This window comes from Pseudoclavibacter sp. RFBA6 (assembly GCF_002931575.1).
Taxonomy (GTDB): domain Bacteria; phylum Actinomycetota; class Actinomycetes; order Actinomycetales; family Microbacteriaceae; genus Pseudoclavibacter; species Pseudoclavibacter terrae.
This window is the reverse complement of record NZ_PSUA01000012.1, coordinates 684316-735225: the sequence shown is the minus strand read 5'-3', so window position 1 is coordinate 735225 and position 50910 is coordinate 684316. Positions and strand designations below refer to the sequence as shown.

Below are 50910 nucleotides of genomic sequence, written 5' to 3'. Positions count from 1 at the left end.
GGCTAGGGGCGGGGCAGTGCGAGGGCCCCGGAGGAAGGGGCCACCGCGTCCCAGGCGACGGTGACCTCACCGAGCCGCCAGCGCTTGGAGGAGTCGACGAGCGGCCAGCCGGACGCGCGCATCCGCTCGCACACGGCGAGGAAGCGCTGCCTGGCGCCGAACGTCTGCCGCGGGGCCTCGCGCTGCCAGGCGTCGTCGAGCGACCGCAGGTAGTCGTGCACCCCTTCGCCGGGCACGTTGCGGTGGATGAGGGCCTTCGGCAGGCGCTCGGCGACGACCAGCGGCGATTCGAGGCTCGCCGTGTGCAGCGAGACCGTGAACGTGCGGGGTGCGCCGGCGTCGATGCCCACCCAGGACGACACGCGCCCGACCTCGTTGCACGTTCCCTCGACCAGCAGTCCGCCCGGCGCGAGTCGCGCGGTCATGCGTGACCAGGCATCGGCGACCTCCGCCTCGTCGTACTGACGCAGCACGTTCATGGCGCGGATCACGGCGGGCGCCTCCGACTTCGGCGTCGGAACCTCGAACCCGCCGACCGCGAACGAGACCCGGCCTGCCAGCTCCGGCCGCTCGGCGAGCTGCTGTCTGGCGAGCGCCACGCGCCCCGGGTCGATCTCGAGTCCGTGCACGCGGACCTGCGGGACAGCACGCCCGAGGCGCTCGGCCAGCTCGAACGCCGTCGCTCCGCTCGCCCCGTAGCCGAGGTCGACGACCAGCGGGCGCTCGGCGGACGAGAGGGCCGGATGCTGCGCGATCCAGCGGTCGACGCGACGCAGACGGTTCGTCCCCGTCGTCCCGCGCGTGAGTCGACCCAATGGCATGCGACAAGACTATTGAGCCACCGAGACTATTTCCGCGCGCGACGACCCCGCGTCGCACACGGGCCAGCCCCACTCGGTACGCTTGGACGCATGACTGAAGCGCTGACCCTCATCCTGGTCCGTCACGGACAGAGCGAGTGGAACGAGAAGAACCTCTTTACCGGCTGGGTGGACGTTGAGCTCACCGAACAGGGCCGGGAGGAGGGGGCCCGCGCGGGCCGCCTCATCCGCGAGTCCGGCCTCAAGCCGAACGTGCACTACACGTCGCTGCTCACACGCGCCATCGACACCGCGAACCTCGCGCTCAAGGAAGCTGGCCGCGGCTGGATCGACGTCAAGCGCACCTGGCGCCTCAACGAGCGCCACTACGGCGACCTGCAGGGCAAGGACAAGGCCCAGGTCCGCGACCAGTACGGCGAAGAGCAGTTCATGGAGTGGCGTCGCTCGTACGACACCCCGCCGCCCGCCCTCGACGACAGCAGCGAGTTCTCGCAGGCCCACGACGAACGCTACGCAGACCTCGGTGACGAGCTGCCACGCACCGAGTGCCTCAAGGACGTCCTCGTGCGGTTCCTGCCCTACTGGGAAGAGGAAGTCCTGCCGACGCTCGTCCAGCGCGGCACGGTTATGGTCGCCGCGCACGGCAACAGCCTCCGCGCGCTGGTGAAGCACCTCGAGGGCATCAGCGACGACGACATCGCCGCCGTCAACATCCCGACCGGCATGCCCCTCGTGTACCGCTTCGACCCCGAGACGCACGAGGTGCTCGGCAAGGGCGAGTACCTCGACCCGGAGGCAGCAGCAGCGGGAGCCGCCGCAGTCGCCTCGCAGGGCAAGTAGCGCGCCGAGCGAACCCCAGGCCCGCGCCGGGCCGCACGAACGAGGAGCTCCCCGTCAGCGGACGGGGAGCTCCTCGTTCGCGATCACCGGTGACGAGAACGACCGTCAGTCGTGGTCGTGATCATGGTCATGCTCGTGTTCATCTTCCAGGAGCATCCCGACCGAGGTCGCGCAGGCATCGCCCTTCCACGCCTCGATGCCCTCGCGAACGGCGAAGGCGGCGATGACGAGCCCGGCCACCGCGTCGGCCCACGCCAAGCCGAAGAGCGAGTTCAGGACGAGGCCGAGAAGGACGGCGGCGGACAGGTAGGTGCAGATGAGGGTCTGCTTGGAGTCCGCCACGGCCGTCGCCGAGCCCAGCTCCTGCCCGGTGCGCCGCTCGATGAGCGACAGGACCGGCATCAGGATGACGCTCACGGCTGCGAGCACGATGCCGACGGTGCTGTGCTCGACCTCGGAGCCCGAGGTGAGCGCGAGCACCGAACTGATCGTGACGTAGGCGGCGAGCGCGAAGAAGGCGATCGCGATGACGCGCAGCGTGGGCTTCTCCCAGCGCTCCGGATCCTCTCGCGTGAACTGCCAGGCGACTGCGGCGGCCGAGAGCACCTCGATGATCGAGTCGAGGCCGAACCCGATGAGGGCCGCCGAGGATGACGCTGCGCCCGCACTCAGCGCGACGGCCGCCTCGATCACGTTGTAGGCGATCGTGAAGGCCACGACCATGCGGATGCGCCGGTGCAGCAGCGCGCGGCGCGCCTTCCCGTCGGCGCTCGCGGCACCGACGCCGCCAGGACTGGTGTCTGCCGCGGCCTTCGCCGTCGGGTCGAATCGCGCGGTCACGAGCCGGGCTCGCAGCAGCCTGGCACGGGGCAGGACGTGTCCTGGCACGGGGCGGCCTCGTCGACGGCGAGGACGACGCCGACGAGCGTCGTGAGCGACTGGGTCAGGTGCGGGTCGGCGATCTCGTACCGCGTCTGCCTTCCCTCCGGCGTCCCGACGACGATGCCGCAGTCCCGGAGGCAGGTCAGGTGGTTCGACACGTTCTGTCGGGTCAGTCCCAGGTCTGAGGCGAGGCGCGCCGGGTAGTCCGGGCCGTCCAGCAGGCGCATGAGGATGCGTGACCGCGAGGGATCGGCCATGGCGCGCCCGAGGCGGTTCATGACCTCGAGGCGTGAGGTGGTCGCGGTTGTCATGCCCCCATTAATACAGCGCGGACTGTATTAAGCAACCCGCGGGCGTCGACCTGCGACTGGGGAGAGACGACGGCACCCCTGCTCGCTGTCATTCCGGGAGGAACGGCGGCAGGGGTGTCGTCGATGCTGTGGTGCTCTCCGGCTAGGCGCCCGGGGTGACCGGGGCGACGGGCGTGGACGGCTCCTTCTCCTGCATCCACTCGCCGCTCGTCAGGTACTGCACCTTCTGCGCGATCGAGACCGCGTGGTCGGCGAAGCGCTCGAAGTACCGGCTCGCGAGCGTGGCGTCGACGACCTCGACGCTCTGCGCCTGGATGTCGTCGGACAGGAGCGCGTCGAACGTGCTGCGGTGCAGGTCGTCGATCTGCGTGTCGCTCGCCTTGATCTCGTCGGCGATGCGGTTCGTCTCCTCGTCGTTGCCTGCGTCGAGCAGAGCCACGAGCTGACGCGCAACCGCGACGTCGAGTCGGCTCATCTCAGCGAACACCGGACGGAGCGTGTTCGGGCCGACGCCGCCCGGGAAGCGGTAGCGGGCGAGCGCCGCGATGTGGGCCGCGAGGTCGCCCATGCGCTCGAGCGACGAGCTGATGCGCAGCGCGCTCACGACGAGTCGGAGGTCGCGTGCCACGGGCGACTGGCGGGCGATGATCTCGATGGTGTGCTCATCGAGGGCGATCGCGAGCTCGTCGATGCGGGCATCGTCGGAGATGACCTGCTCGGCGAGGGCCACGTCAGACGTGGTGAACGCGACGGCGGCGCGCTGCATGGCGGACTCGACGTGGCGGGCGATCTCCACGAGGCCGTTGCTGACCTCAGCGAGTTCCTGCTGGAAAACTTCGCGCATGTTTATCCTCTGTTTCGTGGCAACGAGCGATGTGCCGCTGCCCGTAGTTCTGGGAAGACCGGTCGTCCGGTGCCTTGGGAGTGACGCTGCCTTCGCGGGCGAGTCTACGGAGCCAAGGTAACGGACTCGTGTACGACGGGTGACGCATCCGCTGGCCCATATGCTGGGCACATGGACTCGTCCGTCGCAGTGGTCCTTGCGATCGTACTCGGCTTCCTCTTGGGTGCAGGTTTCGTCTGGCTGCTCCACGTCGCCTCAGTACGGCAGGCAAAGGCGCGAGCTGCATTCTCACCCCGCCTCCCAGAGGGCATCGAGCATCTGCTCGGCGCCCTCGACTCGATCGTGATCGTCACGGACCCTTCGAGGAACGTCTACCAGTCGTCCCCGGGAGCCACCTCGAAGGGCCTCGTCCGACCGGGTGGGCGCCTCGACGAGCGCGTCGGTGCCGTCGTCGACGAGGCCAGAAGGCAGGGCGAGGCCGTCACCCGTGACCTGGAGATCGCGCGTGGCCCGTTCGGCCGCTCCGAGATCCACGTCCGCGTGCGAGCCGCGCCCCTCTCCACCAGGTTCTTCCTGGTGCTCGCCGAGGACCGGACCGAGGCGCTGCGCGTCGAGAGCGTGCGGCGGGACTTCGTCGCCAACGTCAGCCACGAGCTCAAGACGCCGATCGGGGCGGTCACGCTGCTCGCCGAGGCGATCGCGGAGTCCGCGGGCGACGAAGAGCAGGTCAAGTACTTCACTGGGCGCCTCAGCAAGGAGAGCCTGCGCCTCGCATCCATCACCAACGAGCTCATCGAGCTGTCGAGGCTGCAGTCGAGCGACTCCCTCGCGCATCCGGAGCTGATCTCCATCCACGAGATCCTCTCGCTCGCCGTGGACCAGTCACGCGTGCCAGCCGACGTCGCCGGCGTCGAGATCGTGCTCGGCGACGACGTGGATGCGTTCGTGTACGGCGAGCGGACCCACCTGCTCATGTGCTTCACGAACCTCGTCTCCAACGCCGTCCAGTACTCCTCGACGAACTCGCGCATCGGCATCGGCACACGGCTCGTCGACGACACGGTCGAGGTCGCGATCTCCGACCAGGGCATCGGCATCGCCCCGGAGGACCAGGGGCGGATCTTCGAGCGGTTCTTCCGCGTCGATCAGGCGCGCTCCCGACGGACCGGCGGGACCGGCCTCGGGCTCAGCATCGTTCGACACGTCGCAGAGAACCACGGTGGAGACGTTCGAGTCTGGTCGCAGCTCGGCAAGGGATCGACCTTCACCGTGCGTCTGCCCTCCGCGGACTCCGTCGTCGAGGAGATCGACCTGCAGCGGTTCACCGAGCGGCGCTCCGCCTGAGCAGATCCAGGTGATCGCGCGCACCGTGCGGTCCGTGACGCGCCGGTCCGCGCGCACGTCACTCAATGTTCACGAAAGATATGCACAATGACCACCGTGACCCGCATCCTCCTCGTCGAAGACGAATCAGCACTGCATGAGCCGCTCTCCTTCCTCCTCGGGCGGGAGGGGTACGACGTCGCCGTCGCCGAGACCGGCCTTGACGCCCTCGATCTGTTCGACCGCGACGGCGCCGACCTGGTGCTCCTCGACCTCATGCTCCCCGGCGTTCCAGGCACCGAGGTGTGCAAGCAGATCCGCCTCACGTCGAAGGTGCCGATCATCATGCTCACGGCGAAGGACAGCGAGGTCGACATCGTCGTGGGGCTCGAGCTCGGCGCCGACGACTACGTCACGAAGCCGTACTCGACGCGGGAGCTGCTGGCGCGTGTGCGTGCCGTGCTCCGACGCAACGAGCAGGAGGAGGAGGGCGAGGACGACAGCATCATCGAGGTCGGCGAGGTGCGCATGGACCTCGACCGTCACACGCTCGAGGTCTCGGGCAAGGTGACGCCGATGCCGCTCAAGGAGTACGAGCTCCTCGAGTACCTCATGCGCAACTCGGGACGCGTGCTCACCCGCGGGCAGCTCATCGACCGCGTCTGGGGCCCCGACTACTACGGCGACACGAAGACGCTCGACGTGCACATCAAGCGCATCCGCAGCCGCATCGAGGAGAAGCCGTCGACGCCGGTCAGGCTCGTCACCGTTCGAGGTCTCGGCTACCGCTACGAGGGCTGAACCGGCCCCAGGCCTCGCGCCGGGCGAACGCGAGAAGGGCGCATCCGGATGGATGCGCCCTTCTCGGCGGTGTGCGGGTTGCCGCTAGGCCGTGCCGCCCTCTTCCGGCTCCTCGGTCGGGGCCGGAGTGGGGGCGATGCTGGGCGGCGCGGCCGGCGGCTCGGTCTGGGCCGGGCCGGGCACGAGCGTCGAGTACTCCGGCAGCGTGCCGTCGAGCACGGGAACGTTCACGGCCTGCACCGACTGCTCGCCGTCGAGTGTCGCGGTGAACGTCACCTCGTGGGTCGAGCCCGGGATGAAGTCCATGCCCTCGAGGAGCACGCTGGCGCCCTCGCCGAAGCCGACCTGGGTCACGCCTGCCGCGGCGTCGACGGGAACGGTCACGACGACGTCCTGCTCGACGCCGTTGATGAGTCCCGTGTAGGTGATGTCGAGCGAACCAGCGCTGCCCGTGTGGTTGACGACCGCGAAGACGAGGTTGGCGCGGTCGGTCACGTCGGTGCCCGTCAGCGTGTCGGTGATGAGGATCGCGTTGCGAACCTCGAGCTCGCCCACGTTGGCGTTCGTGCCGTCACTCGCCGAGTACTGGGTCGTCGTGCGCTGGGGGGAGATGTAGTTGCAGCCGGCAAGCCCAACCGCGACTACGGCGGCAAGGGTGACGGACGCGACGGCGCGGATCTTCACGTCTGGAGCCTCCAGGTTCGGACCGTGCGGCTGTCGCCACACGAATTCACAGGATGCAGGAAGCCTATCTGATCTGGGTGCGGCTCCCGGACGACGCGGCGGCGGACTCTACCACTTCCACCCTCGGATGGGCCCTTTTGACATGGTACTCTTAGGTGCCGAAAGGGGCTTGTATTTATGCAGTTTGAGGTCGGGGAGACAGTCGTCTATCCCCATCACGGCGCGGCCACCATCTCAGAGGTGAAGATCCGAGTCATCAAGGGTGAAGAGAAGACGTTCCTCAAGTTGAACGTTGCACAGGGAGACCTCGTCATCGAGGTCCCTGCTGACAACGTCGACCTGGTCGGAGTGCGCGATGTCATCGGACAGGACGGTCTCGACCGTGTGTTCGAGGTTCTGCGAGCCCCCATCACCGAGGAACCGACGAACTGGTCCCGCAGGTACAAGTCGAACCTTGAGAAGCTCGCCTCCGGCGACGTCATCAAGGTCTCCGAGGTCGTCCGCGACCTCTGGCGGCGCGACCAGGATCGGGGTCTCTCCGCTGGAGAGAAGCGGATGCTCGCGAAGGCCAGGCAGATCCTCGTCTCGGAGCTCGCACTCGCGGAGAAGACCGACGAGGAGAAAGCCGGAGACGTGCTCGACAAGGTCCTCGCGTCCTAGTCGAGTGACACCGGCGGTCTCCCTCGGGACTGCCGTTCGGCACACGCCACACGCTTCATCGTCGGGGCCGCAGGGACGTTCACTCGTCCGTGCGGCCCCGACGCGTATGCTGGTGCAGTGAATCAGCGCATCTACGACACGCAGACGCAAGCACTCGGCGACTTCGCGCCGCTCGTGCCAGGCGAGGTCTCGCTGTACGTCTGCGGGCCGACGGTGCAGTCCGCGCCGCACGCCGGCCACCTGCGTTCCGCGCTGGTCTACGACCAGTTCCGCTCGTGGTTCGAGGCGACCGGGCTGCGCGTGACGCTGGTTCGCAATGTCACTGACATCGACGACAAGACGCTCGCTGGCGCGACGCCGGACGAGCCGTGGTGGGCCCTCGCGTACCGGGTCGAACGCGAGTTCAACGCCGCGTACTCCGCACTCGGCATCCGCCCGCCCACGTACGAGCCCCGCGCGACGGGGTCTATCCCGGAGATGCAGGAGCTGATCTCGCTGCTCATCGAGCGCGGCCACGCGTATGCGGCGGTCGACGAGAGCGGCGACGTGTGGTTCGACACGGGAAGCTGGCCCAGCTATGGCGAGCTCACCCATCAGCGTCCCGAGGACATGGCGGAGGGGGAGGCCCCGAGCCGAGGAAAGCGGAGCGCCGCCGATTTCGCCCTCTGGAAGGGGCAGAAGCCGGGCGAGCCGGACTCGGCTGCCTGGTCTTCGCCGTGGGGTTCGGGGCGACCGGGCTGGCACATCGAATGCTCGGCCATGTCGACGAAGTATCTCGGTCCGACGTTCGACATCCACGGCGGTGGGCGAGACCTCCGATTCCCTCACCACGAGAACGAGCTGGCGCAGTCCCGCGCAGCGGGCCTCGAGTTCGCTCGCACGTGGGTGCACAACGGGCTCGTGTCGGTTGCCGGGCAGAAGATGTCGAAGTCGATCGGCAACACCGTCTCGGCCGTCGACCTCCTGACCGCCGCGCGTCCGATCGTCGTTCGCTACTTCCTGGGTTCCGCCCACTACCGCTCGACCATCGAGATCGGTGAGAACTCGCTCGACGAGGCGGCCGCCTCCTTCTCGCGCATCGAGGCGTTCCTCGAGCGTGCCGAGCGGGCAGAGCTGCTCGCATCCGTCGTCGAGGAAGCGCCGCCCGGCCTCGCCAACCTGCCCGAGGCGTTCATCGCGGCGATGAACGACGACTTCGCGGTCCCTCAGGCGATCGCCGCGCTGCACGAGGCCATCACCGCCGGCAACCAGGCGTTCGACACCGGTGCCTCCGACGCGGCGGCGCGCGCCGCCCGCGAGGTCACCGCGATGCTCGACATCCTCGGCATCAACCCACGCGCTGAGCAGTGGAGCGGGGGAGCGGATGCGACGGGCGAGACAGCCCTCACCGCCCTCGTCGATGCGCTGCTCACCGAGCGCACACAGGCCCGCGGTGCGAAGGACTTCGCCCGCGCAGATCAGATTCGAGACACGCTGGCAGCAGCCGGCGTGCAGATTGAAGACTCGCCGAACGGCAGCTTCTGGACGTTGGAGAAGGCATGAGCACGAACTCGCGAGGAAATCGCAGCAAGAAGGGCCCCACCAAGGGCACCGGTGGCAACGGCCGCAAGTCCCTCGAAGGTCGGGGCAACACGCCTCGTGCCGAGGACCGCTCCTGGCACGTCGCCGGCAAGCGCAAGGCGGCGAAGGAGCGCCTCGAGGCTGCTCGTGGCGGGTCCAAGCCGCGTCCCGCGCAGCGTGAGGGCGGGGCACCGCGTCGCGCCCGCACCGATGACAGCACGGAACTCGTCACCGGCCGCAACTCGGTCGTCGAGGCACTCCGCGCCGGCATCCCGGCGACGACGCTCTACGTCGCCGCCCGCGGTGAGATGGACGAGCGCGTCAAGGAGATCTTCAAGATCGCGACCGAGCGCAAGATCCCGATCCTCGAGGTCATGCGTCCCGAGCTCGATCGCATGGCTGGACGCGACGCGGTGCACCAGGGCGTCATCATCAAGGTGCCGGCGTACACGTACGCGGACCCCATGGAGGAGCTCGACCGCGCCATCCAGCGCCGTCGCAACCCGCTCTTCGTCGCGCTCGACGGCATCACCGACCCCCGCAACCTCGGCGCGATCGTGCGTTCCGTGGCAGCGTTCGGCGGCGACGGCATCATCGTGCCGCAGCGCCGCTCGGTGGGCATGACCGCCTCGGCGTGGAAGACCTCCGCGGGTGCCGCTTCACGTCTCCCCGTCTCCATGGCCTCGAACCTGACGGCCACCATCAAGGCTTACAAGAAGGCCGGTGTGTTCGTCATCGGCCTCGACGGCGACGGCGACGTGTCGCTGCCCTCGCTGGAGCTCGCGACCTCACCGCTGCTCGTCGTCGTGGGCAGCGAGGGCAAGGGCCTCTCGCGCCTCGTCACCGAGCACTGCGACGCGATCGTCTCGATCCCGATCGACGGGGCCACCGAGTCGCTCAACGCCGGAATCGCCACGAGCATCACGATGTACGAGGTCGCGAAGCTGCGCGCGGCGAAGCGCGCTGCCAAGTAGCCGAGGCGTTCGACGCTGAAGGGCCTCACCCCTGCGGGTGAGGCCCTTCGTCACGCGAGCACAGTCGGAGACCGCGGGTCCGCGTCAGCGGCACCAGGACGTCAGGAAGCCGGTGAGCCGACGCAGCTCCGCGCCGCTCGCGATGTCGATGACGGTTGTCGTCGACTGCTTCATGCCAGGGAGCACGGCGTAGCCGTCCGGCCCCTGCGCACCGAGCCCCGTCTCGACGGCGAGGTACTGGCCGTTGGGGGAGACGCAGATGTCGCGCAGCCATTCGCCGCTCTCGCCCGGATCGAACAGCGTCCGCTGCCCAGCGGCGTCGGCGAGCTCCACCGTGACGTCGGCGAGCCCGGCAGCCGCATCCGCAACCGCCGAGATCTGCGTCCCGTCTTGACTGAGCACGCTCGTCTGCGTGAGGTACTGCGTCTCGCTGAGCGAGATCGGAGCAGGGGTCAGCGCCTCGGCGGTGCCCGAGCTGAGGTCGAACAGCGTGTAGCCGCCGACACCGGACGTGACTGCCGTTGCCGTGCCGGGCACGAAGCCGTGGAAATGCTGCGCCTGGCCGATCGGCTCGGCGGGAGTACCCGCCAGGACGTTGACCAGGTACAGCTGCTCGTCGAGGGTCTGCGCGATGAGAGCCCCGGTCCGAGGGGCGAACGCCCACGCGGAGACCATGAGCGGGGCCCCGTCTGGGCCCGCGACCTGCTTCGGCCTGAACGAGGTGTCGCTCGTGTCGAAGACGAACAGCGACCGAACCAGTTCCGTCTGCCCGTCGGCGTGCATCCCGTCGATCACGAACCCGATGAGCCCACTCTCCGCATCCGCGGCGAGACTCGAGAAGCTGCCCGTCGCATCCACGTTGAGGGGCACGGCCGGCCCGGGCTCGGCGCGGGGCGCGACGCCAACCGTCCCGAGGCCCGCGGTGTCCTGCTCGATGACGGCGACGAACGCGTCGGTCAGTGCGTATTCCTGGATGCGGGGCGCGGTGAAGAGGATGCGCGGCTCGCCGCCGCCGGAGACGTTCGTCTCCACGACGCGGTCCTCGAGGCTCCCGCCGGTTGAGATGGCGCCGCGCACGAGCGTCGACACCTCCAGCTGCGGGGTCGCGAACTGCGTCTCGAGCGTCGATGCGACCCCCGTCGAGGAGCTGACCGCATCCTGGACCGTCAGCGTGTAGTTCGTGTCGTAGGCGAGCAGCTGCTCGAAGGTGAGCGTGATGGTGCCGTCGTCCTGCGAGAGGCTGTAGTCGGCGGCCGGTTCGAGGACGACCTGTGCGGGGTCGATCTCCCGCAGCCGCTGGTTGGGTGTCAGCACGAGGCGCGTGCCCTGCTGCTCGACCGTGCCGATCGCGTTGACCGCCGTCGATGCGACGCGCGGCCCCTGCAGGATGTTGCCGACCGCGAGGCCCGCCGCGAGCAGGGCGAGCACGATGACCGCGAGGATGAACGTCTTCCGGAAGCCTCGTCCCGTGCGGGCGTCAGGTGAACTGAGATCAGTAGACATATGGATCGCTCGGCTGGTCGATGGCGGTGACGGTCGTGGGCATGAGCGCCACCCGTTCCGCGCTGGACGCGCTCGGGTTCGTGACGAACGCGCCGTCCACCTCGACCCAGGTGTCGACGGGGTAGTTGGCCTGCCAGCCGGGCTGGTGCACGGCGACGCCGACAGGCGCAGCGTCGATCGCGCAGCAGTTCACGACGAAGCGGGCGAGGATGAACGCATCCGGCGCGTCCGGATCGACCGTCACGAAGCCGACGAGCTTGGCGCGCTCGCCCAGGACCTGCTGCTCGCCATCTCCCTGCCGGAGCATTGCCGCCCAGTCCTTGACCGTGAAGCTGCTGGTGTCGCGGCCGCGCAGCGTCTCGCCTTCGTCGATCGGAGAGTCCACGGTCTGCGCGTTGGCGTTCAGCGAGCGGTTCTCGACGGCCGCCGAGCTCAAGGTCACGGGCGGCGCGATGATGAGCGCGACGAACGCCGTCACGACGACGATCAGCGTGACCGTCGTCGAGGCGACCACAGCGATCCGCTGGCGGGCGCCGAGGCGCGGACGTCGGTTGTTGCGCCGCGCGGTCGACGTGCCGAGCGCATCCGACTCATGCGAGTGGTCGTGGTCGTGCCCGTGGTCGTGCTCGTGCTCGTGGTCGTGCTCGTGCTCGTCGCGGGAGGGCGTGGCGGCGATCGCGGCGATCGCCAGGATCCCGCCGATGACCGCCATGATCGAGGTGAAGACGAAGTAGCGCGGGTGGATGTACAGCGAGAGGCCGCCGGTCATCGAGAGCCAGACCGTCGCGACGACGGTGATGAGGGTGAGGGCGACGCCGCGCCACCTGGAGAGCAGTCGTTCAAGCAATGAGGTTCACTCCGAGTCCGAGGGTGAAGGCCGACAGCGCCACGATGAGGGTGATGCGGGCGAGGACCGCGCTCGTGTAGGTCGTGCGCATGAGGGCGAGCATCTTGACGTCGATCATGGGACCCATCACGAGGAAGGCGACGATGCCGCCGGGCATGAAGGTGCCGACGAACGAGAGCGCGAAGAACGCGTCGACGTTCGCGCAGATCGAGATGACGAAGCCGAGGGTCATGAGCACGAGCACGGAGAGCACCGGATGCTCTCCGAGGGTCGTGAGCAGGTCGCGCGAGACGCCGACCTGGATCGCTCCGGCGATGGCCGATCCCACGAAGAGCGCGGGCAGCATCGTCGAGGTCTCCGCACCGAACATGGAGGCGCTCGCGCGGAACCGTTCGCGCACGCTCGAGCCCGTCTCGTGGCCGTGTCTCGCCTCCAGCTCGCACGTCGCCGCGAAACTCGGTGTGAGCAGGTCCTGTGGCTTCGGGTGGCGGCTGAAGAGGAACCCGATGACGTTCGCGATCACGAAGCCGCCGATGATGCGGGCCGCGAGGATGCCATGGTCCCAGCCGAACGCCTGGTACGTCGTGACGATCGTGATGGGGTTGAGGATGGGGGCCGCCAGCAGGAACGTGATCGACTCGGCGGGCGTGAAGCCGCGCAGCACGAGGCCGCGCGCGAGCGGGACATTGCCGCACTCGCAGACGGGCAGCGCGATGCCGAACAGGGAGATGACGGCACGCCGCAGCCACGGCGCCTGCGGCAGGATGCGCATGAGGAAGCCGGGCGGAAGCCAGTGCTGCACGACGATCGAGAGCAGGATGCCGAGGATGATGAAGGGCATCGACTCGATGACGACGCTCAGTGAGAGCGTGACGAAGTCCGTGATCGGTCCGAGTGCCGGCTGGTCGTCGAGCGACGCAGTGAGCGTGCGGATCGCGATGAGCGTGAGCACGAGGCCCGCGCCGATCGTCAGCCCGAGAACTCCGCGATTGGCGGCCGTGCGCTGCTGCGGGAGCTTGGTACGCTGCGCAGTCGTGTGCTCGTGCATCCAGCCGAGTATAGTTCGGGCCGCTTTGGGCCGGCGATGAACGCGAAGTCGTCGAGAGGTCGGAGGTTCGCTCGTCATGCGCTCCAGGGATCTCTGATCTCGAAGTGCCGACGTCGCCACCCGTCCTACGCGACGCCGGTCGCGGGCTACGCTGGGACACACGTCAGTCCTGCGATTCTCGGCCCCCACCGGATCGCCCCGGGGCTGACGGCTCCACGGCTCGCTCCATTGCTTCCGCAACCGACTTCTCTGTCGCCTCCGGAAACAGGTTCGAACGACGCCCCACCCCGGCGATCGGTGCACCGCTCTACCCCCGGAGGGCAGCCTTTTGACGACCGAACACGTCCCGATCCGCAAGCCATGGCCAGACACGGCTCGTGCGATCGCCATCATCTTGGTCGTGCTCGGGCACGCCTGCACGCTCGTCGGCGTGCCAGAAGACGGCCCGATCCCGGGCCTTGTCGGCTGGGCTCAGACGCTCCGCCTGCCGCTGTTCTTCTTCGTCGCTGGGCTGTTCGCCGCGAAGTGGGCTGAGCGATCCTGGCGGGACCTCGCGAACGGCAAGCTCCGTTTCCTCTACTGGCCGCTCCTTATCTGGTCCGTCCCCGTATTCGCTTACCATCTCGTCGGCGGTCTTCTCGCGCCGCGACTCTACGAAGACACGACGAGTACCGTGCTGGTTCGTTTCGTCTTGTCCCCGGTTCTTCCGAATGCGGAACTCTGGTTCCTCTGGGCACTCATGCTGTGCTTCGCTACGCTCCGCCTTGCGCGCCGCATCCCGACCTGGCTCTTGCTCCCGGCAGCCGCTGCGGCCGCGGTGCTGCTCGCGCCCCACGTGCCCTCCGCCCCCGGCAACTTCATGACCTACGCGATCTACTTCCTTCTTGCAGCGCGTCTGCGCGACCCGGTGTTCTCGATGCTCGACCGCCTGCGCACGCTCCCCGCGATTCCGCTCGCGGCCGTGCTCGGCGTCGTCTATTCGCTCCTGGTGGCAGTTCGATGGCAGTCAGAGGTGCTCTACGTCCTCACCTGCGTGGCAGGCATCGCCTTCGGTCTGGTCCTTGCCGTGGCCCTGTCGCGACTTTCGTTCCTCAGGAAGATCGGCCAATCGACCCTCCAGATCTACGTGGCCCACTCGACGATCATCGCCTGTATCGGCTTCGCGCTCGTGGGCGTCACCTGGAGCCCGATGCTCGCCTCGGCCGCGCCGCTCGTCATCACGGCAGCCGCCCTGGCCCTGACGTACGCACTGGGCCGTCGCTTCGGGGAGACGTGGGTCTACGTGCCCCCGGCATGGTTCCGTCTCGGTCGAAAGAGACGAGTCACCGCCTACCAGTCGCTCTAGCAGAGCGAGAGACCACGACAGCGCACGCGGTCGGGGGCCCGAGAAACACGGAGGCACCACAGCCTCAGCCAAGCCAAAGCATTCGATCCGCGCATCGCTCTACCCCCCGAAGGGCAACTCTTTGACGACCAACCATGCCGTCGGTTCTCCGGCGCGCGAACGCCTGACCTGGATGGACACATTTCGTGGATTCGCGATAATTCTCGTGATCTTCGGCCACGTCGTGTCGCAGCCGCCACTTTTCGGATACGAAGCGCCGGGCTGGATGCAGGATATCCGAGTGCTTTTCGCGCCATACCGCATGGAAGGCCTCATGCTGCTGTCCGGCATGCTCCTACCGCGCGCGCTGAAGAAGCCGCTCGGTCCGTACTACCTCGGTAAAGTCCGGAATATCGCCTGGCCGTATTTTGTCTGGGCGGCAATCTTCCTCATGCTCGTCCTGAGAAACCCGACGTGGATGGACCCAGCATCTTGGATCGCAACCAACTGGCTCTGGTTCATCTTCTTCCTGTTCGCCTACTACGCCATTGCTCCGGCGCTCGCTCGGGTGCCCAACTGGCTTCTCGCCGGAGCCTTCTGGGGCGGAGCTGTCTGGCTCGAGCTCGGGGCAGGGGTCGACTTCGGTACGACCGGCATCTCCATCCTCCTCGCGGCCTGCTACTACGGTGGCTTCTTCTTCGCCGGCGCGTTCGTCTTCGATTCGGGACTCGTCTGGAAACTCAAGCACCGGGCCACTCTCGTGGTCACGGGCGTCATCGCTGCAGCGTTCCTCGTCTACCGATACCGGATCGATTGGGACGTGTACAACGACGTGCTCTACGTCTGGGGCAGCATCGGCACGGTCTTGTTCGTGCTCGGAATTCTGCAGCGCCTTCCCGCGCGATTCGCCCCACCTCTTCAGAGCATCGGTCGCTCATCGCTCGTCTACTACGCCAGTCATATGCCGATCATCTACCTCTGGATGCAGCTGCTCGCAGCTGTCGGGATCGACTCTGTGCCCGCCGTGTTTGTTGGCGCCTTCGTGCTGCCCGTCGTGCTCGGCGCCTTGTTGGCGCATTTCCAGAAGTCGCCATGGGTGGGCTGGCTCTTCGTCATGCCACTGTTCAGCGCACGTCGAGGCATCTCAGTGAGTTCGAGTCAGGTCGCGTAACGCCTCCTAGGAGCGCGCGTGCCTGACCGATTCCGGGCGAGCGTCCTGGAACGCCGGGCGTCCTTCGAGGATGTGGAGCCGACTGCGAGGTTCGAACTCGCGACATCCGCTTTACAAGAGCGGTGCTCTACCAGCTGAGCTAAGTCGGCCTGCTGCTTCCGCAGCGGCACCATCATAGCCATGCGGTGCACGTCTCCGCGCACCGCATGGCTGTCGAAGGATGCTCGTGCGCCTACTCGGCGGGGGTCTCTTCCTCCGGCGTGAAGGAGAGCGAGAGCGAGTTCATGCAGTACCGGTCACCGGTCGGCGTGCCGAAGCCGTCAGGGAAGACGTGGCCGAGGTGGGAGCCGCAGTTCGCGCAGCGCACCTCGGTGCGCACCATCCCGAGCGAGCGGTCCTCGAGCAGCTCGACCGCGTCCGGCCGCACCGACTCGTAGAAGCTCGGCCATCCGCATCCGGAATCGAACTTGGTTCCCGCCTTGAACAGCTCCGAGCCGCACGCTCGACACGTGTAGAGGCCTGCGCGACCCTCATCGAGGAGCTCTCCCGTGTACGCCCGCTCCGTGCCTGCCTCACGCAGCACGTGGTACTCCTGCGGCGTGAGCTCTGCGCGCCAGTCGGAATCGGGCTTGTTGACGGCGTAGGACACCGTGCCTCCTGGAAAATCGGCGAGGCCGCTGGGAGCGGCCGGGGAGGAATGAGCATACGCGCGTTGCGTGAGTCCAGTCCGTGAGCCCTGCTCGTACACTTCGTGCATGGCACGGGACGTGGAGCTCAGCGACCTCGAGCGCGCGCTGCTGGATTTCGAAGACGGGAATCCGCGGCAGAACGCGGCGAAGGCGGCGGCGATCAGGGATCGCTTCGGCTGGTCGACGACGCAGTACTACCGAAATCTCGCTACGCTCATCGAGACACCAGCTGCGCTCGTCCACCAGCCGATGCTCGTCGGCCGCCTGCGGCGTGCGCGCGAGCGGCGTGCGGACGAGCGCCAGTTGCGGCGCGAGCAGCGCATGTCCAGCGCCTCTCCCACCTCAGGACGGATTCGGTAGACACGTGAATTACCCCAAGGATCGCTTCGACGACATCCCACCAGGGCTCGACCGACGCGGCGCGCATCGCGCGCCCCGCACGCGCCTCGCCAAGCTCGCCTCGTGGCTCTGGGGTCTGCTCGCCGTTGTCGTGATCGTCGCCGTCGCCGCCGTCGCGATGCAGGTCATCAACGGCGCCGTCTCCTTCAGCCCGACCGCGGAGACCGAGACGAGTGAGACTCCGACGGCGGAGGCACCCGTCGAGGAGGCGCCGGCGGAGGTTGTGCCGCAGCTCGACCCGAACGTCTCCGTGCGAGTCCTCAACGGAACCGAGCTCGCGGGCGTCGCGGGCAGCACCACCACGGAACTCGCGGCCGCGGGCTGGAACGTCACCGAGACGGCGGATGCTCCGACCTCCGACTACGAGACGACGACCGTCTCCTACAACGATGCCTCCCAGGAGGCTGCGGCGCTCGCCCTCGTCCAGTCGCTTGGCGGCGGAACGGCCGTCTTGGACCCGAACCTCGCCGCCGCTGGCACGATCGTGGTCATCGTCGGCGTCGACCTCGCGGGGTAGCTGTTCTTCGCAGGTGAGCCGAGGCTCGACACGGTGCGTGCCCCGGGCATTCTCCGGGGAATATGGCTCGTGTGTTCCGTGAATGTGAACATCTGGAGACAAAACGTCGCCAGGTGACGTGATCCAGGTTTTTGGCTTTCTCGCTCAACAGGTCGCCACCTAGTATCTTGCTCGAGTCCTGGGCACCATCGTTCGTCCCCCTCGCACGCATGCAGGGCTCCGCGGGTTGGCGCCTGCGAGTACTACCGAGCAATGGAGACAAACATGGCGAACGGAACCGTGAAGTGGTTCAACGCTGACAAGGGCTACGGCTTCATCACTGTGGATGCGCTCGACGGCGCTGCTGCACAGGATGTGTTCGTGCACTACAAGGCCATCGAGATGCAGGGCTACCGAGTCCTCGAAGAGGGCCAGAAGGTCGAGTTCGAGATCGGCGCGGGCGACAAGGGCCCGCAGGCGGAGTCGGTGCGCGCGCTCTGACCGCAGGCTGGGAACGGCGTCGGCCCTCGCGGGTCGGCGCCGTTCCGCGTTCAGAGGCCATCGCGTCTCTTCCGGCTCGGCTCGTTCGCCCGCAGCGAGAAGGCGCCGGGTGGCTTGCACTCGACAGGGTCGAGTGCCAATATGGATTTGCACTCGCCTCGTTCGAGTGCCAACCACGAACCTCACGAACCACGTCCGGAAAGGACGCAGTACACATATGTCGAAGATCATCGCTTTTGACGAAGAGGCCCGTCGCGGGCTTGAGCGTGGACTGAACACGCTCGCCGACGCGGTCAAGGTCACCCTCGGCCCACGTGGCCGAAATGTCGTGCTCGAGAAGAAGTGGGGCGCGCCCACGATCACGAACGACGGCGTCTCCATCGCCAAGGAGATCGAGCTCGAGGACCCGTTCGAGAAGATCGGCGCCGAGCTCGTCAAGGAGGTCGCCAAGAAGACCGACGACGTCGCCGGTGACGGAACGACCACGGCTACCGTCCTCGCTCAGGCACTCGTCCGCGAGGGCCTCCGCAACGTCGCAGCTGGTGCAGACCCGATCTCGCTCAAGCGCGGCATCGAGAAGGCCGTCGAGGCAGTCGTCGCCGAGCTCCTCTCCTCCGCCAAGGAGGTCGAGACCAAGGAGCAGATCGCTGCCACCGCGTCCATCTCGGCCGCAGACGCGCAGATCGGCGAGATCATCGCCGAGGCCATCGACAAGGTCGGCAAGGAAGGCGTCGTCACCGTCGAGGAGTCGAACACCTTCGGCACGACGCTCGAGCTCACCGAGGGCATGCGCTTCGACAAGGGCTACCTCTCGCAGTACTTCGTCACCGACCCCGAGCGCCAGGAAGCCGTCTTCGAAGACGCGTACATCCTGATCGTCAACGGCAAGATCTCCAACATCAAGGACCTCCTGCCCGTCGTCGACAAGGTCATCCAGGCCGGCAAGCAGCTCCTCATCATCGCCGAGGACGTCGAGGGCGAAGCTCTCGCGACGCTCATCGTCAACAAGGTCCGCGGCATCTTCAAGTCGGTTGCCGTCAAGGCTCCCGGCTTCGGCGACCGCCGCAAGGCCCAGCTGCAGGACATCGCCATCCTCACCGGTGGCCAGGTCATCAGCGAAGAGGTCGGACTCAAGCTCGAGAACACCACGCTCGACCTCCTCGGAACCGCCCGCAAGGTCGTCGTCACCAAGGACGAGACCACGATCGTCGAAGGCGCTGGCTCGCCCGAGCAGATCGCCGGCCGCGTTGCCCAGATCCGCGCCGAGATCGAGAACAGCGACAGCGACTACGACCGCGAGAAGCTCCAGGAGCGCCTCGCGAAGCTCGCCGGTGGCGTCGCCGTCATCAAGGCCGGAGCCGCGACCGAGGTCGAGCTCAAGGAGCGCAAGCACCGTATCGAGGACGCCGTCCGCAACGCGAAGGCTGCCGTCGAAGAGGGCATCGTCGCCGGTGGTGGCGTCGCGCTCATCCAGGCTGGCGCTCGCGTGCTCGGCTCGCTCGACCTGCAGGGCGACGAGGCGACCGGCGTGAACATCGTCAAGGTCGGAATCCTCGCACCGCTCAAGCAGATCGCAACGAACGCTGGCCTCGAGCCCGGCGTCGTGGCTGAGAAGGTCGCCGGACTCGAAGACGGCTGGGGCCTCAACGCCGCAACCGGCGAGTACGTCAACCTCATCGAGGCCGGCGTGCTCGACCCAGTGAAGGTCACGCGCTCCGCGCTGCTCAACGCAGCGTCGATCGCTGGTCTCTTCCTCACGACCGAGGTCGTCGTCGCCGACAAGCCCGAGAAGGCTGGCGCACCGGCGATGGACCCGGGCGCTGGAATGGACTTCTAAGCACCACGCGCAGGTAGACGAGCGGGCGGCTCCCCAGGGAGCCGCCCGCTTCGTCGTACCCGCCGCCACACGCGCGGGACCCGATCGAATCAGACGCTGAAGAGCCGCCGCACGTCACCCTCGACGGTGCCGTAGCTCGCGCTCGCGCTGCCGAGCGCGCCGTTGATCGCGGAGATGCTCGACTCAACCTGCGCCTGCGTGGCACGCCACTGCTGCACGAGTCCCTGGAAGGCGGTGGCCGCCTCGCCGCTCCACGAGCCTTCCAGGGCGGTCAGGTTGCCCAGCAGGGCCGCCACCTCCGCCTGGACGCGGCCGATGGATGCGTGCGTGTTCGTCACCGTGAGTTGCAGCTGCTCGCTGTCGACCATGTAGACGGCCATGGATGTTCCCCCTTCGTCGGCCGCCGGGCGGTTCCGGCGGCACCTCGCGAGAAGGCTACGAGGGAGGAGCGCGGCGCAGACTTCAGGAGTTCGGGGCTGTGGACGAGGCGCTGTCCACAGGCGCGGACATGAGGAGTGGGAACTTGAGACGGAAGGTTGCTCCGCCGCCCGCAGTCTCGAAGACGTCGACCTCGCCGTCGTGCGCCTTCATGATCGCGGAGACGATCGAGAGGCCGAGCCCTGATCCGCCGGTCTCGCGCGCCCGCGAGGTGTCCGCACGCCAGAACCGCTCGAAGATCTTCTCCCTGATCTGGGGCGGGATGCCCTCGCCGTGGTCGATGATGTCGACGATCGCGAGCTGATTCGGCAGGTCGACGGTGACGCCGACTTCCAACGGGGAGCCCTCGGGCGTGTACCGCATGGCGTTGCCGAGCAGGTTCGAGATCGCCTGACGCACCTTGTCCTCGTTCGCATGCACCATGGCAGGCACGTCGCCGTAGTCGTCCTCGGCCTCCGGGGCCTCGCCCGTGCTCGGCTCGGTGCCTCGGCGGCGGATGGGGAAGCCGCGGAGCGCGGGGCGTGGCAGCGGTCGCCTGCGCCAGATGGCGCGCCTCGCTGCGGCGGCTTCCGGGGCAGCGGCATCACCGACGGGGACCACGTCCGCGTCGATCGGCGCTGGCAGCTCGCCCGTCGTCGCCGTTCCCGAGACATCAGGCTCATCTCGGGGCTCCTGGATGATGCGGACTGGGAGCGCTCGGACGACGCGGTCCTTCGAAGTCGCGTGCGCGTCCATGGCGGCATCTTCTGCGATGGGCTCGAGGTCGATGACATCCTTCACGAGCTCACGGGTCTCATCGAGTCTCGCGAGCTGCAGGAGGTCCTCGACGAGACCGCCCATTCTGAGCGCCTCCTTCTCGATGCGCTCCATGGCCTGTCCGACCTTCTCGGGGTCGTTGAGGGCGCCCATGCGGTAGAGCTCGGCGTAGCCGCGCACCGTGACGAGCGGCGTGCGCAACTCGTGGCTCGCGTCGCCGACGAAGCGGCGCATCTGGGCGATGGTGCGGGTGCGCTCATCGAAGGCGTGGTCGATCCGCACGAGCATCGTGTTGAGGGAGCGCGACAGGCGCCCGACCTCGGTGTTCGGCGTGCCGGCGGGCAGCCGCTGCGAGTAGTCGCCGGAGGCGAACTGCATGGCCGTCGCCTCGACCTGGCGCAGCGGCAGCAGCGTGGCGGAGACGAGGACCCGTGTCAGGGCCGCGCCGAAGATCACGACGGTCAGCCCGAAACCGAAGAAGATCGCCAGGAAGTTGACCATCGTCGCGTTGACGCTCGTGAGCGGAGCGGCGATGAGCAGCGTGCCACGGACCTGGTCGGCGGCGTACTCGCCCTCCGGAACGGTGATCGTGCGCCACGTCGCGCCGAGCGGGTCCTCGATGTCGAACAGGCTCTGGCTCCCTCGGGTGGCGGCGTCGGAGGGCACCTCGGGCGCGATCGCCTGCGGGCGCTGCCACTGCCCCCAGTTGTCGACGACGACATTGCCCTCGGCGTCGAGCACGGCGACGTACAGCGTCGAGGGTGCGATGCGGATCGCATCGTAGGTGATCAGCCGGGACGAGGGGTCGGCGGCGAGGAACTGGGTCGGATCGCTCGCGTAGACGCTCAGCTGCGAGTCGGTCTGAGACACGAGCGTCGGCCGCAGCAGCAACGTCGTGCCGATGCCGGCCACGACGATGCCGAACGTCAACAGGGTAATGTTGACGATCGTCAGCTTGTTGCGAAGCGAGAGCCGATCCCAGCGCCAGGCCTTGAACGGCACCGCCTACTTCCCCTCGTGACCGAGCCTGGTCACCTCTGTCAGGCCTTGGCCCCGGAGACCTTCAGCATGTAGCCGAAGCCGCGCTTGGTCTGGATGAGGGGCTCCTCGGTGAACTGGTCGAGCTTGCGACGCAGGTAGGAGATGTACGACTCGACGATTCCGGCGTCGCCGTTGAAGTCGTACTCCCAGACGTGGTCGAGGATCTGCGCCTTGGAGAGCACGCGGTTCGGGTTGAGCATGAGGTAGCGCAGCAGCTTGAACTCCGTGGGGGAGAGCTCGATGGGCTCGTCGCCGATGAACACCTCGTGGGTGTCCTGGTCCATGGTGAGCTCGCCTGTGCGGATGACCGCTTCCTCCTCGGCCTGCATGGTGCGGCGGAGGATCGCCTTGATGCGGGCGACGATCTCGTCGAGGCTGAATGGCTTGGTGACGTAGTCGTCACCGCCTGCGTTGAGGCCCTCGATCTTGTCGTCGGTGTCATCCTTCGCCGTGAGGAAGAGGATGGGGCTCGTGTACCCGGATGCGCGGAGGCGCTTGGTGACGCCGAAGCCGTTCATATCTGGGAGCATGACGTCGAGGACGATGAGGTCGGGCTCCTCTTCGATGACGGCAGAGATCGCGGCGGCGCCGTTGCCGACGGCACGCACCATGAACCCTGCGAAACGCAGGCTGGTCGACAGGAGTTCGCGGATGTTTGGCTCGTCGTCAACGACGAGAATCTTGGGGCCATCAGTCATGCACTAAGTATCTTGACGCCGTCTGAGTGAAGTCTGACGGCGCGCGGTGTCTCGGCTATGCGGGTGCGCTAATCTGCTGGGTCGCGCATGCGCGCACGGTCGGCGTGATCCGTTGCGCTACTGTGCCGACATGGATGACTCCGCAGCACCGAGGTACACCCACGGCCATCACTCGAGCGTGCTTCGATCGCATGGTCGACGCACGGCGGAGAACTCCGCCGCCTACCTGCTTCCCGAGCTCGAAGCGGGGATGCGCGTGCTCGACGTCGGTTGTGGGCCCGGTTCGATAACGCTCGACCTCGCAGGCCGGGTCGGGAGCACCGGGCAGGTCACGGGCATCGAGGTCGTCGACGAGCCACTCGGCGTTGCGCGTGCCGCGGCCGCCGATCGCGGGGACACTCGCACGAGGTTCCTCCTCGGGGACGTCTACGCGCTCGACTTCGCTGACGGCGAGTTCGATGTGGTGCATGCGCATCAGGTGCTCCAGCATCTCGCCGACCCGGTGGCCGCCCTGCGGGAGATGCGCCGCGTGACGAAGCCAGGCGGGCTCATCGCGGTGAGGGACGTCGACTACGGGACCTGCGTCTGGTCTCCCCAGCTCCCGGCCCTCGACCACTGGCTCGCGATCTACGACCGTGTCGCGCGTTCGAACGACGGCGAGCCGAATGCCGGACGGTTCCTCCGGCGCTGGGCGAGGGCCGCTGGCCTCGACGAGACGCGCCTGACGGCCAGCGCCTGGATCTTCGCGACGCCCGACGAGCGAGAGTGGTGGGGATCCACCTGGGCGGAGCGTGCCACACGTTCCCGCTTCGCGGAGGACGCGCGTGCCAGGGGCATCGCCTCGGCGGGCGATCTCCAGCAGATCGCCGACGCCTGGTCCGCGTGGGCCGAGGACGGCGATGCCGAGTTCGTCATGACCCACGTGGAGCTGCTCGCCCGCGTGTGATCGGTGCGGACGGTGGGTGCTAGGCAGGGGCGAGGATCGCGTCGGCGTCCAAGATCTCGTACGAGTATCCCTGCTCGGCAAGGAAGCGCTGCCGGTTCTGCGCGAAGTCCTGGTCGACCGTCTCGCGTGAGACGAGCGTGTAGAACGACGCGGTCACGCCGCTCGAGCTCGGACGCAGCAGGCGGCCGAGGCGCTGGGCCTCCTCCTGCCTCGACCCGTACGAGCCGGAGATCTGAACGGCGACGGAGGCGTCGGGGAGATCGACAGAGAAGTTCGCCACCTTCGACACGACCAGCACCTTCTCACGTCCCTCGCGAAACGCTTGGAAGAGCTCCTCGCGTTCGGCGATGGGTGTTTGGCCCGTGAGCTTGGGCACGCCGAGCTCCTCGGCGATGCTGTCGATCTGGTCGAGGTACTGCGCGATGACGAGGATGTTCTCACCCTCGTGCTTGCGGATGAGGGCCTTCACGAGCTCGTGCTTGGCCGGCGCCGTCGCGGCGATGCGGTAGCGCTCGTCGTCGCTGGCCGCCGCATATTCCATGCGGGTCTCGTATGGGAGGTCGACGCGCACCTCGTAGCACTTGGCCGGCGAGATGTAGCCCTGCGCCTCGATGTCCTTCCACGGGGCGTCGAACCGCTTGGGTCCGATGAGGCTGAACACGTCGCCTTCGCGGCCGTCCTCGCGCACGAGCGTCGCGGTGAGGCCGAGTCGTCGCCGCGCCTGCAGTTCGGCGGTGAGCTTGAAGACGGGGGCCGGGAGGAGGTGCACCTCGTCGTAGACGATGAGGCCCCAGTCGAGGGCGTCGAGCAGCGACAGGTGCGTGTAGACACCCTTCCGGCGCGCAGTGAGGATCTGGTACGTGGCGATCGTGACGGGTTTGATCTCCTTGATCTCTCCCGAGTACTCGCCGATCTCTTCCTCTGTGAGCGTGGTTCGACGCAGCAGCTCGTCGCGCCACTGCCTCGCGGAGACGGTGTTCGTCACGAGGATGAGGGTGCTCGTGGACGCGGTCGCCATCGCGCCGGCACCCACCAGGGTCTTGCCGGCGCCGCAGGGGAGCACGACGACCCCTGAGCCACCCTCGAAGAAATGGTCGACGGCGGAGCGCTGGTAGTCGCGCAGCTGCCATTCGGATTCGTCGAGCGCGATGGCGTGCGGCGTGCCAGGGGTGTACCCGGCGAGGTCCTCCGCCGGCCAGCCGAGCTTCACGAGCTGCTGCTTGAGCTCGCCGCGGGCCCACGCCTGGACACGGAATCCTGACTCTCCCGTCGGTCCTTCGAGAAGTGGCGCGACGTGCTTGGCCTTGGAGATCTGCAGGAGCACGGCGGGGTCGTCGCTGGAGACGATGAGCTCACCGTCATCGTTTCGGGAGATGACGAGCTTGCCGTAGCGCGCCACCGTCTCGCGGATCTCCGCGGAGACCGAGGCGGGGACCGGGAACTTCGCGAAGCGCTCGAGCACATCGAGCATCTCGTCGGCCTCGTGCCCGGCGGCGCGTGCGTTCCAGAGCCCGAGGCGCGTGATGCGGTAGGTGTGGATGTGCTCGGGCGCGCGTTCCAGTTCGGCGAACACGGCCAGCGCGTGGCGGGCTGCTTCAGCGTCGGGATGCGCCACTTCGAGCAGGACAGTTCTGTCGCTCTGTACGATCAACGGTCCAAGTGCCATAACGGTCGATCATACTCGTCGACGTCCGTGCGCCTGAGTGCCTGTCGTTGACGCGCTGAGAATGCGTGGGTGGCTACTCGACGTCCGGCTGCTCGGAGAGCTGCACTTCGAGGATCGCGCGGATGGGCAGGGTTCGCTCGACGTCGGCCGCGAGGTCGCGCGCTCGCAGTCTGCCCGCCGCGACGCTCATCGGCACGAGACGGAGCGTGGTCTCCTTGCCGCCGCCGAGGTCCACGCGCACGGTGACCTCGCTCTTCGCTCGCCTGGCCACTTCCAGCTGCCGTTGCACCCAGGTCTGCGCGTCGTCACCGGCATCGAGCCGGGTCGCCTCGTCGTGCAGCGCATCCGCGAAGCGCAGTGCGGCGTCGCTGGGGCCGAGCTCCCGAGCGGGGGCCGTCTCCCTCGGTCGCAGGGGAACGAGCTGACCCTCGGCGTTCTCGGCGCTCGCCGGGTACCGGGCGTCGAGGAGCATCAGCACGACGGTGTCGCGAGACGCCGAGGAGACGAGCGCGCCTTCCCCCGACTGACGCAGCCCGAGCGGAGCGACCGCGGCATCCACCCGGAGCGCGTCCATGAGGGCGGGGTCCTGGCTCGTGACGATGGTCCCCGGCCTCACGGGATGCTCGCGGACCCGGACCCTGCCGTGCCGGTTGGAGGCCTCGCGAAGCAGGTACTCGACCGGTTGGGGGATGCCCGTGAGGGACAGTCTCGCCAGCGTCGCCTCGATGTCGGAGATGGAGAGGCCCGTGCCGAGGGCGTGCGTGACGGACGCCTCGGAGAGGCGGTAGCTCGACGCGAGACCTCGTCGCTCAAGGGACGCCACCGATTGCAGCGCCTGCTCGTCGACGGGGGCGAGCGGGCCGGGCGCGATGATCGAGAGGTCGGGTTGCAGATAGACGCCCGCCACCTCCTCAGGGAGCGCGGACGCGAGGAGCTCGGCCGCAGCAGGGAGGTCGTCGTGCGCGAGGAGGAGCCCGAGCTGGCTGAGCCGGCCCTCGACGGTCAGCCCGAGGAGCTCCGTCTGCGGGGTCGCGTGTCTCGCGCTGTCGCTGAGCAGTCCTGCGCGGTCTGCCACGCTGAGCTCGGCGAGCCAGCACTCGGCCAGTCGGCGCCAGCGATCGAGCGGAGCGCTCAGTCTGAACGTGCGCCCGGCGGCCGTCGGGCGCATCGCATCCGCGACCGGGCTGCAGAGGCCCAGGTCGAGCATCCACTCGAAGAGCGGCGAGAGCACGGTCTGCTCGGTGTGCAGCTCGGCGGCGATGCGCCGGACCGTCGTAGCGCCGAATTGCAGGCCACCCCGACCGTCCCGGTAGGCGCGCGGGGCGAGGTCGAGCGAGGCGATCGCGTCTGCCGCGAGCTGGGCTGCGCCGTGGGCGCGCTCGGTGGCCTGCGGGAGCGGAGCGAGGTCGGCCTGCTCGATGTTCGCATCGTCGCCCGACCCGGCAAGCTGTCGGGTGAGGGCGGCGGACGCGGCGGGCAGGAGCTCGGGTGCCTCCGGAGTTCCGACGGCGAGGCCTCGAAGCCGTGCGCGCTGCAGTGCCTCCACGGAGCCAGAGGCCAAGCGGGACGCATCCCGCCAGCCGAGCCTGGCCACGGCCTCGCCGATGGCGACCTCATCTGCGAGGGCCTCGGCGATGTCCATGGCCCCGTTCGAGCCGCGCATCGACAACCTGCGCCAGCTTGCGAGGGCGGCGAGGTCGGTGCGATCGAGGCTGCGGAGGAGTTGGAGCACCCGCAGCGCGCTCGGGGAGGCGTCTATCAGTTCTCGGACCTGCCCCGCGAACGTCGGTTCGCGACGACGCGCCAGATGATGAGCGACAGGATGAGGAGGAACGCGATCGGGAAGCCGAGGTAGGTGACGAAGAGCAGCGTCGGCCAGATCGGATTGGTGGCGTCCACTTCGATGCCGAGAAGTGGCGTCGCGAGAAGCACCAGGAGCGCGATGAACGAGATCGCCGCGATGCCGAGGGACATGAAGGCGAGGATGCGTTCGCCCTTCGCGATGGGGGCGCCGTTGGAAGAGGTCACCGAACCAGACTAATCGACATGCGCGCCACCGTAGACTGGTTCGGATCAGCCGCACGCCGCGGTCGACCAGGGGAGGCGCAGTTCGCCACCCCGCCTGTGAAAGTTCGATCTGGTGCTCTACGCGCCGAACAAGGAGATGGCCATGCCCACCGGCAAGGTGAAGTTCTACGACGAGGACAAGGGATTCGGTTTCATTGCGGCCGACGACGGTCAGGAGATCTTCCTGCACGCGACGGCGCTGCCAGCAGGGACCTCGTCGGTGCGCCCGGGAACGAAGCTCGAGTTCGGCATCGCCGACGGCCGACGCGGTGCGCAGGCGCTGTCGGTTCGTGTCCTCGAGGCGCCACCGAGCGTCGCGCGCATCCAGCGCAAGTCGCCTGATGACATGGCGGTCATCATCGAGGACCTCGTGAAGCTGCTCGACACGGTTGGCGGCGCGATGCGTCGAGGCCGTTACCCAGAGAAGCCGCAGGGCGCGAAGATCGCAGCGATGCTCCGTCGCGTCGCGGACGACTTGGACGCCTGATGACGAACGAGGCCGTGCTTCCAGCCCCGCTCGGGGTCGCTCTCGACGCGGCCGAGCTCGAACCGTCGCGACGGCTCGCGTGGGCCGCGCTGCTGGACGTGACGCCGGCCTCGGAGCTCGGCGAGCTCGTCGCCGTCGTCCCGGAGACGGATGATGGCGTCTACACCCTGCAGTACACGACGCGTCTGCCCGGATATCCGGATTGGCGCTGGAACGTCTCGCTGGTTCGGCTCGTCGACCAGGCGGAGCCGACGGTGCTCGAGGTCGAGCTTCTGCCCGGGGACGGAGCGCTGCTCGCACCCTCGTGGGTGCCGTGGTCCGACCGACTCGCCGACTACGAGGCAGCGCAGCTGCTCGAGGCTGGCGAAGCGGTCGAGGGCGGCGTCGAACCGGCCGAGGTGACGGGCGAGGAGCCTGCTCCGAAGTCGAGCAAGCGCATCCGCCGCACTCGCACGCGCCGCCGCATCGGTGCCGACGGGACCGCCGAGGTCGAGCCGACAGGTGCGGAGCAGGGGGAGAACGAGGCCACTGCCGAGCCGGGTCAGCTCTCGTCTGCGGATGCGTCTGCGGAGGACGTCGACTCGGGCGCAGCGGCTGAGAAGCCGAAGAAGAAGAAGCGCAAGAAGGACAAGTCTGCCAAGAAGTCGAAGTCGGAGGCCGGAGACGACCTCGGGGCTGGCAGCTCTGACCGCGGCGGCACTCCCGAGGAAGGGTCCGGCGCTCCCGTCGACGAAGCACCGAGCGAGGGGAAGCCGAAGAAGTCGCGGCGCAAGCGCGTCGACCAGGCCAGCCCCGAGGCGGTCGAGCTGGCCGATGGCAAGCCGGACGAGTCGTCCGACGAGAGCCCCGCGCAGAAGCCTGACCGTCGGAAGCGCAAGAAGGCCGTCAAGTCGGTGGAGACCGCTCCCAACGTCCAAGCGGATGTGGGAGGCGCTGCCGACGAGTCCGTCGACTCCGACCGGTCCGCCGTCGCTGCGGTGCAAGCCGAGCCCGCCGCCAAGGCGAAGGCTCGTGGCAAGCGCCGCCGCGTGGTGGTCGTGCCGAGAAGCGAGGACGAGCTTCCTGCGAGGGACCCCGTCGAATTCGGCGAAGCCGCCGACATCCGCGAGTTCGCCGACGACATGGACGACGTGCTCGATGGGGTCGACTTCGAGCCAGAAGCCGCTTCCGACGACTCGGGGGCCGTGGACTCGCCCGCCGCGGACTCGGCTCGCACGGAGGACTAGTCCGACGCTGGCGCCTTCCGCGGAGCCAGAAGGGGCGTCACCAGCAGCTGCTGGTGACGCCCCTTCTTCGTCGTCGCTGCTCGCTCTCCGCGCGAGATCGACTCAGCCCAGGTGCTCGATCACGTAGTCGATGGCACCGGTGAGACGACGGACATCGTCGGGGTCGACGGAGGTGAAGGTCGCCACCCGCAGCTGATTGCGGCCGAGCTTGCGGTAGGGCTCCGTGTCGACGATGCCGTTGGCGCGGAGTGCCGCAGCGATCGCGGCGGCGTCCACGTCGTCGTTGAAGTCGATCGTGGTGACGACCTGCGAGCGCTCCGCCGGGTTCGCGACGAACGGGGTGGCATGCGCCGAGGCCTCGGCCCAGTCGTACATGATCCCGGAGGATGTGCGGGTCCGGCTGTCGGCCCAGGCGAGTCCGCCGTTGCCGTTGATCCAGTCGAGTTGGGCCTCGAGGAGCAGGAGCGTCGAGATCGCGGGAGTGTTGAGCGTCTGGTTCTTCCGCGAGTTCTCGACCACGTTGCTGAGCTTCAGGAAGTCGGGGATGTACCGGTCGGAGGCTGCGATGCGCTCGATGCGCTCGAGAGCGGCGGGCGACGCGATCGCGATCCAGAGGCCGCCGTCCGAACCGAAGTTCTTCTGCGGAGCGAAGTAGTAGACGTCCGTCTCGCTGATGTCGATGTCGACGCCGCCGGCAGCGCTCGTCGCGTCGATGACGGTCAGGGCGCCCTCGTCGCCGTGCACGCGGCGGATGGGAGCCATCGCGCCCGTCGACGTCTCGTTGTGCGGCCAGGCATAGACGTCGACGCCGGCGAGGGCCTCGGGGGCGGCGATGGTGCCGGGCTGGGCGGAGCGCACGTCGGGGGCCGTGAGCCACGGGGCTGCCGCGGCCTTGGCGAACTTCCCGCCGAACTCGCCGAACGTCAGATTCTGCGCGCGGTCGGAGATCAGGCCGAAAGCGGCCGAGTCCCAGAACGCGGTCGACCCGCCGTTGCCGAGGAGGACCTCGTAGCCGTCGGGAAGTCGGTAGAGCGACGAGAGCCCGGAGCGGACCCGGCCGACCAGGTCCTTCACCGGCGCTTGGCGGTGCGAGGTGCCGAGGATGCTCGTGGCCCCTGCGACGAGGTGGTCGATCTGTGCGGGCCGTACGACCGACGGGCCGCAGCCGAATCGGCCGTCGAGCGGAATGAACTCAGTCGGGATGCGAATGTCAGGCATGCTGCAAGCCTATGCGCGCGAGTGGCCTCGCTCGCCGCTAGGCTTGGCGGACCAATGCAACGGGAGGTGGCGGGGCGTGACCAATCTGGTGGACACCACGGAGATGTATCTCCGCACCATTCTCGACCTCGAGGAAGAGGGCATCACCCCGCTTCGCGCTCGGATCTCCGAGCGGCTCGGCCACTCGGGGCCGACGGTGTCGCAGACGATCGCCCGCATGGAGCGCGACGGACTCGTCTCCGTCGCGAGCGACCGCAGGCTCGTGCTCACCATCGACGGTCGCGCGAAGGCCACGCGGGTGCTTCGGAAGCACCGCATCGCTGAGGGGCTTCTCGCGAACGTGATCGGCCTGGACCTGGCACAGGTGCACGAAGAGGCCTGCCGCTGGGAGCATGTCATGAGCGACGAGGCCGAGCAGCGCATCTTCGAGATGCTCGGTCGCCCGAGCGAGTCGCCATATGGCACGCCGATTCCCGGCCTCGACGAGTTCGGTGCCGAGCCCGCAGAGGACTTCCTGTCCGGAGTCGTGAGCGTCTCGACGCTGCTCGAGGTCGCGGCGAGCGGCGCGACGTCGACCGAGCCGGTCCTCGCGAAGGTGCGTCGCCTCGGCGAGCCGGTGCAGTCCGATCTGCAGACGCTCACGTTGCTTCGCGAGGCCGGGGTCCTCCCAGGCACCCAGGTCACGCTGCAGCGTCGCGGTGCCTGGATCGGTCTCCTGCCTGCCTCAGGCGGCATCGGTGTCGAGGTCTCGCTGGAGACTGCAGAGCACGTCTACGTGGATGCGATCCTGAGCCCCGAAGGTGCGCTAGGCTGAGATCTGGTCACGGCCAGCTGAAGATCTCCTCCGCATTCTGCGGACCTCGAAGCGCCTGACTTCCGCTCTATTCCGGGCATCGTTACCGCGGCGTTAGGGTTCTGACACCGAAGCGTGACAATTCACAGGTTTTCCACTAGTGTTGTCCGAGTCATGAGCTATGCAATCTGCATAGCTGGCAGGCCGAGGCGCCGCATCCCGCTCCTCGACCTAGCTTCCCCTGGTAACAGGCAAGAGCGGGATCGGCTCCCAGGAGTCAGGCGCTGGAGGAACGACTTGGAAAACTTTTCGAACGCCACGGCACCGCTGACGCGACGCCAGGCTCGCGAGATCGAGCGCCTCACGGGCCAGCGCCCGGTGGCGACCGTCGGTGTCGCGGGTGTGTCCGCGCCGGTGATCGAGGCTTCGGTCGCAGAGATCACCTCAGCGCCCTCTGCGTCTGTGCACGACACCGCACACATCGAGCGCAACGAACTCGGTGCGCTCGTCTCCGTGCTTCCCACGACCACGGCACTGCCCCAGGTCGCTGGCGATGAGGCCGTCGAGACGAAGCTCGCCGATGTCATCGAGATCCCCGAGGCATTCGCGTGCCGCTCCGTGAGCATCCGCGCGGCCAAGCCTGCGACGCTTGTCGCTCGACAGCGTCGCCGCACGGCAGGTGGCTTCGCCGCCGCCGCGACTGTCGCGGCAATCGCCACGGCGGGCGTCGTCGTTCCCGCGGCTGTTGCCGACGGCAATGACGCCAGCCAGGCGCAGGCCAACCTCATTGGTGCGACCACGGTCGAGACCGAGACCCCGGCCGCCGAGCCCAGCGCAACGGCAGAGGCAACCGAGCAGGAAGCTGCTGAGCAGGTCTCCGTCGACCTCGTCGCGGCTCCAGAAGTTGCCGTCGACCGCACCGAGTCGAGTGTCGTGACGTTCTCGAGCGACCAGGTCGCCGAAGTCGTCGCAACTCCTGAGCCCACGGCAACGGCAGACACCCGCGCATCGACCGGCGGTACGACGTCCACCGGTGGAAGCACCTCCGGCCAGGCCACCTCGGCATCGACCGCAGGTCAGAGCGTTGACTCCTCGAGTGTCTCTGCGGCGGCCATGAGCTACGTGGGATCACACTTCGGTGCGTGCGACCTGCTCACGCAGGCCGCGTACGCGGCTGTCGGTATCTCGCTTCCGCGCGGCGTCTCCGCGCAGGCAGCCATGGGGACGCCGACCACGAACCCGCAGCCCGGCGATCTCGTCGTCTGGCCCGGCGAGCACATCGGCATCTACGCTGGCAACGGCATGGTCATCGATGACCCGGGTTACGGCGGGCGCTCCGTGGAGTACCGCTCTATCTCATGGGGTAGCCCCTACTACGTGACGCTCCGCTAAGCAGCGACTCACCTCGACAAGCGCGTCCAGCTCTGGCTGGGCGCGTTTCGTCGTTATTGCTCCGTGATTCCGCGTGCATTGATTTGTGACCTGGTCGTGACAATTCTGTGACCTTTGTGTAGGCTCGAACACGTCGAGGATGCCGGTTCCAACGGTGTTCGAAAACACCCGAGGAGAAGTCTTGAGCACATCGAGCACCCCGCGCACGGACAGCACCAAGGTGCTGACCCGCCGCGAAGCCCGCGCGATCGAGCGGCAGACCGGAGTCAGGCCAGCCGCCGCTCCCGCGGCAGTCACCGGGGCCTCTGCCCCGGTCATCGACGCGTCCATCGCCGAGCTCTCGGCCACGAAGGCCTCGCGTCCTGACGCCACAGCAGCATCCGTGCACGACACGGCTCGCATCGAGCGCAACCAGCACGGCTCGCTCGTCTCCGTCCTTCCCGTTGCGCCCGCGGTCGACCGCGCCGAGCAGTCCGACGACGCGCCCTCGGCCGACGTGACCGCCATCTCGGAGGCCTTCACGGGCCGAGCGGTCAGCATCCGTGCGGCCAAGCCAGCCGCCCTCGTCGCCCGCGGTCGCCGCCGCACGGCCGCGAGCTTCGCCGCCGCCGCGACGGTCGCCGCAGCCGCCACGGCAGGCATCGTCGTCCCAGCAGCTGTCGCGGACGGGTCGAGTGAGGTGCAGTCGCAGGCCAACCTGGTCGCAGCGACCGCGCCGGACGCGACTGCTGCTCCCGCCGACGCCACCACCACTCCCGCCGCTGAGGCCGCGCCCGCCGAGGAAGCCGCCCTCGTCGCGGCGCCCGAAGTCGCCGTCGACCGCACTGACTCGACGGTCGTCTCCATCTCGAGCGACGACCTGGCCGCGGTCGCCGAGACCCCGACTCCGACTCCGACTCCGACTCCAGAGGAGACGCAGGAGCCTGTTGCTGAGTCGTCGACCTCGTCCAGCACCTCGTCTGGCGGCGGCACGAGCAGCCAGACCTCGACGACCTCGTCGTCATCCTCATCGGGATCATCCGCAGGGGGGTCGGGCAACGTCGACACGTCGAGCCTGATCGCCGCCGCACACAGCTACGTCGGCTCCTACTTCCCTGCCTGCACCGACCTCACCAAGGCGGTCTACGCCACGCAGGGCATCTCGCTCTCCGGATCGGTCAGCAACCAGATCGCCGGCGCCCGCCAGACCTCGAGCCCCCAGCCCGGCGACCTCGTCGTGCAGCCTGGGGCGCACATCGGCATCTACGCCGGCGACGGCATGGTCATCGACTCACCCGGCTACGGCGGCAAGGTCGTGCAGTACCGCTCGATCTGGTGGAGCAACCCTGTCTACTACACGTTCAACTAGAGCTGTCCAGCGAGCTCCGGCTCGTTGAACCACAACGCCGCGCACAGCATTTGCTGTGCGCGGCGTCATTTGTTGTTATGCAAACGTGTCTTTTGGGATGCTTCTGTGATCCCAGCGTGACAATTTCGTTATAAACCGATACGCTCTTCGGAGTCCAGGGCACCGGTCGGTGCTCAGCTCCACCCGAAGGAAATCCATGAGCACCACGCTGACTCGTCGCGAGGCACGCGCCATCGAACGCCAGACCGGTGTGCGCCCCGTCGCGGACGCAACGACCTCGCTGAGCGCATCGGCGTTCGCCTCTGTCGCAAGCCCGCAGCCCACCGCACCCGCTCAGGCCGAAGAGACCGGTCGCATCGAGCGCAACGCGATCACCTCGCTGCTCTCGGTCGTCCCCGCCGAGCAGGTACCCGCCGCGCCCGCCGGAACGACTACCGCCGGATCCGTGGTGCCAGCATCGTTCGCTGGTGAGCGTGCCATGACGATCCGTGCCCCACGCCCCAAGCAGCTCGTCGCCCGGCGTCGCATCGCTGGCGGCCTCGCTGTCGCGGCTTCGCTCGCCGCGGTCACGACCGCAGGTGCCATCGTGCCGAGCACGATGGCCGCTCCGGCCAGTGAGGCGAGCCTCTCCAGCGCCGTCGCAGCCCAGGACGGCACCTCCGACGACACCAACGCAGACGCGCAGAACGACCAGGCGTCCGTCGAGGCGGCCATCGCCGATGCTGTCGCCGACGCGACCCCCGCCGTCCCGGCACCAGAGACCGTCACCGACCGCACCGAGACATCGGTCGTCAGCTTCAGTGCAGACCAGGTCGCCGCCGTGGCGACGCCCGAGCCGACGACCGAGGCGACTTCGGAAGACGCGACGAGGGCTGACGCCAGCGGTGCGACCGGACAGAGTACTGTCGGCGCAAGCGTCGTCGAGACCGCCTCGCAGTTCATCGGCGTCTCGCCGTACGTGTTCGGGGGAGCGACGCCAGACGGGTTCGACTGCTCCGGACTCGTGAAGTACGTCTTCGGCCTCCACGGTGTGGATGTCGCGCACGGCGTGAGCGCGCAGGCAGCCGCCGGTACGCGAGTCTCCGACCCGCAGCCGGGCGACCTCGTCATCTTCCCGAACTTCCACGTGGGCATCTACGCCGGCAACGGACAGATGATCGACGCTCCGACCGAGGGCCGCATGGTCGAGCTCGGCGGCCTCGACGCAGGCGGCAGCTACTACTTCGTGCGCCTCTGACCCCACGGTCCTCCTGATGCGGGAGGGGCAGCTTCCTGTCTCGGGCCTTTCCGGCCCGTGAACAAGCGAAGATGCCCCTCCCGCATTCTGCATGCGTGGTCTACGCTGATGCCAGATCGACGACACTCGGGAGCGTCAATGAGGGCACGCAGCAGCATCCACGCCACGGATGCGCGCGCGTGCTCAGCCCTCGACGTCTACCAGAGCGGTGAAGCCTGTCAGACCATGCGAATACAGGCCGGCGAGTCTCGTCAGTCCATCTACCTACTCGATTCAAGGGTGCCGCCGATCCGGGCGGTGCCCTTTTTTCGTACGGATGCGAAAGCAGGTCCGCGATGCGAACTCTTGTCCTGAACGCAGGCTACGAACCACTCGGGGTGGTCTCCGACCGGCGGGCGCTCGTGCTGGTGCTCCATGGCAAGGCAAGCGTCATCGATGTGGATGAGGAGCATCCGGTGCTCGCGTCCAGCGGGGTCTGGGAGCGGCCCCGCGTCATCCTGCTGACGAGGTACGTGCGGGTGCCGATGGCGCGCATGCAGCCCGTCAGCCGGAAGGGCGTGCTGCGCCGGGACGCGAACCGGTGCGGCTACTGCGACGGGTTCGCGAACACGATCGACCACATCCTGCCCCGCTCGAGAGGAGGGCGCGACAGCTGGGAGAACCTCGTCGCATGCTGCCTGCGGTGCAACAACGTCAAGGGCGACAAGACTCCGGGGGAGATGGGGTGGCGACTCCGCCTCACCCCGCGCCCACCGCGGGCCACCGGCTGGTCGCCGCGCAGCGTCGAGCGCGAGCTGCCCGAGTGGGCGGCCTACCTGCCCGCCGCCTAGCGGTTTCGGGGTCAGCTGGCCGCGAGCTCATCTGCTCTCGACGCGAACGCTTCTGCACGTTCCTGCAGTTCGCGCTCGAACACGGGCTTCGTCGCCGCTCCCAGCGTCGAGGCGAAGACCGGGGACGCGAGCTTGTACGTGTACTTCCAGGTCGCCTTCGTGCCGCCGTCGACCGCCTCGAACCGCCAGCCCTCGCCGAACGAGGCGAGCCAGGCCGGGCCCTTGACCATCTCAGCGGAGCTCATGAGCGGTGCGTGCACAACCCGCAGCTCGAGGATCATGCGCCGCCCGCTCGGCGTCTTCGTGAAGAAGTGCGCGCCGGGGGCGGGTGCGCTTGCACCGCGGATGTACTGGCTGCGGACGACGCCGGGGTCCCAGCTGCGTGCCTCGCCAACGGTGTGCGCGAGCGCGAACGCCTCGTCGGGGGAGAGTGGCACGATCACGGACGCTTCCAGCTGAGGCATGGAACCAAGTCTAGGAGTGACTAGCCTGGTGCCATGACTGACGCCGATGCCCGTATCGAAGCCGCACGCAGAGCACTCGAGGAAGCCACGGCCGCCCTCGCCGCCGCCGAGGCAGAGGCCTCCGCGGCCACCGAGCCCGATCCCGCCACCGCCACCGCGGCGAGCGCATCCGGTCCGCTGGACGAGCAGCAGCTCGAGGCCGTGCGTGCCGGGTACGCGTTCGAGGCGGCTGCGCTCGAGATCGGCGCCATCGTGAACGGCGAGGCCGTCCCAGGGGTGCCCGTGCGCATCCCGCTTGCGATGACGAATCGACACGGGCTCGTCGCCGGGGCCACGGGCACCGGCAAGACCAAGACCCTGCAGGTCCTCGCAGAACAGCTCTCGGCGGCGGGGGTCCCCGTGTTCGCGGCCGACATCAAGGGAGACCTGTCCGGCATCGCCACCCCGGGCGAGCCGAACGACAAGCTGCTCGCGCGCACGCGGGGCATCGGCCAGGACTGGGTGCCCGCAGCCGCGCCGACAGAGGTGTTCTCCCTCGGCGGGCGCGGTGTCGGCGTTCCCATCCGCGCGACCGTGTCGAGCTTCGGACCGCTCATGCTCTCCAAGGTGCTCGGCCTCAACAAGACGCAGGAGTCGAGCCTCGGCCTGGTCTTCCACTTCGCGGACGAGCACGGGCTCGCACTCGTCGACCTTTCGGACCTGCGCACGGTGCTCCAGTACCTCACGAGCGCCGAGGGCAAGGCCGAGCTCGAGGGGATCGGCGGGCTCTCGAAGCAGACTGCCGGCGTGATCCTGCGGGAGCTCGTGAACTTCTCCGAGCAGGGCGCAGACATCTTCTTCGGCGAGACCGAGATCGACACGCGTGAGTTCCTGCGAGTGACGGACGACGGGCGCGGGGTCGTCAGCCTGCTCGAGCTGCCCGGCGTGGCCAGCAACCCGGCGCTCTTCTCGACGTTCCTCATGTGGCTCCTCGCGGATCTGTTCAACGAGCTCCCCGAGGTCGGCGACCTCGACAAGCCGAAGCTCGTGTTCTTCTTCGACGAGGCGCACCTGCTCTTCTCCGGCGCGTCGAAGGCGTTCATCGAGCAGATCACGCAGACCGTTCGGCTCATCCGCTCCAAGGGCGTCGGCATCTTCTTCGTCACGCAGACGCCCAAGGACGTGCCGGATGACGTGCTCGCCCAGCTCGGCTCGCGCATCCAGCACCAGCTGCGCGCGCACACGCCGGACGATGCGACCGCCCTGCGGCAGACGGTGCGCACGTATCCCAAGAGCGGGTACGACCTCGAAGCGGTGCTCACGCAGCTCGCCACCGGTGAGGCGATCGTCACGGTCATGAACGAGAAGGGCGCTCCCTCACCGGTCGCCTGGACTCGGCTGCGGGCCCCGCAGGCCTCTATGTCGCCGACCCCGGAAGAGGGCCTCCGCCAGCTGGTCGCCTCGTCGTCCCTGTACCCGCGGTATTCGCCGGTACTCGACCCGCAGTCGGCGCACGAGGTGCTCACGGCGAAGATGAACGCGGCGGCAGAACGGGAGCGCGCGGAAGCTGCGGCCGCCGAGGCTGAGAAGCAGGCGGCGAAGGATGCGAAGGAGCGGGAGCGCGCAGAGAAGGCCGCGCGCTCGCGCACGCAGACGCGGACCACCACCAGGGCGAGGCAGGACACCGGCAGTGGGAATGTCGTGAGCGACCTCCTCGGCTCCCGCACCGGCCAGACGATCGTGCGCGAGGTCGTGCGCGGCGTGTTCGGCACGCTCTTCAAGAAGCGCCGCTGACCGGCCGAGCGCGCACCGGCCGAGCACGACGGAGGCGGGTGGCGGATCTCCTCGATCCGCCACCCGCCTCCGTCATGCTGCCGCGTCGTTCAGCTCAGTGCGCTCGAACCGACATCGACGACGAACTCGGTGCCGCCCTTCAGCGCCGAACCGGCCCGGTCTCCTCAGGCGGGGGCGACGATCGGCACGCCCTCGCTCGGCTGCACGACCACGAACCCGGGGCCGTGGAACGCCAGCTGGAACGACTCACCGGATCCGCGGCCGATGAGCGAGCCCATCTTGAAGTCGTTCTTGATGGTCGGCTGCAGGTTCTGCGACCAGCAGATCGCCGCCTGCGGGTCGACGAAGGTGGGCTGCACGGAGCAGTCGAGCACCATGGGGGGTCCGTCGCTCGACACGGCAACGGTGCCGTGTCCGCCGACCTCGAGGTTGAAGAGGCCGCCCGTCATCATGCCCGCATTCGCGAGCATCTTGATGTCCCACTGCAGGTTCGCGTCGAACGCGAGCAGGTTGGACGTGTTGATGGTGATGCCCTCGCCCTCGAGCGTGAGCGTGAAGACGTCGGCGCCCTGGCGGGCGAAGAAGACCTCGCCCTGACCCCCGACGCGCATGAGCGAGCCGCCTTCGCCCGAGACCATCTTCTTCATGAACTTGCCGAGGCCGCCGGAGCCCTCGTGCTTGAAGTCGAACTGACCCTGGTAGGCGACCATCGCGCCCTTGGCCGCGAGGACCTCGGGGCCGAAGCCGACGCGCAGCATCTTCTTCGACTGCAGCACCCAACGCTCGGTGCTCTGGCTCTCCCGGTTCGCTTCCGCGAATAGCTCGCTGCGCATGCTCATTCTCCTTGTCGTCTGCTTCACTGAAGCACGATGCCTGCAATCGCGGGGCTGAGGGCCTCGCTGTTCGGAATCATATTGCCGTTCGCTTGCGGGGCGCATGGGGAGTGCTCCCCATGCGCCCCTGGCTTTCCTCAGGCTGGTGCGGTACCAGCGCCGTGAGATGCGGCGGGTGGTCGCTCTAGCTCAGTGCGATCTCGTTCGGCACTCCGGGGAGCGTCTCCGAGGTGGTGATCTCCTCGGTCTCGAGGTCGACCGCGTGGATGGTGCTCGTGGCCGGGTCGGTGACGTACGCGACGCCGTCCTGCACCTTCAGCGCGGGGTGAGCATCCTGCCACTCGGCCGGCCCCTCCCACGCGTCGATGACCGGGATCGAGGTGATGAGCGAGCCGTCCGCCTCAGCGAAGAGGTGCAGCGAGCCGTCGGAGCCGAGGATGATCGCCTCGTTGTCCGAGCCGCGACCGAGGTCGCGGAAAGTGTAGCCGACCCCTTCTGGCAGATCGTGCACGGAGATGGTGCCGGCCGCCGTGTCGACGAGGCTGAAGGCCTGGAGCAGGTATCCCTCGGCGTCCGGATCCGACTTGTAGTCGCCGAGCGCGATGGCCGATTCCTCGGTCGTGAACATGTTGCCGATGCGGCCGAAGTCGTCCGGCGACGAGAGCTTGGTGATCTCGCCGTTCGCGTAGGCCAGCGCACCGTTCTCGCAGCCAACGATGACGACCTCATCCTTCACTGTGCCCTCGCCGTGCACGCCGGGGCACTCGGCCGAGCGGGCGAGCTCGTTGCCGTCGGCGTCGGTCGCGACGATGCCGGTGCGGTCGCTGAGCGTCGTGACGAAGGTGCCGTCCGAGAGCTCGATGGAGACGCCGTGGTGTGCGGCGTCGCTCGCGACCGTCGTGGTCTCGGGCAGTGTCGTGTTGTCGGCGAGGAGCGCATCCGTGTCGAAGATGACGGAGTCGCCGGTGCCGTCGAAGAACAGCACGGTCTTGCCGGCGTGTGGCACGGCGTGGCCGGCCTTGGAGCCTTCGAACGTCAGGCCGGTGAGGGCCGGCTCCCGGGTGTCGAGCACCTGGAATCCGGTTTCGGTCGTCACCAGCACGTTCTGGCCGTCGCCGACGGGGTTGACGCGAGTGAATCCGTCGATGGGGACGTCGCCGACCACCTCGAGGGTGGCGGCGTCGAGAACGACGAGCCCGCCGTCGTAGGTGAGCGTGACCGTCTCCGATGCCGGAGCGGAGGCGGACCCGGGGGTTGCCACCGCTTCGCCTGGAGCGGCCGGGGTGGTCTGCGCGCAGCCGGTCAGGGCGAGGATGCCGAGTGCGGTGACGGCGATGGCGCCGCGCGTCTTCGATGGTGATGCGATGGTCATGGAGACCTTTCTGTGTGCGGATTTGCTTCTGGGATGGGGGATCGTGGTCGGGGCCGGTCGGGGCCGGTCGGAGCGTCAGGGGGCGAGGCCCGAGGTGATGCGCTCCGTGTTGGCGCGCATCATCTCGAGGTAGCTCTCGGCGCCGCCGCCGGCTGGCGTGAGCGATTCGGTGAACAGCGACTCGACGCGCACGTCGATGCCCGCCTCGTTCGCGAGGGCGCGGGCGAGGTCGTCCGGGCTCGATGCATCGGCGAAGATCGTGGAGACGCCGGCGGTCGTGATGTCCGCGCTGAGCTCGGCGAAGTCGGCGGCGCTCGGTGCTGCCAGCGTCGTCCCGCCGGGGATGACGGTGCCCACGACGGTGAAGCCGAATCGGTCTGCCAGGTAGCCGAACACGTGGTGGTTGGTGACGAGGCTCTTCGATGCGCTCGGGATGGTGTCGAACTGGTCCTGCATCCACGCGTCGAGCTCGTCGAGCTGACCGGCGTAGTCGGCGACAGAGGCGTCGAGCGCCGCTCGGTCGAGGCCAGCGACGTCGGTCGCGAGCTGGCTGCTGAGGGCGTCGACGACCGCCGACATCCTGGCGGGGTCGGTCCAGAAGTGCGGGTCGTCCATGCCCTCGGCGTCCCCTTCCGTGTAGGCGAGTGGCTCGAAGGCGTCGCTCGCGACGAAGTGGGGGATGCCCGCCGCGTCGACCTGCGTGAGGTGCTGCGCGACTCCCTCCTCCAGGCCGAGCCCGTTGGAGACGACGAAGTCGGCGTTCTCGATGGATGCGGCTTCCTGCGCGGAGAGGCTGAAGGAGTGAGGGTCGGCGCCGGGTTTCATGAGGGTCGTGACGGTGGCCTGGTCGCCGACGAGCTCGGTGACGACGTCGCCGAGGATGTTCGTGGTCACGACGATCTCGGGCCGGTCGTCGGTTCCCGTCGCGCTGCAGGACGCGAGACTCGCCGAGATGGTCAGGGCCGCGAACGCGGCGGCGGCCGTGCGGAGGGCCGGGAGCTGGATGCGCTTGCTCATGGTCAGTTCCCCGTCTGGAAGGCGAAGGCGGGCGCAGACGGGAGGTCGAGGGTGCGGGCGATTCGGGCGCCGTCCTTGTAGTCGATCTCGTGCAGGTCGGTGGAGGCGGGAGTGCTCAGGTAGGCGCGGCTCGTGTCGACGGAGAGGTGGACGCTCGCGGCGGAGTCCGGGGTACCGATGAGTCCCGCCTGCGTGCCGGTCACCTCACCGGTCTCCCCGTCGATGACCAGCAGCGCGCCTTGGCGGTCGACGGCGACGACGCGGCTGCTGTCGTCGGCGACTGCCACGGCGGTGAGGATCGGGGTCGCGGTGGGGATGAAGCTCAACTCCTGCGTCCTGGAGGAGGCGAGCCAGATGCCTGCGTCCCCGGCGGGGCCTGCGACGGCGGGCCGGTGCGGGCGGTTCTCGAGCGAGCTCGCCGGGCCGACGGGCGACGCGGACTGGCCTGTCGTGGCGCTGGCTTCCGGATAGGCGACTTTGGTGAGGGCGGGGGCAGCGGACTCGGCGCCTGCCTCCGCGGCCTCTGCGAACACGAGGCCGTCGGAGCACGCGAAGGTCGCACCGAGGCTCGTCTGCTGGACGTCGCCCAGGCCTGGGCACTCGACGCTGGCGCCCAGGTCCTGGCCGTCGAGCGAGTAGGCGCTCAGCGTCGGCGTTCCGCCTGCCGACTCGACGCGGCTGGCGACGACCGCATCGCCGACCGGGGCTGCGGCCGCATCGTGGGCGGTGGACTCGACCCGAGCGAGCTCGACCACCTCACCCTGCCCCAGTGCGTGACGGTCGAGGATGACGGTTGTCCCGGAGTCCTGGAAGCTGAGGGCGGCGACAGCCTCGTCCGAGGAGACGCGGGCGGGTCCTGCCTCCGCGAGGTGACCCGTGACCCCCGGCGTCGCGCGGTAGTAGTGCACGTGGTCGCCGTGCGGCACCGTCCACACACCCGTGTCGATGACCTGCGTGGTGCCGTCGCCGTCGGCTCCGGACCCCGTGAAGACGAATCGCCCGTCGCTCACCGCCCAGGCGGGTTCCGCGACGGAGTCGAGCGTGGTGGTCTCGCCCGTGAGGAGGTTGAGCACGTTCACGGAGCCGTCCGCTCCGATGCTCGCGATGCTCGACTGGGCTTCCGTGAGCTCCTCGGCGCCGGCGACGAAGCCGTGTGGCTGATCATCAGGCACCTGGCTTTCGGCGGGCGCCGCGGTCCCCTCGACGGGGGAGGCGCACCCGGCGAGGGTGAGCATCCCGACCGCTGCCAGGGCGGCGACGACGGGGCGTCGACTGATGGATCCGGAGAGAAGGGGGAGGGCTACGCGTGTGCGGGGCAAGACGTGACGCTTTCTGCTGGAGCGGTGGATGCGGAGGAGGTGCGGGCGCGCGCGCCACGGAACCGGGCCGGGCGCACGAGTGCGGCGACGGCGACGGACAGCACGGCGGCAAGCGCGATGGCGGGGCCGGCGGCTATCGAGAGGTGCCAGGAGGCGTAGAGGCCGACGACCACAGCGGCGACGCCGATGGCGCTGCCGAGCGCCATGATGCCGACGACGCTCTTGCGTGTGAGGGATGCCGCGGCCGGGGGAGCCAGGAGGAGCGCGGTGACGAGCAGGGTGCCGATGGCCTGGTACGACGCGATCACGGCGAGCGCGACGAGCGCGATGAGGGCGAGGCTCGCGCGCTCCGGTCGCAGGCCGAGGGTGTAGGCCTTGCGCTCGTCGAAGGCGAGGGCCGTGAAGCCGCGGTGGAAGAACGCGAGTCCGGCGACCGCGAGCACGAGCGCTGCGCCGATGAGCAGGAGTTCTGCCGGTCCGATGGCCAGCACGTCGCCGAAGAGCATGGCCGTGACGTCGACCGCGAAGCTCCCCGACCTGGAGACGATCGCGATGCCGAGCGCGAGCATCCCGACGAAGAGGATGCCGATGGCGGTGTCGTTGGAGAGGCGGGTGCGCTTAGTGAGGGTGCGCACGCCGACGGCCATGACGGCGGCAGAGGCGGCGGCGCCGGCGACGGGCGGGAAGCCGAGGAGCACCGAGAGCGCGACTCCGGGCAGGATGCCGTGGGCCAGCGCCTCGCCGAGAAAGGCCATGCCGCGCAGCACGACCCAGGTGCCGACGCAGGCGCACAGGACGGCGGCGAGTGAGCCGCCGATGAGGGCTCTGGCGAAGAAGCTCGCTTCGAGGGGATCGGTGAGGAAGGGCACGAGGAAGGACCGTAGCATAATGAAAACGCTTCTCATTACGGATAGGGTCGTCGACATGGCCCTCCTCACCACGCTGTCGAACGCGACCGTCCGCTACGACTCGCACGTCGCGCTCGCGGACGTCTCCATCGAGATCAGTCGCGCGGCGATCACCGTCGTCGTCGGCCACAACGGCTCAGGGAAGAGCACACTCCTCGGCGTGCTCGCCGGAACCACTCCACTCACCTCGGGCTCACTGCAATGGCACGACTTCGACGCCTCGCCGGGGCGGATCGCCTTCGTGCCGCAGCACGCGCGGCTCCCAGATGGTTTCCCGATGACGGTCGAGGCTGCGGTCGCGATGGGGCGCTGGGCTGGACGGCGCGGCCTGCCCGGCATCTTCGGACGCCACGGCGATAGGCGCCGCTCCGAGCGCCGCTCGGGAGCCGACCACGTGGAGGCGGCGATCGAGCTGCTGGGACTCGGCCCGCTCCGCGGACGCCTTCTCGGTGAGCTCTCCGGCGGACAACGGCAGCGCTCGCTCCTCGCGCAGGGCATCGCCCAGGACACTGAGCTGCTCCTGCTCGACGAGCCGACGGCGGGCGTGGACACGGACTCCAGCGCTCGCATCGCCGAGTGCCTGGAAGCGCTCACTGCCAGCGGCAAGACCGTGGTCGTCGCGAGCCACGACGCCCACGAGATCGCAGCAGCGGGAGCCGTCCTGGCGTTGCGCGATGGGCACGTCGTATCCGACACGACAGCGGAAGGCGCCCGACTGACCGGCTCGCTTCGTCACTAGGATGACGGAAGCACCCCGATCTCCGGACGAGGCGCGTCGGCGCCGCCAACGGCGCATCCCCCGCTGAAGGAGTCCGCAGTGAGCCAGTCCACCCCAATCGTGCGTTTCAACCTCAACCCGACGCTCCTGAGCCCGAAACAGGTGACGACGCTGCGCTGGATCTTCGGCATCGGCGGAGCAGTCGCACTCGTCCTCGGCATCGTCGCGTTGGCCTTCCCAGAGAAGGCGCTCACCGCCATCGCGTGGGTCTTCGGCATCTTCTTCGTGTTCACCGGAGTGCTGCGCCTCGTGCGCGCCATCGTCTCCAAGGGGCTCCCCACCGGCTGGCGCGTCTTCAACGCCGTTGTCGGCCTGCTGCTGATCGCCGGTGGAGTCGTCGCGCTCGTGCAGCCCGCCGCGCTCATCGACGCGCTCGGCATCCTCATCGCCATCACCTGGATCATCGAGGGCATCGCGTCCCTCGCGGATGCGTCCCCCGACCAGTCGCGCTGGTTCGCGATCATCTCGGGTGTGCTCAGCATCGTCGCCGGCCTGCTCATCCTGCTGTGGCCGGCCGGGGTCGTCGTCGTGATGCTGTGGATCGTCGCGTTCATCCTCATCATCGGCGGCATCACGCAGCTCGTGATGGCATTCCGGTTCGGCAAGACCGCCAGGAAGGCGTGACGATCATGGCGATCAAGAGCTCGGACATCCGCCTCGCCGACGAGGCGCCCACCTCGCGGCTTCGGACCGTCAAGCGCGTGCTCCTCGGCGGCTTCCTCGTCTTCGCGGGGGTCACGCACCTGACCGTCGCACGCGAGGAGTTCACGGCTCAGGTGCCGAAGTTCGTCACGAAGCACGCACCGTTGACAACCGACCAGGTGGTGCTCGCCTCCGGGGTCGCCGAGATCGTGCTTGGACTGTCGCTGCTCTTCGCCCGTCGAGCCCAGCGGCCGACCGTCGGCTGGGTTGCCGCGGCCTTCTTCGCGGCCGTGTTCCCCGGGAACCTCGCGCAGTTCTTGCACCGTCGGGACGCGTTCGGCCTCGACACCGACAAGAAGCGCTTCCTTCGCCTCTTCTTCCAGCCAGTGCTCATCGCCTGGTCGCTGTACTCGACCGGGGCCTGGCGCCGCCGCGTCAGGTAGGAGGGCAGGCGCGCGCGAGTCGCTACCCGTCTCGCCCCACCCGCAGCAGATTCGGGATGGGTTTCTCGCTTCCGGATGGTTTGTTTCCCATCCCGAAGCGAGAAACCCATCCCGAAACGCGCGAGAGGTGGGTGGAGCGCGGCGGCAGCCCGCGGCGGCCGGGTGCAGCTGAGCTAGTGGGACGCGGGCGCGCCCTGCTCGAGGCGGTCGAGATGCGCTGCTGCGTGGCGGTGCCCGAGCACCTCGTAGCCGACGACGACGACAACGGGCGCGAGCATCCCGACGAGCAAGCTGACCGAGATGCTTGCACCGTTCGCCGCCATGACGACACTTGCCGCGAGCACGGCGACGGATGCGAGCGCGAGCCCCACGTGGAAGACATCGATCGTGCGCAGCAGGTACGCGTACAGCGTGAACACCGTGAGCAGGAAGATTAGCACGGGGATCGCGACGGAGAGCACCGCCGTGACGTCGCTCACGTGGTAGTGCTCGTCGAACGTGTACGCCACGATGTGCAGACCAGCTCCGGTTGCGGCGATCGACGCGAAGATGAAGAAGTGGCCGTACCCCCACGGGAACGAGCGCTCCCGGTGGACGTGCAGCACCTCGGCCGCCGGCACCATGAAGTACACCCACCACATGCCGAAGATGAGCGCCATGCCGACGATGACGAGCACGATCGCGTCGAAGCTCCAGCCGTACTCGGTCGTGACGGTCGTGACGGCGGCGATCGTGCCGAAGACCCCTTCTCCGAGCGCGATGATTGCGAGCAGCGAGTAGCGCTCGGCGATGTGGTGCGCGTGCCAGGGCGTTGCCGAGCCGTTCTTGGCCCCGCGGCGTTCGGCGATGAGAGGGCCGGCGATCTCGACGAGGAGCGCGACGAGGCCGCCCAGCAGTGCGAAGACGAGTGTGAGCGGGAGGATCGCGATGACGATCCAGAGGATCTGCGCGATGGACACGAAGACCGCGTACGTCATGGCCGTCGTCCGGTAGCGTGAGCCGCCCCTGGCGGCGCGGAGCCACTGGCAGACGAGCGCGACGCGCATGACGACATACCCCGCGATCATGACGCGGTTGTCGAGTACCTCACCGTGATCGATGGACTCGAACATGGCCGGGAGCCCGAGGGCGAGGATGACCACGCCCGCCATCTGCACCATCGTCAGCAGCCGGAAGAGCCAGTCGTCGGTGTCGAAGGCCGAGGCGAACCAGGAGAAGTTGATCCACGCCCAGACCAGCGAGAACATCGCGAAGCCGAAGCCGATGATCGCGGGCACCGTGTGGCCCTCGGCGATGCCGTGGGCGAAGAGATTCCCGGCGGCGGCGAACGACGCGGCGAACGAGAGGTCGTAGAGCAGCTCGAGCGGCGTCGCGGCGCGTCCCTGCTCGTGGGTGTCGCGGCCGAGCATCCGCTGGAGCCCGTGGTTCAGTCGCCGCGGGGCAGGCTTGAGCGTTTCTGAGGTCATGAAGTCGTCCGATCTGGCGAAGTGAGCGAGCTCCGGAGGTCTCGCAGATCGACGCTGATGTTCCCCCACCGGCTCCGAAGCCTGTACATGCTACGTCGTCCTCCGCGTTCCCGCGCGTCGTCTCCCGCTGAGCACATGTGCAGATGCGACACTGCGGGGGTGGATGCACACCTCCGACCATGGGTGGCCGACGATGCCCCCGCCCTAGCGAACGCGATGCGGACGTCGCCGGACCTCGCAGCGCAGTTCCCGGGAGGGGTGCCGTCGACGGAACTCGACTTCGTCTCGTACATGGCACAGCACCTCGTCTCCGGCACGGCGAAGCACGACTTGGCGATCATCGTCGACGGGATCGCCGTGGGCAACGTGGGGCTCAGCAACATCGAGCACGTGCACCAGACGGGGTGGGCCTACTACTGGCTCGCGAAGGGGGCGCGGGGGAGGGGCCTCGCCACGCGGGGCCTCGCGACGATCGCCGACCTGGCGTTCACGGAGCTCGGCCTCTTCCGGCTCGAGCTCGGGCATCGCACGGGCAACGCCGCATCGTGCCGCGTCGCGAGCCGCGCCGGCTTCCGGCCAGAGGGGATCGAGCGACAGAAGCTGCGCTACGGGAACCAGCGCTTCGATGTGGAGACGCACGCGCGTCTGACGCTCGACCCGGTGCCGGACATCGAGCTCATCCCGCGCACGGCCTACCTGGCTGGCCCCCGCCAGCCGGATCTGACCCGCCCGGATCTCGGGCCCGCCTGACCGAGCGCGCACGGCGCAGGACACATGTCCCGGTGGGGGCCCGTCGAGTTCATGCGGGGTAACGCAATTGCACGCGGCCGCGCCGGTGGTGGCAGTTTGGTATCTGATCTCGCCCGAACTCCACTGCTGAGGACCCCCACGTGCGCATCTCCCCGACAGTTCCCGAGTCGATCGCCTCGCTGACGGCCGCCAAGCCGGAGGTCATCGAGCAGACGCTCGCGGCCTACTCGGCGCTCTACGAGGCACCCCAGGCGCTCGATGCGACGCTCCTGCACGGGTTCGCCCGCACGGTTGCACGCTGGCAGGGCAACGCGCAGCTCGCGGAGTGGCACCTCTCTCAAGGCGCGGACGCGCGCCTCGTCGGCGACGAGCTGCCCGCCGACCCGAAGCTCCGAGCGCTTGTCGAGCACGTCGACCTCATCACGGTATCGCCGGCGCTGGCGACGCACGAGGACCAGCACGTGCTGCCGCTCGCCGGCATCACGCCGGACGAGATCGTGCTCCTGAGCCAGCTCGTCGCGTTCGAGAGCTACCTCGCCCGCATGCTCGACGGCGACGCGCTCCTCGCTGGCCGGTCGCCAGAGCGGGTGGATGCGCCTGCGCGCTCGACGGTCGCGGCCGGTCGCTCGAAGGACCTCAGCGGACGCACGATCTCCGGCCGGCAGAAGCCGACCGCGTACACCCAGGAGCAGCTCGAGTGGTCGCCGTGGATCGCCGCTCCCGCGGAGGACGAGCTCACCGCCGAGCAGGTCGATTCCTTCGCCGCGAAGGCGACCACCAACAGCGTCTACTTCCGGCTCCTGTCTCGTGTACCCGCCGTGCTGAAGGCGCGCAGCGCGATCGACAACGCCGTCTTCCTGAGCAAGGACGGGCTGCCGCGTGCCGAGCGTGAGCTCGCGGCCGCCGTCGCGAGCAAGGTCAACGACTGCATCTACTGCGCGTCCGTGCACTCGCGGAAGGCGACGTTCCAGTCGAAGCGCCATGATGACGTCCAGCGGGTCATCGACGCGAGCCTGCCGAGGGACCCGAACTGGCAGCCGACCGCGCTCGAGACGCTGAGTGCTGGTCAGGATGCACGCTGGTCCGCCATCATCCGCTTCGCGGCGAACCTCTCGACGCTGCGCCCGAGCGCGACGCCGAGCCAGATCGAGGAGCTCCGCGAGCTCGGCCTCGACGACGCGGAGCTGTTCGACCTCGTCGGTTCGACCGCGTTCTTCGCGTGGGCGAACCGGCTCATGCTCAGCCTCGGCGAACCGAACTGGCCCGCGTCCGCCCCGTCCGCCGGCTGAGCATCCCGGCCCGCTTTCTCGCACCTTCTTCTGCACCCCAGCCACCGAGAGGTTCCCCTATGCCCATCGCACGTCGACTTCCCGCCGCCATCGCGGCCCTCGTCGCCAGCACGCTGCTGCTCACCGGCTGCGGCACCGTCACCCCCGAGGGCGGGGACGACGCCGAGACGATCACCGTCGTCGACGACCAGGACCGCGAGGTCACCATCGACGGACCCGTCGAGCGCGCGGTCGTGCTCAACAGCTACGGCAACGAGTTCGTGCGGGCGATCGGCGCGGGCGACACGGTTGTCGGCGTCGACCGCGCCTCCATCAACCGCCTCCCGTACCTGCCGGTCGACGAGGCAGACGTCATCGCCGAGGGCCTCGACCAGATCAACTACGAGGCGGTCGCCGAACTCGACCCCGACGTCGTCATCATGCCCCGCAACGCCGTCTGGCGTGAGGCCGCAGAGCAGCTCGAGTCGTTCGGCGTCCCCGTCGTCGTCGCGACCGCGTGGGACTACGCGGTCTTCGACGAGACCGTGAGCCTCCTCGGACAGGTCTTCCAGAAGGAAGAGGGCGCGCAGGCGGTCACCGACTTCTCGAGCGAGATCCTCGACGTCGTCGCGGAGCGCACCGAGGGCGTCGAGCCCGTGCCCGTGTACTGGGAGACGGTCGACCCGTACCTGACGGTGCTCCCCGGCTCCGGCTTCCACGCCATCATCGAGGCGGCCGGCGGCACCAACGTGTTCGAGAACGCCGCGGGCGGCGGTGACGAGCAGGAGGAGATCACGGTCGACCCCGCCGAGGTCGTCACCCGCAACCCTGCCGTCATCGTGCACGAGTTCGAACCCAGCGCCACGCCGACCGGCCAGGAGCGCTTCGACTCGCTCGGCGCGGAGATCACGGCCCGACCGGGCTGGTCGAACGTCGACGCCATCAAGAACGGTGAGGTGTACCTCGCGAACGGATGGGCGACCAGCGCCGTCGCGAAGTCCATCGGCGCCCTGTACCTGGCCAAGTGGCTGCACCCGGAAGAGTTCTCCGACGTCAACCCGGACGAGTTCCTCGAGCGCTGGGTCGTCGACTTCCAGGACACCGACTTCCCCGGTGCGAACGAGTACATCCAGCAGTACCAGGCGGGCGCGTAGTGACGGTCGCGACACCAGAGGCCGGCACAGGCTCGGCCGGCGAGCAGAACGCGGTCGCGTCGAGCGAGCGCAAGCGCGCCAACATCAAACGGCTCGCGATCATCGGCGGCCTCATCGTGAGCGCGCTCGCGATCATCGCCGCCGTCACGATCGGCACGGCCGGCGTCACCTTCGGGGACGTCTGGGCCGCGGTCGTGCTGTCGATCTTCGGCGGCACGCTCGAGAACGACTTCGCGCAGAAGTTCTCGATCGTGACGGAGCTGCGCCTGCCGCGAGTGCTGCTGGCCTTCGCGGCCGGCGCGGGACTCTCGCTCTCCGGTGTGCTCATGCAGGGGCTGCTGCGCAACCCGCTGGTCAGCCCCTTCACACTCGGCGTCTCGCCCGCCGCCGCATTCGGCGCAGCCCTCGCGATCACCATCGCCGGCGGCACGACCCTCCCGTCGTGGGCGATCATCGCGAGCGCGCTGGTCGTCTCCCTCGCCGTGTCCGCGCTTGTTCTCGGCCTGGCATCCGCCAAGGGCATGGCGATCGCCACCCTGCTGCTGCTCGGAATCGCCATCACACAGCTCTTCGAGGCGCTCACCGCCGCCCTGCAGTTCACGGCCAACGAGAACACGCTGCAGGCCATCGTGCGGTGGACCTTCGGCTCCGTGAACGACGCGACCTGGGGTGACGTGCAGACGGTCGGCATCCTTGTGCTCGCGACGATCCCGTTCGTGCTCTGGTTCGCGAAGGACCTCAACGCCGTCGCGTTCGCCGGCGACGACGCTGCCAAGAGCCTCGGCGTCAACGTGCAGGCACTCCGCGTGGGGCTCATCATCGTGGCGGTCGTGCTCGCCGCGGTCATCGTGAGCTTCTGCGGCGTCATCGGGTTCGTGGGCCTCGTCGGGCCCCACATCGCCCGCCTCATCATCGGCGCGGACCACCGCTACCTGATCCCGTTCTCGGTGGTCACCGGCGGCCTCCTGCTGCTGGTCGCCGACACGGTCGGGCGCACGATCCTCGCACCCGCCGTCATCCCCGTGGGCATCGTCGTCGCCTTCATCGGCGCGCCCATCTTCATCC

At 68.4% G+C, this 50910-nt stretch carries 51 protein-coding genes and 1 tRNA gene (1 of these 52 only partly in view); 28 read left to right on the top strand and 24 right to left on the bottom strand.

Annotated elements, in window-relative coordinates; translation table 11 throughout:
• Positions 1-2: 2 nt before the first annotated feature.
• Positions 3-821: a class I SAM-dependent methyltransferase gene (locus C5C17_RS13420; protein WP_104253835.1), complete on the bottom strand. Its 819-nt coding sequence runs from the start codon at positions 819-821 to the stop codon at positions 3-5.
• A gap of 90 nt (positions 822-911) precedes the next feature.
• Between C5C17_RS13420 and C5C17_RS13415 the strand changes: the two genes are divergently transcribed.
• Positions 912-1661, top strand: a complete 750-nt coding sequence (locus C5C17_RS13415; RefSeq protein ID WP_104253834.1) for a phosphoglyceromutase — start codon at positions 912-914, stop codon at positions 1659-1661.
• 105 nt (positions 1662-1766) lie between these two features.
• Here C5C17_RS13415 and C5C17_RS13410 read toward each other — a convergent pair whose 3' ends face one another.
• The 3 genes from C5C17_RS13410 to phoU all read right to left on the bottom strand — a co-directional run bounded on the left by C5C17_RS13410 (position 1767) and on the right by phoU (position 3698).
• Entirely contained in the window at positions 1767-2384 is a 618-nt protein-coding gene (locus tag C5C17_RS13410) for a cation transporter (RefSeq protein ID WP_104253896.1), read from the bottom strand.
• A 113-nt stretch (positions 2385-2497) separates the two neighbouring features.
• Entirely contained in the window at positions 2498-2854 is a 357-nt protein-coding gene (locus tag C5C17_RS13405; protein WP_104253833.1) for a helix-turn-helix transcriptional regulator, read from the bottom strand.
• Between the two features lie 142 nt (positions 2855-2996).
• Positions 2997-3698, bottom strand: a complete 702-nt coding sequence (gene phoU, locus C5C17_RS13400) for a phosphate signaling complex protein PhoU (protein ID WP_104241934.1) — start codon at positions 3696-3698, stop codon at positions 2997-2999.
• Positions 3699-3869: 171 nt separating this feature from the next.
• On the opposite strand from phoU, the gene C5C17_RS13395 reads away from it, so the two are divergent.
• A complete protein-coding gene (locus C5C17_RS13395; RefSeq protein ID WP_104253832.1) occupies positions 3870-5042 on the top strand; it encodes a cell wall metabolism sensor histidine kinase WalK in 1173 nt (390 codons plus the stop codon).
• Positions 5043-5138: 96 nt separating this feature from the next.
• Entirely contained in the window at positions 5139-5822 is a 684-nt protein-coding gene (locus tag C5C17_RS13390) for a response regulator transcription factor (protein WP_104253895.1), read from the top strand.
• A gap of 84 nt (positions 5823-5906) precedes the next feature.
• On the opposite strand, the gene C5C17_RS13385 is transcribed toward C5C17_RS13390, so the two are convergent.
• Positions 5907-6506, bottom strand: coding sequence for a DNA modification methylase (locus tag C5C17_RS13385; protein WP_104253831.1), 600 nt, complete (start codon positions 6504-6506; stop codon positions 5907-5909).
• 177 nt (positions 6507-6683) lie between these two features.
• On the opposite strand from C5C17_RS13385, the gene C5C17_RS13380 reads away from it, so the two are divergent.
• The 3 genes from C5C17_RS13380 (at position 6684) to rlmB (ending at position 9700) form a co-directional block, all read left to right on the top strand.
• On the top strand, positions 6684-7166 hold the full coding sequence (locus tag C5C17_RS13380; RefSeq protein ID WP_068479837.1) for a CarD family transcriptional regulator: 483 nt from the start codon (positions 6684-6686) through the stop codon (positions 7164-7166).
• 117 nt (positions 7167-7283) lie between these two features.
• Positions 7284-8708, top strand: coding sequence for a cysteine--tRNA ligase (gene cysS, locus C5C17_RS13375; RefSeq protein ID WP_104253830.1), 1425 nt, complete (start codon positions 7284-7286; stop codon positions 8706-8708).
• A complete protein-coding gene (gene rlmB, locus C5C17_RS13370) occupies positions 8705-9700 on the top strand; it encodes a 23S rRNA (guanosine(2251)-2'-O)-methyltransferase RlmB (RefSeq protein WP_068479835.1) in 996 nt (331 codons plus the stop codon). Before cysS ends, rlmB begins: the two co-directional genes overlap by 4 nt.
• Positions 9701-9784: 84 nt before the next feature.
• Here rlmB and C5C17_RS13365 read toward each other — a convergent pair whose 3' ends face one another.
• The 3 genes from C5C17_RS13365 to C5C17_RS13355 are packed head-to-tail and all read right to left on the bottom strand — an operon-like array spanning position 9785 to position 13098.
• Positions 9785-11203, bottom strand: coding sequence for a hypothetical protein (locus C5C17_RS13365; protein WP_104253829.1), 1419 nt, complete (start codon positions 11201-11203; stop codon positions 9785-9787).
• Entirely contained in the window at positions 11193-12050 is an 858-nt protein-coding gene (locus tag C5C17_RS13360; protein WP_104253828.1) for a TIGR03943 family putative permease subunit, read from the bottom strand. The genes C5C17_RS13365 and C5C17_RS13360 overlap by 11 nt, the downstream gene beginning before the upstream one ends.
• Positions 12043-13098, bottom strand: a complete 1056-nt coding sequence (locus C5C17_RS13355; RefSeq protein WP_104253827.1) for a permease — start codon at positions 13096-13098, stop codon at positions 12043-12045. Before C5C17_RS13355 ends, C5C17_RS13360 begins: the two co-directional genes overlap by 8 nt.
• Before the next feature lie 328 nt (positions 13099-13426).
• On the opposite strand from C5C17_RS13355, the gene C5C17_RS13350 reads away from it, so the two are divergent.
• Together C5C17_RS13350 and C5C17_RS13345 are read left to right on the top strand one after the other, a co-directional pair.
• Positions 13427-14443, top strand: coding sequence for an acyltransferase family protein (locus tag C5C17_RS13350; RefSeq protein WP_104253826.1), 1017 nt, complete (start codon positions 13427-13429; stop codon positions 14441-14443).
• Positions 14444-14615: 172 nt separating this feature from the next.
• Entirely contained in the window at positions 14616-15593 is a 978-nt protein-coding gene (locus tag C5C17_RS13345) for an acyltransferase family protein (protein WP_146079179.1), read from the top strand.
• A gap of 73 nt (positions 15594-15666) precedes the next feature.
• On the opposite strand, the gene C5C17_RS13340 is transcribed toward C5C17_RS13345, so the two are convergent.
• Positions 15667-15742 (bottom strand) — tRNA-Thr (locus C5C17_RS13340).
• A gap of 83 nt (positions 15743-15825) precedes the next feature.
• Positions 15826-16242 (bottom strand): peptide-methionine (R)-S-oxide reductase MsrB, encoded by a 417-nt coding sequence (msrB, locus tag C5C17_RS13335; protein WP_104253824.1) that lies wholly within the window; start codon positions 16240-16242, stop codon positions 15826-15828.
• Between the two features lie 106 nt (positions 16243-16348).
• Here msrB and C5C17_RS13330 point away from each other — a divergent pair, with 106 nt between their 5' ends.
• The 4 genes from C5C17_RS13330 to groL all read left to right on the top strand — a co-directional run bounded on the left by C5C17_RS13330 (position 16349) and on the right by groL (position 19515).
• A complete protein-coding gene (locus C5C17_RS13330; RefSeq protein ID WP_104253823.1) occupies positions 16349-16642 on the top strand; it encodes a DUF3263 domain-containing protein in 294 nt (97 codons plus the stop codon).
• 4 nt (positions 16643-16646) lie between these two features.
• Positions 16647-17198: a LytR C-terminal domain-containing protein gene (locus C5C17_RS13325; RefSeq protein ID WP_104253822.1), complete on the top strand. Its 552-nt coding sequence runs from the start codon at positions 16647-16649 to the stop codon at positions 17196-17198.
• A gap of 264 nt (positions 17199-17462) precedes the next feature.
• Positions 17463-17678 carry a cold-shock protein gene (locus tag C5C17_RS13320; RefSeq protein WP_068479823.1) on the top strand — a complete coding sequence of 72 codons (216 nt, stop codon included), beginning with the start codon at positions 17463-17465 and terminating at the stop codon, positions 17676-17678.
• 217 nt (positions 17679-17895) lie between these two features.
• Entirely contained in the window at positions 17896-19515 is a 1620-nt protein-coding gene (groL, locus tag C5C17_RS13315) for a chaperonin GroEL (protein ID WP_104253821.1), read from the top strand.
• An 89-nt stretch (positions 19516-19604) separates the two neighbouring features.
• Here the strand turns inward: groL and C5C17_RS13310 are convergent, their stop codons facing one another.
• The 3 genes from C5C17_RS13310 to C5C17_RS13300 form a co-directional block, all read right to left on the bottom strand.
• Positions 19605-19895 (bottom strand): WXG100 family type VII secretion target, encoded by a 291-nt coding sequence (locus C5C17_RS13310; protein WP_104253820.1) that lies wholly within the window; start codon positions 19893-19895, stop codon positions 19605-19607.
• A gap of 82 nt (positions 19896-19977) precedes the next feature.
• Positions 19978-21711 carry a cell wall metabolism sensor histidine kinase WalK gene (locus C5C17_RS13305; RefSeq protein WP_104253819.1) on the bottom strand — a complete coding sequence of 578 codons (1734 nt, stop codon included), beginning with the start codon at positions 21709-21711 and terminating at the stop codon, positions 19978-19980.
• 38 nt (positions 21712-21749) lie between these two features.
• Complete coding sequence (locus tag C5C17_RS13300; protein WP_068479813.1) at positions 21750-22448, bottom strand: response regulator transcription factor; 699 nt, start codon at positions 22446-22448, stop codon at positions 21750-21752.
• Positions 22449-22578: 130 nt separating this feature from the next.
• Between C5C17_RS13300 and C5C17_RS13295 the strand changes: the two genes are divergently transcribed.
• Complete coding sequence (locus C5C17_RS13295) at positions 22579-23394, top strand: methyltransferase domain-containing protein (protein ID WP_104253818.1); 816 nt, start codon at positions 22579-22581, stop codon at positions 23392-23394.
• A gap of 19 nt (positions 23395-23413) precedes the next feature.
• Here C5C17_RS13295 and C5C17_RS13290 read toward each other — a convergent pair whose 3' ends face one another.
• From C5C17_RS13290 to C5C17_RS13280, 3 genes are all read right to left on the bottom strand, one after another.
• Entirely contained in the window at positions 23414-25060 is a 1647-nt protein-coding gene (locus C5C17_RS13290; protein ID WP_104253817.1) for a DNA repair helicase XPB, read from the bottom strand.
• Between the two features lie 73 nt (positions 25061-25133).
• Positions 25134-26792, bottom strand: coding sequence for a helicase-associated domain-containing protein (locus C5C17_RS13285; protein ID WP_104253816.1), 1659 nt, complete (start codon positions 26790-26792; stop codon positions 25134-25136).
• 26 nt (positions 26793-26818) lie between these two features.
• Positions 26819-27088: a hypothetical protein gene (locus C5C17_RS13280; RefSeq protein WP_104253815.1), complete on the bottom strand. Its 270-nt coding sequence runs from the start codon at positions 27086-27088 to the stop codon at positions 26819-26821.
• Between the two features lie 142 nt (positions 27089-27230).
• Here C5C17_RS13280 and C5C17_RS13275 point away from each other — a divergent pair, with 142 nt between their 5' ends.
• Entirely contained in the window at positions 27231-27614 is a 384-nt protein-coding gene (locus C5C17_RS13275) for a cold-shock protein (protein ID WP_104253894.1), read from the top strand.
• Entirely contained in the window at positions 27614-28840 is a 1227-nt protein-coding gene (locus C5C17_RS13270) for a DUF3027 domain-containing protein (RefSeq protein ID WP_104253814.1), read from the top strand. Before C5C17_RS13275 ends, C5C17_RS13270 begins: the two co-directional genes overlap by 1 nt.
• A gap of 102 nt (positions 28841-28942) precedes the next feature.
• Here the strand turns inward: C5C17_RS13270 and serC are convergent, their stop codons facing one another.
• Positions 28943-30058 carry a phosphoserine transaminase gene (gene serC, locus C5C17_RS13265; protein ID WP_104253813.1) on the bottom strand — a complete coding sequence of 372 codons (1116 nt, stop codon included), beginning with the start codon at positions 30056-30058 and terminating at the stop codon, positions 28943-28945.
• A 76-nt stretch (positions 30059-30134) separates the two neighbouring features.
• On the opposite strand from serC, the gene C5C17_RS13260 reads away from it, so the two are divergent.
• The 5 genes from C5C17_RS13260 (at position 30135) to C5C17_RS13240 (ending at position 35658) form a co-directional block, all read left to right on the top strand.
• Positions 30135-30872 carry a metal-dependent transcriptional regulator gene (locus tag C5C17_RS13260; RefSeq protein ID WP_104253812.1) on the top strand — a complete coding sequence of 246 codons (738 nt, stop codon included), beginning with the start codon at positions 30135-30137 and terminating at the stop codon, positions 30870-30872.
• A 276-nt stretch (positions 30873-31148) separates the two neighbouring features.
• Positions 31149-32243 (top strand): C40 family peptidase, encoded by a 1095-nt coding sequence (locus C5C17_RS13255; protein WP_181028597.1) that lies wholly within the window; start codon positions 31149-31151, stop codon positions 32241-32243.
• Between the two features lie 181 nt (positions 32244-32424).
• Positions 32425-33591, top strand: coding sequence for an NlpC/P60 family protein (locus tag C5C17_RS13250; protein WP_104253810.1), 1167 nt, complete (start codon positions 32425-32427; stop codon positions 33589-33591).
• Positions 33592-33787: 196 nt separating this feature from the next.
• Entirely contained in the window at positions 33788-34828 is a 1041-nt protein-coding gene (locus C5C17_RS13245; protein ID WP_104253809.1) for a C40 family peptidase, read from the top strand.
• A 335-nt stretch (positions 34829-35163) separates the two neighbouring features.
• A complete protein-coding gene (locus C5C17_RS13240; protein WP_104253808.1) occupies positions 35164-35658 on the top strand; it encodes an HNH endonuclease in 495 nt (164 codons plus the stop codon).
• An 11-nt stretch (positions 35659-35669) separates the two neighbouring features.
• On the opposite strand, the gene C5C17_RS13235 is transcribed toward C5C17_RS13240, so the two are convergent.
• Positions 35670-36122, bottom strand: a complete 453-nt coding sequence (locus C5C17_RS13235) for an SRPBCC family protein (protein ID WP_104253807.1) — start codon at positions 36120-36122, stop codon at positions 35670-35672.
• Positions 36123-36155: 33 nt separating this feature from the next.
• Between C5C17_RS13235 and C5C17_RS13230 the strand changes: the two genes are divergently transcribed.
• On the top strand, positions 36156-37895 hold the full coding sequence (locus C5C17_RS13230; RefSeq protein ID WP_104253806.1) for a helicase HerA-like domain-containing protein: 1740 nt from the start codon (positions 36156-36158) through the stop codon (positions 37893-37895).
• Between the two features lie 164 nt (positions 37896-38059).
• Here the strand turns inward: C5C17_RS13230 and C5C17_RS13225 are convergent, their stop codons facing one another.
• The 5 genes from C5C17_RS13225 to aztB all read right to left on the bottom strand — a co-directional run bounded on the left by C5C17_RS13225 (position 38060) and on the right by aztB (position 43305).
• Positions 38060-38728 carry an AIM24 family protein gene (locus tag C5C17_RS13225; RefSeq protein ID WP_104253805.1) on the bottom strand — a complete coding sequence of 223 codons (669 nt, stop codon included), beginning with the start codon at positions 38726-38728 and terminating at the stop codon, positions 38060-38062.
• Positions 38729-38912: 184 nt separating this feature from the next.
• Positions 38913-40100 (bottom strand): hypothetical protein, encoded by a 1188-nt coding sequence (locus C5C17_RS13220; protein ID WP_104253804.1) that lies wholly within the window; start codon positions 40098-40100, stop codon positions 38913-38915.
• A gap of 75 nt (positions 40101-40175) precedes the next feature.
• Complete coding sequence (aztC, locus tag C5C17_RS13215; protein ID WP_104253803.1) at positions 40176-41117, bottom strand: zinc ABC transporter substrate-binding protein AztC; 942 nt, start codon at positions 41115-41117, stop codon at positions 40176-40178.
• Positions 41118-41119: 2 nt separating this feature from the next.
• Positions 41120-42436: a hypothetical protein gene (locus C5C17_RS13210; protein ID WP_146079178.1), complete on the bottom strand. Its 1317-nt coding sequence runs from the start codon at positions 42434-42436 to the stop codon at positions 41120-41122.
• Positions 42418-43305 (bottom strand): zinc ABC transporter permease AztB, encoded by an 888-nt coding sequence (aztB, locus tag C5C17_RS13205; RefSeq protein ID WP_258066201.1) that lies wholly within the window; start codon positions 43303-43305, stop codon positions 42418-42420. The genes C5C17_RS13210 and aztB overlap by 19 nt, the downstream gene beginning before the upstream one ends.
• A 55-nt stretch (positions 43306-43360) precedes the next feature.
• On the opposite strand from aztB, the gene C5C17_RS13200 reads away from it, so the two are divergent.
• The 3 genes from C5C17_RS13200 (at position 43361) to C5C17_RS13190 (ending at position 45207) form a co-directional block, all read left to right on the top strand.
• On the top strand, positions 43361-44083 hold the full coding sequence (locus C5C17_RS13200) for a metal ABC transporter ATP-binding protein (protein ID WP_181028596.1): 723 nt from the start codon (positions 43361-43363) through the stop codon (positions 44081-44083).
• Positions 44084-44161: 78 nt separating this feature from the next.
• Complete coding sequence (locus C5C17_RS13195; protein WP_181028595.1) at positions 44162-44746, top strand: HdeD family acid-resistance protein; 585 nt, start codon at positions 44162-44164, stop codon at positions 44744-44746.
• 5 nt (positions 44747-44751) lie between these two features.
• Entirely contained in the window at positions 44752-45207 is a 456-nt protein-coding gene (locus C5C17_RS13190) for a hypothetical protein (protein ID WP_104253893.1), read from the top strand.
• Between the two features lie 173 nt (positions 45208-45380).
• Here C5C17_RS13190 and C5C17_RS13185 read toward each other — a convergent pair whose 3' ends face one another.
• The gene (locus tag C5C17_RS13185; protein WP_219820509.1) at positions 45381-46673 is read right to left on the bottom strand and encodes a low temperature requirement protein A; all 1293 of its coding nucleotides are present in this window, start codon (positions 46671-46673) and stop codon (positions 45381-45383) included.
• Between the two features lie 159 nt (positions 46674-46832).
• Here C5C17_RS13185 and C5C17_RS13180 point away from each other — a divergent pair, with 159 nt between their 5' ends.
• From C5C17_RS13180 to C5C17_RS13165, 4 genes are all read left to right on the top strand, one after another.
• Positions 46833-47423 carry a GNAT family N-acetyltransferase gene (locus C5C17_RS13180; RefSeq protein WP_104253798.1) on the top strand — a complete coding sequence of 197 codons (591 nt, stop codon included), beginning with the start codon at positions 46833-46835 and terminating at the stop codon, positions 47421-47423.
• Between the two features lie 140 nt (positions 47424-47563).
• Positions 47564-48712, top strand: a complete 1149-nt coding sequence (locus C5C17_RS13175; protein WP_104253797.1) for a peroxidase-related enzyme — start codon at positions 47564-47566, stop codon at positions 48710-48712.
• A 59-nt stretch (positions 48713-48771) separates the two neighbouring features.
• Positions 48772-49845, top strand: coding sequence for an ABC transporter substrate-binding protein (locus C5C17_RS13170; RefSeq protein WP_104253796.1), 1074 nt, complete (start codon positions 48772-48774; stop codon positions 49843-49845).
• A protein-coding gene (locus C5C17_RS13165) for an iron ABC transporter permease (protein WP_104253795.1) crosses the window boundary here: on the top strand, positions 49845-50910 show its 5' portion. Its footprint extends 35 nt past the window's final position; only the first 1066 of its 1101 coding nucleotides appear in the window; the start codon lies at positions 49845-49847; its stop codon lies beyond the right edge, outside the window. Before C5C17_RS13170 ends, C5C17_RS13165 begins: the two co-directional genes overlap by 1 nt.

What these genes read in the sequence shown, in the direction of transcription:
- C5C17_RS13420 (WP_104253835.1), bottom strand. Translation starts at nt 821, where the DNA reads ATGCCATTGGGTCGACTCACGCGCGGGACGACGGGGACGAACCGTCTG.
- C5C17_RS13415 (WP_104253834.1), top strand. Translation starts at nt 912, where the DNA reads ATGACTGAAGCGCTGACCCTCATCCTGGTCCGTCACGGACAGAGCGAG.
- C5C17_RS13410 (WP_104253896.1), bottom strand. Translation starts at nt 2,384, where the DNA reads ATGGTCGTGGCCTTCACGATCGCCTACAACGTGATCGAGGCGGCCGTC.
- C5C17_RS13405 (WP_104253833.1), bottom strand. Translation starts at nt 2,854, where the DNA reads ATGACAACCGCGACCACCTCACGCCTCGAGGTCATGAACCGCCTCGGG.
- phoU (WP_104241934.1), bottom strand. Translation starts at nt 3,698, where the DNA reads ATGCGCGAAGTTTTCCAGCAGGAACTCGCTGAGGTCAGCAACGGCCTC.
- C5C17_RS13395 (WP_104253832.1), top strand. Translation starts at nt 3,870, where the DNA reads ATGGACTCGTCCGTCGCAGTGGTCCTTGCGATCGTACTCGGCTTCCTC.
- C5C17_RS13380 (WP_068479837.1), top strand. Translation starts at nt 6,684, where the DNA reads ATGCAGTTTGAGGTCGGGGAGACAGTCGTCTATCCCCATCACGGCGCG.
- rlmB (WP_068479835.1), top strand. Translation starts at nt 8,705, where the DNA reads ATGAGCACGAACTCGCGAGGAAATCGCAGCAAGAAGGGCCCCACCAAG.
- C5C17_RS13365 (WP_104253829.1), bottom strand. Translation starts at nt 11,203, where the DNA reads ATGTCTACTGATCTCAGTTCACCTGACGCCCGCACGGGACGAGGCTTC.
- C5C17_RS13355 (WP_104253827.1), bottom strand. Translation starts at nt 13,098, where the DNA reads ATGCACGAGCACACGACTGCGCAGCGTACCAAGCTCCCGCAGCAGCGC.
- C5C17_RS13345 (WP_146079179.1), top strand. Translation starts at nt 14,616, where the DNA reads ATGGACACATTTCGTGGATTCGCGATAATTCTCGTGATCTTCGGCCAC.
- C5C17_RS13330 (WP_104253823.1), top strand. Translation starts at nt 16,349, where the DNA reads ATGGCACGGGACGTGGAGCTCAGCGACCTCGAGCGCGCGCTGCTGGAT.
- C5C17_RS13320 (WP_068479823.1), top strand. Translation starts at nt 17,463, where the DNA reads ATGGCGAACGGAACCGTGAAGTGGTTCAACGCTGACAAGGGCTACGGC.
- groL (WP_104253821.1), top strand. Translation starts at nt 17,896, where the DNA reads ATGTCGAAGATCATCGCTTTTGACGAAGAGGCCCGTCGCGGGCTTGAG.
- C5C17_RS13310 (WP_104253820.1), bottom strand. Translation starts at nt 19,895, where the DNA reads ATGGCCGTCTACATGGTCGACAGCGAGCAGCTGCAACTCACGGTGACG.
- C5C17_RS13300 (WP_068479813.1), bottom strand. Translation starts at nt 22,448, where the DNA reads ATGACTGATGGCCCCAAGATTCTCGTCGTTGACGACGAGCCAAACATC.
- C5C17_RS13295 (WP_104253818.1), top strand. Translation starts at nt 22,579, where the DNA reads ATGGATGACTCCGCAGCACCGAGGTACACCCACGGCCATCACTCGAGC.
- C5C17_RS13290 (WP_104253817.1), bottom strand. Translation starts at nt 25,060, where the DNA reads ATGGCACTTGGACCGTTGATCGTACAGAGCGACAGAACTGTCCTGCTC.
- C5C17_RS13275 (WP_104253894.1), top strand. Translation starts at nt 27,231, where the DNA reads ATGCCCACCGGCAAGGTGAAGTTCTACGACGAGGACAAGGGATTCGGT.
- C5C17_RS13270 (WP_104253814.1), top strand. Translation starts at nt 27,614, where the DNA reads ATGACGAACGAGGCCGTGCTTCCAGCCCCGCTCGGGGTCGCTCTCGAC.
- serC (WP_104253813.1), bottom strand. Translation starts at nt 30,058, where the DNA reads ATGCCTGACATTCGCATCCCGACTGAGTTCATTCCGCTCGACGGCCGA.
- C5C17_RS13245 (WP_104253809.1), top strand. Translation starts at nt 33,788, where the DNA reads ATGAGCACCACGCTGACTCGTCGCGAGGCACGCGCCATCGAACGCCAG.
- C5C17_RS13240 (WP_104253808.1), top strand. Translation starts at nt 35,164, where the DNA reads ATGCGAACTCTTGTCCTGAACGCAGGCTACGAACCACTCGGGGTGGTC.
- C5C17_RS13235 (WP_104253807.1), bottom strand. Translation starts at nt 36,122, where the DNA reads ATGCCTCAGCTGGAAGCGTCCGTGATCGTGCCACTCTCCCCCGACGAG.
- C5C17_RS13230 (WP_104253806.1), top strand. Translation starts at nt 36,156, where the DNA reads ATGACTGACGCCGATGCCCGTATCGAAGCCGCACGCAGAGCACTCGAG.
- C5C17_RS13225 (WP_104253805.1), bottom strand. Translation starts at nt 38,728, where the DNA reads ATGCGCAGCGAGCTATTCGCGGAAGCGAACCGGGAGAGCCAGAGCACC.
- C5C17_RS13220 (WP_104253804.1), bottom strand. Translation starts at nt 40,100, where the DNA reads ATGACCATCGCATCACCATCGAAGACGCGCGGCGCCATCGCCGTCACC.
- aztC (WP_104253803.1), bottom strand. Translation starts at nt 41,117, where the DNA reads ATGAGCAAGCGCATCCAGCTCCCGGCCCTCCGCACGGCCGCCGCCGCG.
- C5C17_RS13200 (WP_181028596.1), top strand. Translation starts at nt 43,361, where the DNA reads ATGGCCCTCCTCACCACGCTGTCGAACGCGACCGTCCGCTACGACTCG.
- C5C17_RS13190 (WP_104253893.1), top strand. Translation starts at nt 44,752, where the DNA reads ATGGCGATCAAGAGCTCGGACATCCGCCTCGCCGACGAGGCGCCCACC.
- C5C17_RS13185 (WP_219820509.1), bottom strand. Translation starts at nt 46,673, where the DNA reads ATGACCTCAGAAACGCTCAAGCCTGCCCCGCGGCGACTGAACCACGGG.
- C5C17_RS13170 (WP_104253796.1), top strand. Translation starts at nt 48,772, where the DNA reads ATGCCCATCGCACGTCGACTTCCCGCCGCCATCGCGGCCCTCGTCGCC.